Raw genomic sequence first — 47,626 nt, 5'->3', positions numbered from 1 at the left:
GCAGCGGGGTCGATAGCGAGAGGTCTAATCCATTCTGGGAAGGGCCCCCGTGGAATACGGCCCTCATTTATTTACCATAATTAGTCGGATGTAGGAGTCATTAGTAAATCGCAGCTCCATGATATTTTCCCCTGCCTGTGGGCCGTCCTTTGGGGGCGGACATAGAACTAGGCGACCCGGATGGTCGTCAATTCTGCGGATCTTACTGATGTGCCGCTTGTCGAATGCTAAGGCAACCACGTACGAGGAGCCTTGTTGCTTCCACAGCTCCACCTCGCCGGGGGCAATCACTGCATGGAGGGACTCACCGAAGAGCGAATTAATCTCGTCTGGCGTTTTCCCGTCAGCGTCAAATTCGGCGCTACTCGGCTGATTGTCACCTTTGCCGTAGATCAATCCCGCATCGAGCAGGCGAACGCTTATCACCGAGAGTATGGTGACCCTTTCTTGGCTGTGACTATTGTGGGCTAGGGTAACCTTGGCCCGCCTGCGTTCAGGAATCGCAACCTCACGAATATAACTAACAACCCCGACAGCAATTCGAGCCAATATCCAAAGAAGAAATGCGGCGCCGAATCCAGAGATGACGAGGATGTAGGAAGTAACTCCTGCAAGACCGAAGATCACATAGGCTAGTATCGCCCCAACGACGCCCACCCAGATCATCCCGGTACAATCCCTGCCGCTAGCGGAGCGCGGATAACTGCCCGCTGCCTGATTCTATGCACGCTTCCGTGTTCTCCCCTTTTCTCCGCGCTCATTTTTCCTCGACTAGCGGAATGACAGTGGCGGCGAATGCTTGGTCCGCTTCTGGTGGCGCCTGCGTCCACTGGTCGGTCACCTCCCATTCGCTTTTCGCCAGGGCCCGGGTCGCTGCTTCCGGGTCGAATGGCTCGTCGGGTCCGGTGTCGGTGCAGTAGCCCAGCGGGCCCCTGGTCCGGATCGTCGATAAACACGTGCCAGTCGGTGTCGTCCTCCGCCCGCACGGTCAACTCCTCAGCCATACCTGCATCTTCGCCCGCAGCCGTCGGCCCCACCGGCAGTTCGCCAGAACTCACCCACCCGGGGCAGGCGGCCGGCACGCCGAGCACGGCACGGCGCCGCGGCCCGGCGCACCGCCTCGGCCGCCGCGGCCCGGGTGGTGCCGGCCGGGGCGGCGCAGTCCCCGCGATGCACCACCAGGACGTCGTTGCCCTCGCCGCCGACGGTGGCTTCCTCGAGGAGCCACCGCGGGGTTCGGTCGGGTCGGTCGGTGGGCACCTCGCCGTAGTCCTGGCCTGCCAGGGGCGTGCAGACGTGGGCCGGGGCCCAGACCTCCACCGGTACCGGCTCGGCCAGCACACGGCCGTCTGACAGCCGCGCAGCGCCCCACAGCGGCACGGACACCAGATACCACCAGCCGCCGTCACCCGGGCCCGGCTCCAGCCGCCGGCGCCGCACCACCGCGTACAGCTCCTGCCCGTCCGGCAGCACCAGCTTCACCTGCGGCCCGTCAGCCGCGGGCAGTTGCTCACCGAGGATGTCGCCGCTCTCCACCAGGCCGACGCTACGCCCGCCCTCCGACGGGCCGGACCTGCCGCCCGCCCCACCCCGGCGTGACGCCGAACAACGGCCTCACAAAAGGGGTGTCGGCGTTTCCGCGGGCTGCTGGTCAAGGGGGTTCACCTGCGGTGACGGCCCGCTGTGGCCCGGCTCAGGGGGAAGGGGAGACGGAAGGGGAGAGGGTAGGGGAGACGGAAGGGCCGGCGTCTTGGACCCGAGGTGGTTGACCAGCCGCCCAGCCCTCCGAACCCGGCGCCCCATCCGGCGCCCCCCCACCCTGGCGCGACCCGACCACCACAGGCTCGCAAAGGGGTGTCAGGCTCCCGAAAACCCCACGGTCTAGCCGCTGACCTGCACAAACAGGGTGCCGTTCCCAGCGGTAGCCGGACGTGGTTTCGGACGTGGAACCGGACGTGGTTCTGGAAGGGCCGCGAAAGCTCGCCACCGGAGGCTTGACGCCCGCCCCACAAGAGCGGTTGACGTGCAGGTCAGAGGCCATAGCAGGCCCACACGCGGTCGGCGGCCCGGCCTGCACGCCGTCCCGGGCCGCCGGAGAACACGCAGATGGTTGACCAGCGTCACGTGAGCAGGTCCGCCTCGGAGGGCAGGTCGGCCAGCGGCGACGGCTGCCCCGGCGGGGTGGCACGGACGGCCTCCCAGTCGAGGCCCGCCTCGGCGAGCCACCCGGGCAGAACGGTCAGGTCGCCGGCGCGGTAGAGCGACACCCACGTGCGGAACCGGCCGCGGACCCTCTCGACGGGGCGCAGGAGACCGGTGCGGATCAGATGGTCGACGTCGACGGGCCGGATGCGGAGGTGGACGGCGGCCTGGTCGCGGGTGAGGAGCCGGCCGTCGCGCTCGGCCCGTTCCAACGCCGCCAGGTCCTCGAACTCGTCGACGGCGAGGCCGCAGTACAACGGCCGCCCCTTGTACTCACCGACAATCGGGAGGGCCTCGGCACGGCCGAGCTCTGAGACGGCATCCGAGCTGACAGGACGGCCGAGACGCTCCTGAAGGACCTCAGCCGAGCGGACCGCGCCGAGATCGGGCTGGTCACCCACCCGGGCGAGGATCTCCTCACGCCGCTGCCGCGCGGCCTCGAAAACGCCGGCGGACCACCGGCCGCCGGCCAGATCGGCCCCCGGGACCAGGCCCAGACGCAGCGCCCGGTCGAACTGGAACTGCTCGATCCCCAGCCGGTTCGGGAACTGGACCGGGCCATAGGTGAGTGCGCGGGTACTCATGGACATCCCCTTTCGTCGTGCTCGTGATGGACGCGGGCACCGCGGCGCCCCCGGGGCAAGCCGGGCGCCTCGCCGGGTATGCCCGCCGGGCCGCCCGGAACCGGAATGCGGCCAGGGCCAGGCCCGTCAGTACCGGTGCCCAGGCCGCGAACTCCTCCCCCCGGGCACCGTACCGACGCCATGCACGCCGGGAATGCCAACTCCCGTGACAGGTATGGCAATCAGCCGAAAACTGAGGGCGTGAACCAGCAGCCACGCGCCCCGGCACACAAACCGTGCCGGGGCACCAAGGGCGGTCAGATTTCGATGGCACGGCGCACCGCCGACGAAAACATCCACAGCCGCCTGATGAAGGGCGCCTCGGCCTCCGGCACGACGGATATGCCGGGGACCGAGGCGGTCTTGCCGATCAGGCCCGCGTTCGAGCGCTCCCGACCAGTGACCTAGCGGGTCTGGATCCACACCGCCAGCAGACCGACCACGGCCGTGCCAGCCGCGTAACTCGCACCCCGCAGGAACTCATGCGCCGCGACCTCGCGACGGCGTGCCACCCACCGCCCAGTCCGGCGCACCACACGTCCGCACCGCTCGCGCAGATCTAATCTGGGCCTACCATGCATTCCGTGTCCTCGTCCTCTCTGTTCTCCGATTGACGGGCACGACGAAGGGGAGCCCACGAACCCGAGTGGCCTAGGAACCGGGGTTTGTGCGGCTCCCTCCGTCGTGAAGAGAGTGTATGAGGGGCTGCCGCCAACCATCCGCGCCCGAACTCAGCCGCGCGGATCGGGATTTCCCAATTCTGCTCACCAGATCTCGCTACTTCTCACTTCATCCCAGCCCGTCCATAGCCCAGAACCCATCGGGCAGTGATGAGCACCACACCCCTCCAGTGACGTACGCGGCCCTGCCAACTCATCCGCAGCCATGAGGGCAGGCGATCCTCCGGTCGGCCCAGACCGCGAACAGCGAGGTACCCAGCAGGCCGCCACCTGCGCATTCCGCGCACGACAGACGCGAAGAGAACACCCTCGCGCCCCCTCGCCGAACTCACCGCCGAGGAGCATCCGCCTCACCGAGTTGAACTTCATTCGTGTTCTGGCGCCCGAAGTCGCGCACTTGCGCGATCTTAAGCAGGACAACTACCGCTTGGTGAACAGAAGCTCGCGCTTCACCGCAGCAGCGGTCAGGCTGCACTCCTCGGGCGTACCCGAGTCCGGGTACACACAGGAAGGGCCGATCTCGCCCGCCACCTGGGCGCTGTCGGGCCGCTGGGGCTACCCGTCTAACGGGCAGCCACGAAGGAAGCCTCCAGGGTGAGGCGAAAAGGCGACGGGGAACACCCCGGCCCCGGCGCGAGGCTTGCCGGGGCCGGGGTGCCGGTCGAGAGCCGGTCAGATGCCGAAGCCGATCGAGGCAACGTGGGAGTAGGCGTCGTAGTCGCTGCCGATGTCGGTGATGATCTCGTCCCAGGCGATGTCGAGCATCTCGCCGTCCTCGTCGATCCACGCCTGGATGATGTCGTCCCAGATCCGGTGACCGCGGACCGTCATTCGCCGCACGGGGATGTCCCGGACGCGCGTCGGGTTCTGCGCCTGGACCTGGGATTGGTCGACCGGGTGGATCTCGATCCGGGTCCCGCGTTCGGCGAGACGGCGTGCCCATTCGACGCCGAGGTTCCGGCGGCGCAGATCCCAATAGGCCGCGTCGATTTTCTGGAGGTTCGCGCGGCGCGGCTTCTGCTTTTTCTCCACCCACGCGTCGATGGTGCGCTGCCGGGCCGTAATCCCCGCACGGCGCATGGATTCCATTCCGGCCGGGGACCGGGTGAGGTATCGCAGGCGGGCGGCCAGGCCGCGTGCCGAGTCGACCGGGGACTTGATTCCGGTGACCTGGCGGTCCATCTCCCGTCCCAGCGCCACCCAGCCGGGCACGCCTCGGGCGCCGTAGAAGCCGAAGTTATTCCAGCGTCCGGCCATCAGTTACCGCTCCCGATCGTGTATTCGTTCTTGAGCTTCACCTCGGTGAGCTTCCGGCCCTCGGTGAACACCGCGCGCCAGTCGCCGCCGGTGACGTGGAGCTCGTCGGTGCCCATCATCCGCACCAGCGTCAGCCCGGCCTGGTGCGCCTTCCACGCCTTCAGCCACAGATTCGCGAACGCCTGGGAGCGGATGATGTGCATCCAGTCCGGCCGCCGCATCTCCCGGTTCGCCGACGACTCCCCGATCGTGGACACGAACTTGGAGTACATCGCCTTGACGTACTCAAGGGTGACGGTGTCGCCGCTCTCGATCGCGGCCTCGCGCGCTGCGGCCATCTCGCGGCGGAACCGCTCCAGCAGCGCCTCCGACGAACCGCTCGTCCAGGACTCGTGGATCACCGGCGGCGCGCACAGCCCCACCTTCGGGCCGGACAGCCGGATCAGCAGACGCAGCGTCGGGTCGGTGACCCACAACGGGCCCGGCTCCTCGCGGTTGCCGAGCGGGCTGGGCAGGTCCTCGTGGGCCCACTCCGGCGGCGTGATCAGATAGACCCCCGACCGCTTGCGGTCGTACTCGCCCGTGGCGCAGTGGCGCGGCGCGCCGATCGGCAGGTGGGTCTTCAGCGCCGAGAGGTAGGCGCCGTTGACATCCAGCGCGGTGACAGTGCGGGCCGGACCGGACTCGACGCGGCGGTTGCGCCACTTCGGGCGGCCCTCCCAGATGGCGTCGGCCCCGTCCCTCGACGGCTTCTTCAGCACCGGGACGTCATCGGTGTTGATGTAGTTCGTGAAGTCGTAAGTCGAGCCGACGCGGGTGGAGTTCAGCAGAGCCATGCCGTCCGGGACCGCCCGCCTGACCAGCACCGCGAGAGCCGCCTCGACGTCCCCGCCGTTGTCCTCCAAGGCCTTGGCCACGTTCCGCGCAATCAGGCCGCCGCTGTCCTCCCTCGGCCGCTCCGCACGCGCCGGCACCGGCACGGACGGCACGGAACGCGCGACCGGGACCGGGGCCGCGGCGGCGGACGACTCCTGGACACCGGCGTCCAGGAGCTCGGTAGGCGGGGTGCCCATCCCGGTCAGACACAGCCCGCCCATGTGCTGCGGCCGACCACCACCGCGATACGGAGTCGGCCGCCCGCACAGCACACACGGCTCCGCCGGGCCCGTCACCAACTCCCCGCGCTCCCGGTCCGGCTCCACCACCAGCGGCGGAACAGCGGTCGGCGGGGCAACCGGCGCGGCTGTGACCGGTCCAGACGGCCCGTCAGCGGCGCTGTGCGGGCCCGGGACGGGAACGCCGGGCCCGGGCGCCACCCGCGCGGCCTCGGACGCCTGTACGGGCCGCTCAGCGGCCGGGGCAGGCTGCTCCGGCGCCGGGGCCGGGTAGCGGACGGCCAGCCCCTCCAACAGACGCGCATACGCCGCACGCAGCGCCCCCTGCGGCTCCGACCGGCCCGACTCCCACCCGGCCACCGTGCCGGGAGTGACGCCCAGTGCGCCGGCGACCTCCGGACGGGACAGATGCGCGGCCTCGCGCAGACGCACCCGTTCGGCGGGCTCGGGCAGATCACGCGGCTGGGCCAGCAACGCGTCGACCGCGGCGAACAACTGCTCCTGGCCGTGCTCGGGCATCGATCGCTCTCCCGTTGCCTTGGTCATGACTTGCTCCCCCGCCGTGTCGCGGCGCCTGCCACCAGGCGCTCCGGGCGGTGCAGATGGGCACTGATCGCACACTGGCCACACAGCCCGTGGTCGGCGACTGCATCGATGGCTCGGCCGCATGGGGCACCGTCCCATCCCGGGCACGGGTCCGTCTCCGACTCGGTCAGGTGCGGCAGTTCCGTGGCCGGGGCCTGCGGCGGCGCTTCCGGCTCGACCACCGGCGGCACGCCCGTCAGGCCGAGGTCCTGCGGCGGGATAAACGGGCGCCAGCCTCCGGGCGGGCCGACCTTCGCCGCCGCCTTCAGACGCCCGGCGATGATCGCGCCCACGCTGGTGTGGATCTCCTTCGGCAGGGGCTGGCCGGTGACGATCTGCATGATCTGTGCCCGGGTCCATCCAGCGTCCCGCATCCCGGTGATGATCCGGCCCTGATCGACCAGCGTCTGGCCCCACACGGCGAACTCGGGGCGCTCCCGTCCGATGTCCAGCAGCAGCAGGACCCCGGACGTCTTCTCAATGTTGCCCGCGTCCGACGCCACTGGCGGCACGGCGTCAGGAGAAGCCGCCGCCCTGCTGGCCTGCTGCTCGTGGACCTCTTCGCCGACGACATCTTGCCGTCCGTCCGTCCGTCCGTCCGTGGGCTGAGGCGAGTGCTCGGACGGACGGATGGACGGGGGGGTGTTACCGGGGGGGTTATAGGGACGGTTTGGGGGACTGAGAGTCCCCCCCCCGGGGACTGAGAGTCCCCCCCCCGGGGACTGAGAGTCCCCCCCCCGGGGGACTGAGAGTCCCCCCCCCTCCGAATGGGCGACCGGGGACTGAGAGTCCCCCCTCTGCTCCTCCCGCCCCACCGGGAGCTCATGCTGAACAGGGCCGACCGGAGCCCGCTTCTTCCCCCGAGACCTGCCCTTGTCGCTGCGCTCGGTCCTCGGCGGAGCCGGCCTGAGCGGCGGCCGCGACTGTTCCGTCAGCGGCGGCAGGCCCCGCTGCTCCCGCTCGCTGTTGACCCGAGCCAGACGCTCCGGCCCGTACCAGGAGGCCGGGATCAGCAAGTCGTAGACCTTCGGCCGCACATGACGCGGGATGTACCGGGCGGCCTGCTGGTCGCCCAGAGCGATCACCCCGCGTTCCCTCAGGCTGGCCAGCTTCCGCTGCACGGTCTTCTTGTCGCACAACGCGACCCGGGCCATGGTCGTCTGCGACGGAAACGCCTCACAGCCGTCAGGACCGGCCCGGTCCCCCAGCGCCGCGAGAATCAGACGCTCCGTCGTGTCGGCCGCAGGCGAGTCATGCATCGCCCACAGCATCGCTTCGATACTCACCGGCCCACCCCCAGCTCCTGGAGGCGCGCGGCGCAGCGGCGGACGACGGGACGGGGCAGTCGGACAGGGCCGGGCCGGCCGGAACGGCGGGCACCGGCGCGGGTGCGCAGATTTTTCCCATTCACGCCCGGTCCATGGAGTACGGGGAGGGCGTTTGTGACAGGGGTCGGGCAAAAATCTTGATTCTGGTGGCTCACACCCGATAGAGGTGTCGGTTCTTCGATCCGTGTGACGGGGATCGAAGCCCGTGTTCGAGTCGGCTGGCGATGCAGCTGGACTGGCGGGCCCGCCGCGTTCGAGCGGCGGGGGTGGAGCGGGTGGTACACGTGGGTCCCCAGGGGTTGGGGAGCCGCGAAGCAGTGCGGCGACCAGCCGGAACGGGCCAGTATGAGCCGGTTGGCGGACCGAGAGCGTGCTATGCAGCACGGGGAGGGTCCCCTTATCCTGTTGTCCAGGTGACCGTCCCGCGTGGCGGTACGCCGGCAGTCACCGACTGCTTCACGACTCAGGTTGCTAGGCCAGTGAGTCGCAGAGATGGCCGTTCCTGTTGTGGCGACAGGGGCGGCCATCGGCCATTTCAGGGAGGCTTCGCGGTGGCGGGGGTCATGACGGGCTCCGTTCGTGGTCGGCGATCAGGCGGTCAGCGGAAGCCCGTGGGCCTGCCGCAGCTCCGCGACCCGTTCGGCTGGCAGCGCTGCCATCGTCTCGGTCGGCCCAGCGACCAGGCAGTCCACCGGGATGCCCCAGTGATCCGCCAGCCCACCGAGCTCCGCGAGAGTCCAGGGAGTGACGCCGCGCTGCCGCCGCCCGACCAGGGCAGTGCTCAGCCCGAGCACTTCACCAAGCCCGGTCAGCGTCTCGCCGGTCGCGTTCATAACCACCGCGACGCTGGCCCGCACCGTGGCCTCAACCCGGTGCCCCCGCACTCCCATGTGATCTCCGTGTGACAAGTGATGGCGATGTTGTTCCGCGACTATACGTGAAGTATAGGAGTTAGTCGATCTTCGACGCAGACAGCCGACGACCTCTCGGTAGAGTGCGACGCCGTGCCCCTCGCCCTCTTCGACCTGGACAACACCCTGGTCGACCGTCGGCGCGCCTTCCCGGCCGCCGTCGCCGACTTCTGCCGCACGCTCGGCTACGGTGCCGAGATCGAGGCATGGATGCACGCCGAACTCGCCGCCCGGGCCGCGCCCGATGACCTGGCCCGCATGCGCCGGACCTTCGACCTCAGCGAACCGGCCGCCAGCCTCTGGACCGCGTACGTCGATCGGATGGCGGCCGCCATCACCTGCCGTCCGGCCGTGCGCGAGGCCCTGGCCGGCCTGCGCGCCTCCGGCTGGACGCTCGGTGTCGTCACCAACGGGGCCAGCGACATCCAGCGCGCCAAGCTGCGCGCGGCCGGCCTCGCCGAGCTGGTCGACGGCGTCGCCGTCTCCGGCGACATCGACGCCCGCAAGCCCGACGCCAAGCTGTTCCGGCTGGCAGCCGACCGATGCCGTGCTGACCTGGTCGGGGCGACCATGACCGGCGACGACCCGATCGGGGACATCGGCGGCGGGCACGCCGCCGGCCTGCGCACCATCTGGCTGCGCGGCCGCCCCTGGCCCGCCGAGATCACGGCGCCGCACCACACCGTGGACGACGTCCTGGACGCCGTCGCTATCCTGCTCGACACCCGCCAGGAGTAGCCCCGTGGACCACCCGACCGTCGCCGTCCTGCACCCGGGCAGCATGGGCGCCGCCGTCGCCAGCTGCGCCGCGACGAACGCCGCGCACGTGTTGTGGTGCCCGGCCGGGCGCAGCCCAGCGACCGCCGCCCGCGCCCAGCTGCACGGCCTGGAGCCGGTCGCCGACCTCAAGCAGATGCTCGCCCGCGCCGACGTGCTGCTCAGCCTGTGCCCGCCCGTAGCCGCCGAGGACGTCGCCGGCGACATCGCCGAACTCCGCTTCACCGGCCTGTACGTGGAGGCCAACGCCATCGCCCCCGAGCGCGTGCAGCGGATCGCCGCACGGCTGCCGCGGGCCCGCGCGGTCGTCGACGCCGCCGTCGTCGGCTCGCCGCCGACCGGCGGGAAGGTAGCGACGCTGTACCTGTCCGGCCCGGCCAGCGCGGCCGACGAGATCGAGGAGCTCTTCGCTGGCACGGCGGTGCGCACCCGCGTGCTCGGCGCCGAGCTCGGGCAGGCGTCCGCACTCAAACTCGCGTACAGCACCTTCCAGAAGGTCAGTCGGCTGCTCGCCGCGCTGTCCCTCGGGGTGGCACGCGAGCACGACGTCGACCAGGAGCTGCTCGCCATCGCCTCGCGGCGCGCCGGCACGTACCTCGCCGAACCCGAGTACGTCGCCAAGACGGCGAGTAGGGCGTGGCGGTGGGGCCCGGAAATGGAGGAAGCAGCCGCCACGCTGGCCGCGGCCGGGCTGCCGGACGACGTGCTGCGCGCGGCCGCGCGGACGCTGGAGCGGTGGCACGACTGCAAGGACGACGGCGAGCTCACGCTCGACACCGCCCTTGACCGGCTCGCCCGCCCGTAGCTCACGTTCAAGCCGACGCCGCTCCCGCCCGCTCCTTGAGCAGCTGGTCGATACGCCGCGCCGCGTCGGCCGGCTCGGTGACGGTGGTCTCCACCCGCAGGTCCCACGCGAACGGATCGCGCTCCAGGTCCTGCTCGGTCGCGTCCCAAGCCGCCAGGCGAGCGTCCGTGTCGACGTCGCCCCGGGCGGTCGACCGGGCGGCAGTGACCTCCCTCGGGCACCACAGCAGAACGGACAGCCAGGCCGCCGGGTAGCCGGCCACCAGCGCGCGGACGCCCGCGACCTGCCCGAGGTGCACCACCGGCACCCCGGCCGCGCACGCCTCATCCAGGCCCGGCCGGTCGATCACGTACACCGCGTTGTACCGGCGGTTGGCGTAGATGACGTCGCCTGCGGCCTCCAGCGCCGCCAGCCGCTCCGCCGAGCTCATCCGGTACCCCGCTGTCCGACCGGGGCCGGCCTTCAGCCGCGCGAACGGCACGTAACTGCAACCGAGTTCACCGAGCGCGGCCGTGACGGTGTCCTTCCCCGCAGCCGGCGGCCCGTAGAGGACGACGCCCTGGCGCTCGATCATGCGGCCACCGCCCCGAGCGCGAGCCGGGCCTGGTCGGCCAACGAGATCGCCGCGCCCATCCGGTTGTCGACCACCAGGTGCGGCACCGCGGGCCGCAGCTCCGCGTCTACCGTCGCCAGGTACTCATCCCACCGCGCCAACTTCCACGCGTCGCGCGCCGCGCCCCGGTGGGAGATGTACTCGTGCATCGAGTCCGGGTCGCACTGCACCCAGATCGGCGCGACGTCGACGCCAGCGGCCGCGCACCGGTGGGTCAGCCGCTGCATCCAGCCCGCGTCGGAGAGTTCCGCGAGGAACGGCGCGGTCACCACCGTGCTGATCTGGCACGCGATGTTGGCGTGCACCGCCGCCATCAGGCTTGCGTACTCCACCGGCCGGACCTGCGTCCGGTACGTCTCGGTGTGCCGATCGTGTGCGTCCGACCCGAGCGCCTCCAGGAGCGCTTCCACCAGCGGCCGGGTGAGCGGGTCCTTGTCCAACAGCGGCCAGCCGGTCAGCTGCGTGAGGAACCTCGCGAACTCGGTCTTCCCGCTGCCCGCATAGCCGCCGACCAGGACTACGACGGGCCGGTGCGGATCGCCTCCGGTGTGCCTGCGCTTCCAGGCGTCCATCACCCGCTGCTGCATGCCCAGGTGGTCCACCTCATCGGTACCAGGCGCTATCCGCATCAGCGCCCGCTCCACCGCCAGGACGTGCTGACCGTTCCGCTGCTCCGGCAGTGGAGTCAGTATGAATTGCGATTCCTCACCCGGTAGAGGATTCCGAAATCCCAATTGGGGCTCAGTGGCCCGATAGAGCAGGCAGTAAGCGCGCCGATAATGCGGGCCGGGGAAAACTTCGCCCTGCTCATGCTGCCAAAGCGTCTGTGGATTCGCGGCGGGAATGCCCTTCAGCCGCGCCTGCTCGGCCACCGCCCGCAGTCGCTCCCCTGCTTCTTCCAGGGTCAGACCGTGCGCTTCCCGCTGCTCACGCAGCCGCTCCGGTCGCCATCCCGCCCTGTCCCTGCTCACCGTTGGGTCCTCCGTTGCCATGGCCGGGAGCTTAAGTCACTCCGCCCAAAACTCATGTGTACGTGGATGTTGAAAACGTGTGTATAGGGCCGTGCACGAGTCTCGACAAGCACTTGTGATTCTCCGTCAGGCTCTCAGCCGCTGTGATTACTCCCACAGGCGCTACCGGGGAGGTGATCGCGTTGGACTCAGGCATCGAACTCGTAGTCCAGGATGTAGGCGGCGCTGTCTGCGACCATCGCGTTGATTTCCACAGCCTTGCCGTCGGCGTCGAAAGCGGTGCGAACGATCCGAAGCACGGCTCGCTCCGGCGGCATCTTCAGCCGCTCGGCTTCTTCTTCGGTGGGCAGCTGGGCGCGGATGCTCTCGTTGAACCGAACCGGGGCGCGCCCGAGGTCGGCGAGGCGCGCATACACGCCCCCCGGGCCGGTGTCGGGAACGGCGATCGGCGTGCCATCGACCAGTCCGTTGTCGAACCAGCTCACGGCAAGGAGGACGGGCCGGCCGTCCAAGAGGTAGCGCCGCGATCGGGTGAGGGCCTCGCCCGGCTCGATCTCCAGCACCTCGGCGATGCGTGGCGGCGCGGTGGTCCGCTCGATGCGGAGCTGGTCGACGTCCAAGGCTCGGTTCTCGTCGGCCTCCCAGATGGACTTTCCGCTGCCCCACTGGTCGCGTGCGAGCCGAGTGATGCCCCGGCGGCGGATCGGGCGCCAGCTCTGGACGTAGAAGCCAGCGCCTCTTCGCGACTCGGCAATGCCCTGGCTGCGGAGCAGGTGCAGAGCTTGGCGCGCTGTCATCACGGCGACGTTGTAGCGCTCAGCCAGCACGTTCTCCCCAGGCAGTCGATCACCAGGGCCGTACTCCCCGCGGTCGATCGCAGCCTGCAAGTCCGCAGCGATACGCCGGTACTTGTGCCCTGCGGATCCCGTGTTGGGCGCCATGCCTCTCCTCTCCCGTACCTCGCTAGCGATCGTAGGGCTGTCGACGCCCTTGCCCCAGTCAGGGGCCTGCTCCGTTCGGGGAGAGGTTACATCGCTAGCGCACTATTGACTTCGCTAGCGCAGTCCCCTATACCTGAAGATACCTCGCTAGCGAGGTTCGCAGCTTCGGCTCTTACTCCGACGAAGGAGGGCGTCATGGACGGCACTACTCCGGCTCAGTTCCTCGCCGAACACGGCGACTTGGCTACTTGGACGGCCACGGACTTCGAGGTCTACGACCACCTGCTCACTGCCGCTCAGGCGGACCAGCTCGCCGAGGTGCTCGCCGAGCACTGCGTGGTCGACGGTCCGGCGCCGACGGTGGCCTGACCGGCTCGCCCCCAGCGCCACCAGGTCACCGCCTGGTGGCGCTGGAGGGGAGCCGGGCCTGGCAAGCCCGCCCCGTGGCCCCTCCGGTTCGAGGGGAAGTCGGGCCGCGACTGCGGCCGCGCAGAGCCCAACTCAACAGTGGACGAGGCCCTCGCGATTGGCCTCACTGGCGGGCCCCCAGGCATGGGCAGCCCACAACGCGCACCCCTCGGCGGGTCAGGGAGCGGCCAGGAACGCGTACTTCACGAATCACGGATGGAGGACAGACCAAGCCGCAGCCCTGCGCTGCCTGTCGCCACCGAAGCCGCTGCTCATCCGTAGTGCGGGCAGCGCGGTGGCGTGCAGGGGGCTTGCAGGACACCCCGGCCGGGCGACCGCCCGGTCATCGCTTGCGAGAGGAGATCGGTATGGACTGGCGCCACCAGGGCGTGTGCCGCGAGGAAGACCCCGAGCTGTTCTTCCCGATCGGCAACACCGGGCCCGCGCTGCTCCAGATCGAAGAGGCCAAGGCCGTGTGCCGGCGCTGCCCCGTCATGGAGCAGTGCTTGCAGTGGGCGATGGAGACCCGCCAGGAGCACGGTGTGTGGGGCGGGATGAGTGAGGACGAGCGGCGGGCCATGGCGCGGCGCGCGAAGCGCCGGGCGGCCGCCGACCGGGCCAAGACGGCCTGACCAGCCGGAAGAAGAAAAGCGGCAGGCCCAGGGATGCAGCCCCCGGGCCCGCCAAGGATCACGACGTCACATGGGAGATCAGCCGTGGACACCATCATCGCACCCCTGTGCCAGGCCGCAGTCACCAGCTTGACCCCCGAGCAGGAGGCGGAGCTCCGGCGGAAGGTCGCCGAGACCAACAAGCAGTCCCGCCAGAACGCGGAGATGCGCGGCGGCCGTTGACCGCCAGCTGGCATCGCCAGCACGACGCAACCCCTCGACGCTGCCCGGCCGGGCAGCGCCGCGCGGTCCCCTGGCCCACCGGGTCCGGGGACCGCCGGTTCTCCCGCCCTCCCCGGCCCAGCCGGGTGGGGCCGGAGAGCTGGCGCCGATCCGGCGCGGTTCTGACGATCAACCAAGGAGAGACGATGACCCACCCGTTGAGCGCTCCGGCCCCCGGTGGCGACGACGAGAACAGGAAGGGAGCGACCGGCAGCTCGGGCAGCAGTCGGGCGTTCGGCGACGGCGGCGCGTCCGGTCGGCCGTCCGGCACCGGCACGGACTACACCGGGAGCGGCGGGAAGACCGAGCTCGTCAGGCTCATCCGCCAGCTCGAATCGATCGAGATCCGCACCGACCGCGACCTCTACCGGTACGCCCGGCTGCTGCGGGCGATCGGCATGGAGCTGTCGCTGCGGGTCCAGATGGACGCCGACTGGATCGCCGCGCTGCTGTCTCAGTACAAGGGGCGCTGGTACACCTTCGGCGCCGAATCCCGGGTCCGGGCGCGCCTGGTGGCCGGCCATCTGAAGCAGGGCGCGCGGGCGGCGGAGGTCCTCGGCATGGCCGGGATCAAGACCTATGCGGCGTTTCAGAGGCATTTCGTGAAGCCGGAGATCGAGGCCCAGAAGAAGCAGAGGACGTCGAAGGACGGCGGCTTCACCATCACCGAGGCCGACGGCAACAAGAAGGGAGGACGGGCGGCATGATGGCCCGGAAGGAAGATACGTTCGGCGGCGGGCGGCGCGGTCCCTGGTGGGGGCCGCGCCGCGGCGGCGCGTTCGACAGCGAGGTCGGGACGGGCCGGAACTGGGGTCCGATCATCACCTACGGCGGGCCGTGGGCGCTGACGGTCGGCGGCTGGCCGGCGGTCGAGCTGACGCACCTGGCCGTCCAGAACAACCCCACCGCCATGAGCCTGACGGCCCTGGCGATGTCCGGTGCCGGATACGGGATCGCCGCGCTGCTGCGGCGCCTGGACATCCGCGCCAAGGCCGATAAGGACACCAGGATCGCGCACACGGTCAACTGCACCGCCTTGAGTGTGGGTGCGGTTGGCGGCACGGTCGTCGGCCTCGACTCCGCGCTGATGGCCGGGACCTGGTTCATCACCGGCTTCAGCCTCAGCATCGCCAACAACGTCTGGAGCAAGTTCGGCTCCAGCCGCAAGGCGAAGAGCGAGAAGACCAGCAAGTGGGCGCTGCTGGAGGAGAACCTGGGCCTGGCCAAGCACGAAGTCCAGAACGTGGAGACGAACGGCAAGGGCACCGTGTTCGCCGACATCGAGGCGACCGGCGGCGCCACCGCCGAGGACCTCGCGCGGAAGATCCCGGCGATGGCGGCGGCGCTGCACGTCGGGAAGGACCGGATCACCCACACCACCGACGAGGACGACGCCTCCAAGGTGAGGCTGCGGATCCAGTCCGGTGACTTCCTGAAGGCCGGCCGCTCCTGGCGCGGCCCGTCCGCGTTCGGCGCGTCCATCGCGGACACTCCGCTGCGCTACGGGTTCTACGAGGACGGCGAGGACGTGCTCATCAACATCGTCGGCCCGGCGATGCGGGAGCCCGGCCCGGTGCCCTCCATGAACGTCGAGCACTGCATCGCGATGGGCGTGAACGGCGCCGGCAAAACCTTCGGCGTCTCGGTGATCCTCGCCGACGCGATGACGCGCAGCGAAGTGTCCGTCGCGGTGATCGACTGCTCCAAGCCCGACCAGGACTACGGGCACATCCGGCACGGCGTGGACCTGTTCATCCGCAACCCCGGCGACGCCCGGCGCTTCTTCAAGAAGATGCCGGACGTCATCAAGGCCCGCACCGACGACCTCGCCCGCGGCGGCTACAAGAACTGGACGCCCGGCTGCGGCCTCAACTTCCTGATCGTCGTGGCCGAGGAGGCCGCCGACTACGCGGCCGACAGCAAGGGCTACCAGAAGATCCTGCGCACCGCGCGGTCCGCCGGGATCTGGATCATCACCAGCATCCAGCGGGCCACCCACAACAACATCGACACCGAGGCCCGCGCGAACTCCCCGGCCGGGCTGTGCTTCGGGCTGCGGGACGGCGCGGACGCCCAGTACTGCCTCCCCGACGAGGCGATCGACCAGGGCGCCTGGCCGCAGTGGGCCAACCGCAAGCCCGGCTACCACTACCTCGCCGGGCTGGGCGCCCCCGAGGACCGGTGGGCGGTCAAGGCCCGCACCGAACTCGGCGCCCCCGCCGAACTGGCGGCCGCGGTCAGCGCCGGCACCGCCGTCCGTACCCCGCTCGACACCGTGACCATCGGCGCGTTCGGCGAGCTGTGGAACAACCGCGAGGTGTTCGACACTCCGCTGCTGCCCGCCGAGGACGGACCGGACGGACAGCCGCCCCGGCCGGTCGCCCCGCCGCCGCCCCGCGCGGCGGCCGGCGGCTGGCCCGAGGAGGAGACCGACCACGACCTGGACGACGACGACGCCGCCCGCGAGGTCGAAGAGCTGGAGGAAGCGATGGCAACCGAAGTGGAGGAACTGGAGGACATGCTCCAGGACGTGCTCGACCAGGACCCCGAGCCCGGCGAGTACGAGGGGCTGACCCTGGACACCGCGATCCCGGACCCGGACGAGGAGGAAGCCCCGGTCCTGGACCTGGGCCACCCCACCCCGGAAGAGGACCGCCTGACCTCCGCGCAGGCCCGCGACGCGGTCCTCGCGCGGCTGGACGAGTGGATTCGCACCGGCAAGCAGGACTTCTACCCGCGCGAGCTGAACGACATCCTGCTGCGCGTCGACATCGGCGACTCCCGCCGCTGGTTCTACCGCCTCCGCGACAAGCTCATCGCCGACGGCTTTATCAGCGAGGACGAGGGTGACGACGGCTTCGGCCGGTACGACATCCTCCGCTCCCCCCTCGCCTGACAGGTACTCACAGTGACCGGAATCGGGGCGCACTGTGCGGTCCGCCCGCACAGTGCGCCCGGGGCCGGTCCCCCTAGAAGGAACCCTGTGCGCAGCCGCGCACAGCCCGATACACACCCATTTGTCCCACGCGCACAGTGCGCTCGCACACTCCACCGCACACCACACACCGTGACTGAAATCCCGGCTTGGAGGCCCCCATGACCGCCCCGCCCGACACCCGACACCGACCCGAACCGACCCCCGAAACCGCCCCGAAGAAGGCCCTGAGCGGGCCTGTCCCGGCCCTCGCCGCGCCGCCCCGGCAGACGTCCACACCGGCCACCGGCGGCTCGCAGAACGCCCCTCAGGAGCATGCCGGGAGTGTTCCCGTCCGCACACAGCTACGGCGTTGGGAGATCCTCCTGGTCGTCGTCGGCGCGCTGCTCGCCGCCGGCGTCTCCACCCTGGGCCTCATCAGCTCCTACCAGGCCCTCTACGACATGGCCAACACCCCCGCCGACCAGGGCGGATGGGGCTGGAAGTGGCCCTGGCTGCTGCCCATCGGCATCGACCTGTCGATCCTGGCGTTCGGCGTCGTCAACCTGCTGCTCGTCAGGTTCAAGCGCCCGCTGTGGTGGGTGCGTTGGGTGCCCCGGGCCGCAACCGGCGTGACGATCTACCTGAACTGGACCGCCGCCAGCTCGCTCCCGAGCCAGCTCGGGCATGCCGGTCTGGCTGCCCTCTGGGTGGTGTTCTCCGAGGTCGCGGCGCATCTGTACGCCGCGCACATCGACCCGGAAGGCACCAAGCAGGCCCGTGGCCGACGGGTCCCGACCTCCCGCTGGATCCTCAGCCCCTTCGCCACGGCCCGGATCGCCCGGCAGATGACCCTCTGGGAGCTGACCTACCCCGAGGCGCTGGAGCGCGACCAGGAACGCCGCGTCTACGTCGAGCGGATGCGGCAGATCCACGGCCGACGCTGGAAGCGCGAGGAGAAGCTCCGTCAGAAGCAACTCCCGCTGTTGCTCGCCCCCTACGGCCTCAGCGTCGAACAGGCCCTCGCCGTGCCGCTGGAGGAAGAGACCAAGGAGTTGCAGCGGCAGGCGGCCGCCGAGGCTCAGCGAGTCGAGGCCCAGGCTCAGCGGGACGCCGCCGAGGCTCAAGCGCGCGCCCGCAAGCTGGAGGCGCAGGCCGAGCTGGAGCGCCGCGAGCAGGAGCTGGCGGCCGCCCGGCAGTGCGCCGAAGCCGAGCGAAAGGCCGAGGCTCAGCGGCTCGCCGCCGAGGCTCAACGAGCCGAGATGGAGGCTCAGGCGGCCGCGCACCGGGCTCGACTGGAGCGCGAAGCCGAGGAGCGGCGCCTCACCGAGGAGGCCGAGGCCCGCGCGGCCGAGCTGGCCGAGCAGGCCGAGCGCCGCCGCGAGGAAGCCCGCCGCCAGCGGGAAAAGGACCAGCTCGCATGGGAGATGGAGCAGTCCCGGGCGCGCCGGGAGATGGAGGAGGAGGAGCGACTGCGGGAGGCTGAGGCCGCCCGCCGCGCCGTTGAGGAACAGCGGCAGGTCGAGCTGGAGGCGGCCCGGGCGGCGGCCGAGCGCGAGCGGATCGAGGCCGAGCGCGCCGCCGTCGAGCGGCGCCACCGCGAGGAGATCGCTGCTGCCGCTGAGGCCGAGCGGCGTGCCGCTGAGGAAAAGAAGGCTGCCGCTGAGGCTGGCCGCCGTGAGGCTGAGGAACAGCGCCTCGCCGCCGAGGAAGCCGCTCGGGCCGACGTCGAGCGCGCCGCCGCCGACCGGCGCCGCCGAGAGGAGGCCGCAGCCGCTGTCGCCGCCGAGGCCGAGGCCCAGCGCCGCCAGGCCGAGGAACGGGCCCGCGTCGCCGAACTGGAGCGCGCCGCGGTCGAAGCCGCCGCCATGGCGCGGCTGAGCCCGGCTGAGTTCCAGGCCCACCGCGTGGCCGCGATGATCGCCGCGCGCGGCGAGCACGCCGTGACGCTGGAGGTCATCAAGGAAGAGTTGGGCGTCTCCGAAGGCACCGCGGTCAACCGCCGCAAGCGCGCCATGGAACTCCTGGACGGCAACGGCAACGGCAGCAGGCTGCTGGCCCTGCCCGCTGGCGGGAGCGACACCGGCGAGACCGGAGCGGAGGCCGCTCGATGATCCGCTTTATTCCCGACGACGGGCCCACCGGCCCGATCCCCCTGCACCACACCGAAGAAGAGACGCTGGTGTGGGAGTTCACGACCCCGGGCGCTGGCGGGCTGCTCCTGGAGCTGCCCGCCGGTCCCGGCGACATCCCGGTCAGCCGCCGCGGCGACCTGACCAACTGAAAAGAGGACGTCGACCGTTCCACTGCGCCCCCGAGATGAATTCGGCACCTCGGGGGCGCGGTGAAGAGGCCGAAGCCTCCCGCCGATTCCATCACGTGGCACCGGCCCGGCAGTAGCCCGCCGCCCCGCGCACCCCCTCGAACACCCGCCCCCGAAGGGAACTTCACCATGCCCGAATACGACCCGCGCGACCTGGCCCCGACCCGCCCGTACTACCCCGAGCAGATGCCCACCCCGCCTGGCCCGCTCGCCCACCCACACTCACCGAGCCCGGCCTTCGAGGCCGCCTACCGGCAGCGCGTCGACGAGCTGCTCGCCGCCGAGCAGATGCTCCTCGCTCTCCGCGCCCGCCAGGCCGCCGCGCTGCACGCCCACCAGGGCATGGTCGTCCCCGGCGGCTACGGCCCCTACCCGCCCGCCCCCGCCACGGAGCCGGTGCCCGCCCGGGCGAGGGCGTTCGCCACCTACGCCCTGTCCGGCGGCGGCGCGGTCGCCCTGGGCGGGATCGGCCTGCGCGCCGCCCAGCCCGCCCTCGCCCAGGCCGCCGAACTCGCCACCGGGCTCGGCACGCTCGGCGTCCTCGGCGCAGGCGCCTGGCTGCTGCTGCGCGGCACCCGTACCGGCCGTACCGACCGAGACGGCGCCCGCACTGAGGTCCACCTCCACCGCGGCGCCCGCGTCAAGATCCGCAACCTCCACAACCACAACCGCTGACCGGTCCGCCTGTCTGGTCACCGCCCGCCCTGTACGGGCTACGGCGGGGGCCGGGCAGGCCGACCGGCCCGCACCACCACCACACCACCACCGAGGAGCTGAGTGAGCACCGACTCCACCCCGCCCGACAACACCACCCCCACCCCCACCGACACAGCCACCACGCCGCCCGCCTCCCGCATGCGGCGCTGGTGGGAACAGACCCTCGACTGGACCGGCGACCGCATCGAGGACGTCCTCGACGCCTACGCCGAGGGCTGGTCCGGCACGGCGACCTGGATCCGCGCCCTCGCCTACACCGCCGGCACCGCCGCAGGACTCGCCGCCCTCTGGGGCGTCTTCCGGTTCTTCGCGTGGGTCGCCGGATGGTCCATCCCCAACGCGCCCGATGTCCCGGACGTTCCCGACGTCCCGCGCGACACCGGCCTGGTCGCCACGATCACCCAGCCCGTCCACACCTACCTGGAGGCGCACACCATCGGCCTGCCCCTGGAGGCCGACACCGCCTACACCACCTGGTACCTCATCGGCGCCGGCGCCCTGCTGCTGGGCATGGCCACCGGCTCCGTCGGCGCGCGGCTGACCTGGACCGCCTGGGGCGCCGCCACCGTCGCCATGGTCTGGCAGGCCACGCCCGACCCCGGCCGCCCGGTCGCTGTCGGCCTGGCCGTCCTCGCCTGGACCGCCGCGTCTGTCCTCGCTCTCCAGGGCCTGAACCTGCGGCCTGTCACCCACCACCACACCCACATCACCACCCAGCCACGGATCGACATCCCGCAGCCGCGTGTCGAGCGCATCGACATCAACGGCCGCCAAATCCACCCCACCGACTGACCACGGTCTGGCGGTTGCCTGATCCACCCGCCCCGCCGCACCACGGCGGGGCGGGTGGTGACGGGGAGCCGGACAGCCCGTCCGCCCTCCAAAAACACGAAGGAGTAGTCATGGCGTTCTGGAACCGGAAGAGGACCTCAGAGCAGTCAGCCGCCACGGCGGACAACGCCATCAGCGGCGGCGAGATCGACACCTCCGTACAGGCCGGCCAGATCCACGGCGGCATCACCAGCACCGGCGACACCAGCACGGTCACGGTGACCGGCAACGGCACCATCATCGGCAACCAAATCCACGGCGGGATCAACCAGACGTTCAACTGACCCACCGCCCGCGCCCCGGCCCGCCAGCACTCGCTGGCGGGCCATCACCATCTGGACCAGGAGACAACCGACTGTGTGGACGACCCTGATAGCCGTGCTCGGCACCCTCGGCGGCGCCGTGACAACTGGCCTGGTGCAGCACCTCGCTGACCGCAGCCGCAAGCGCGAACACGCCCGTCGTGACCTCGCCGACGCCATCGAGGGCCTGCTCGCGGCGATCGTGACCCACCGCGAGCAGCGGTGGTTACGCGTCGCCGCCACCCGGGAGGCACGGCCCGACAGCCCGGAGGCCCGTGAACGCCGCTACGCCGCTCGCTCCCAGGTCACCCGAGCCCGGGATCGCCTGGCCATGACGACGAATGACGCCGAACTGCTCGCCGCCGCCCAAGCTGCTATCGACACCACGAACGCCCTCGGCGACATCGCCCTCGGCACCGTGGTCGATGGCCGTTTCGCGCCCGAGATCGAACAGGCGCTGCGGGACGCCCGCGACGTGTCCCGCCAGGCCCACACCGCGCTGCGCGAGCTGGGCGCCGCCCGCGTCCACGCCTGACCCGCTCCACCAACTCACGTGCCCGCCGCCGGGCGGGCCACATGCCAGAAACGAGGAGACCATGCCGAAGCAGCAGTACCGCGCTGTCCTGCACACGATCACGAAGTTCTCCGGCGGCGGCTACCCCGCCGGCGTCGCGTGCGGGAAGCGGTCGATCAGCATCCGCGACGCCCGAGCCGGTATCAACGCGGCCCGCAAATACAAGGCCGACGTCCAGGTCCACGAGACGACCGATCGAGACGGCACTCCCCTGCACGTCGCGTACGCCCACTACGGGCCCGGCACGTGGGACAACGCCGCCTTCTCCACCGAGATCTACGAGATCCCCACTGCGGCCCTCACCGACCTCTGACGGCTGCTCGCGCCGCCGGACCACGCTCCGGCGGCAAGAGGAGCCGGACAGCCCGGACTCCGACAACAGAAAGGGAAGCACCCGTGGCTCAGCCCCACATCTCCACCGCACCGGCCCGCACCATCGGCCGGGCGGTCACCGCGCGGCGCTGGATGGTCAGCGTCCTGCACATCCTCGCCGAGGCCACCGACAAGCTCACGGCTGCCGCGGCCGTCGGCGTCGCGGCCACGTCGATGTTCGAGTTCGGGCCGCAGTGGGCGCAGCTAACCAGCGCGTTCGACCTGACGCTTGCCGTGCTCGCCCTCTACGGCGCCGCGCAGCTCATCAGGCCGGGCCTCACCGGCCTGGCGACCTGGCTGGACCCCGACCTGCGTGACGGCCACGACCTGCGCGAGGCCGGCCGTCTTATCGCCCAGGTCCGGCAGGACCTGGAGGCCGGCGACGACTGCGACGACGTTCTGCGCGAGCTGTACGTCAGCGCCGTGGCCGAGCAACTCGCCTGGCTCCTGGAGGACTTGGCCAAGGAGAAGCCGGAGGAGATCACCACCCTGTTGTGGGTCACCTCCGACCACCTGCGCGACACCGCGCAGGCCCTCGCCCCCCGGCAGTGATGCCGCCCCGGGACGGCCGCCAGGTCGCCAAACTCGCCGGCCGTCCCGGGCCCACCACTTCCCATACGAGAAGGACGGACTGTCAATGTCCCACACCGTTCCCCGGCGGCGCCGACGTGCGGCCCGCCGTACCCGCCGCCGCGCCCTGATCCGTCGGGAGCTGATCTGCGTCCCGTGCGCGGTCGCCTGGCGCGGCAGCGAGGCCGACTGCTGGAACTGCGGCCAGCCCGCCACCAGCGCGCACCACCGCTCCGCGCTCCAGCAGCTGCTCGCCAGCGTCGGCAACGCCAGCACCGGCCCGGCCTGGAAGGCCACGCGGTGACGACCCCCGCCGAGAAGAAGAGGAAGCCCCCTGTGTCCGAACGCGCCACCCGCTTCGCCGTTTCCTACGCCTTGCTCCGCGCCGCCGCGGACGTCGCCGACCACTGGGTCCAGTCGGACTACTGCGCGCAGGTCAAGGGCGCCACCGACGACGCCACGGTCACCGTGGTCGACGAGGTCACCGACGCCAAGACCGTGCACGGCACCGCCGACGGAACGCGCGCGTGTGTCTGGCACTGCCTGACCTACACCGCCACCCAGGGCGTCGTCCTGGTGGCCGGCTCCCGCGCCGTCGGTGTCCGGCTGCGGCCCGGCGCCGTCGCCGCCGCGCTCGCCGTCAGCGGGATCACGCACTACATCGCCGACCGGCGCGTTCCCAACGGCGTTCTTCAGCGCCTGTCCACCCGGCTCGGGAAGGGTCGGTTCTACCGCCTGGCCGACCACGGAATGAACGGCGCCTACGCGCTCGACCAGGCCTGGCACCACGGCTGCGAGACCCTCGCCGCCGTCGTCGCCTCCGCGAAGTAGCCCACGCCCGAAGCCCCGCCCGGGGCAGCCCGGGCGGGCCGTCGCATCCAGGAGACGAATGTGACACCCGACTCCGTCCGGCCCGAGCCGGGCACCATCCTGACCCTCGAACAAGTTGAGCCCGAGGCCACGTACTACGGCGTGCGCGTGGCCGCGTGCGAGGACGGCGAGCCGCTGCTGGCCATCGGCACCCACGACCTGCGCCGTGTCATCGCCGCATGGTCCCGCTACCTGCGGGAGTTCTGCGGCGAGACGCTGCGGGACTACCTCAGCCTGTGCGTCCCCGACTGCACGGCCCCGTGGTGCAACCGGTACGACTGCCGGACCTTGCGCAGCACGATCGACCGCCCGGGCTGGCTGGTCTTCCGCGCCCCGGACCCGGCCAAGGACCAGGACCCCGAGTACGCCTGGTACTTCGAGGTAGCCGACGCCGACACCCTCGGCGCCATTCCGGTGGTGAGCGTATGACCCCGCAGTTCACCGGCGGCACCTTGGTGGTGCTGGTCGGCCCCAGCGCGGCCGGCAAGTCGACCTGGTGCGCGCAGTTCCCCAGCAGCTGGCGGGTGAACCTGGACACGTACCGGGAGATGGTGACCGACTCGGCGGCCAGCCAGAGCGGCGAGGCGGTCGTCGCGCAGATCCAGGACCTGGTCCTGGACGCGCGCCTGGCCCGCAACCTGACCACGCTCGTGGACAACACCTCCCTGTTGGTCCACGCCCGCGCTCGGCTGCTCGCCCAGGCCCGCTACTACCAGCGGCCCTGCGTGGCCGTCCTGTTCGACCACGTGGACCTGGCCGAGCGGGAGCGGCGGAATGCCGCCCGCGTCCGGCAGGTCCCGACGGACATCCTGCGGTGGCAGGACACCCTGATCCCCACCGCCGAGCAGCTGCGCAGCGAAGGGTTCATGGAGGTACTGCCCGCCCTGGAAGCGGTGGGCGCGGCCACCGGAGGGCGTGTTGGCTGACGGCTCCCTGCTCCCGACCTACGAGTGGGGGGAGGCGCCCGAAGGGCTGGTCACCCGCCGCCAGCTGCGGGAGATGGACCTGAGCCCGGGCGGGCACGGCCCGGTCGCACAACTCCGGTGCCTGGCGCTGCCTCTACTACCCGCTCCGCGACTGCACCCGGAAGGCGCTGCTGTTCCGCGTCGACCTGGCCCGGCCGAAACGGGTGCCAACCCTCGCGCAGGAGTGGGCGCTGGACCGGGCGATGGCCGCCCGGCAGACCTGCCCCCTCTGCCACGTGCGCTACCCCCACTGCCTGCCGCTCAAGACGCTCGGCAGCTGCTGGAACTGCTCCCCGCACGCCGCCGAGCTGGCGGCCGCGCACGCGGCCTGACCTCTCTGTCCCGTCAGGCAGGCCCGGCCGCCGGCCGGGCCGTACTCATTCCGGAAGAACCTCTTGATGACCCACCTCACCGCCCGCAGCGCGGCCGCCGCCGCGCTGCGGGGCACCGACCCGGTCCGCGGACTGACCACGCGCCAGCCCTGGACCAGCTCCATCGCGTACCTGGGCAAGCGCATCGAAAACCGCAGCAGGGTGACGACGTTCACCGGCTGGCTGATGGTGCACGCCGGCCTCCTGACGGACCGGGAGGCGATACGCGACGCCCCGCGCGACCTGACGCACCTCGAGGCGCGCGGCGCCGTCCTCGCGGTGGCCAGGCTCACCGGCTGCCACCGCTCGGTCGACTGCAACCAGGCGTGCAGCACGTGGGCACAGCCCGACCGCGTGCACTGGCAGTTGGCCGACGTCGTTGCCCTGAAGGAGCCGGTGCGGGCGACCGGCGCGCTCTACCTGTGGACCCCCACCGAGGAGCTGCGCCAGGCCGTCGCCGCCGAACTCACCCGCTGACCCACCACGCACAACAGCAAGGCCCCCACCAACCGGTGGGGGCCCGCGGGCGCCCCTCGCCTGGCAGCACCGGGCGCCCACCCTCCCCGCGAAGAGAAGGGACCGTCAGTATGCCCGCCGATGACTTCGACGGCATCACCGGCCTGGAACGGGAACTGATCCCGGTCCGACCGCCGGCGCCCGGGCGCTGCCCGCCCACGCCGATCACCCCCGAGCGCGCCGCGGTCAACCGCGCGGTGCTCGAAGCGGCGATCCGCCGCCCTACCGGACGGGAGGCAGCGGCATGACCACCCCGACCATCCCGGCCGACACGGCCGTCGCCGCGTCCCGCACCATCGCGCGCAACGCCCGCAGCAAGGAGGACCTGGAGCAGCTCCTGGAGGCCACCGGCCTCCCATCCGACCCCGACGCGGTCGTCGCGCTGCTGCCCCACCTCCCCGAGCCCCCTGCCGAACACCACGACGAAGACGACGACCAGGACCACGGCCAGGACGGAGACGAACCGATGACCGCCACACCGGAGCCCGCGGCCCCGCTCACCGACCAGCCCGTCCCCGCCGAACCGGTCGACGTCGCCGAGCAGGCCGACTCGCGCGCCAGCGACTCGGAGATCGAGGCGCTCCTGGTGTGGGGCGAGCAGCACGACACCAAGAGCATCGCTGCCCTTGCCACCCGCGTCCGCGCGGGCCTGGCCGAACTCGCCGACCGCCGCGACAGCGAGCGCCAGGTCGCCGATGCCGCGGCCGCCGTCGAGCGGCTGAAGACGGAGCTCGCCCGCGCCGAGGCCGCCCTGCGCGAGGCCCGCGCCGGCAAGCCCAGCAGCACGTCGGCCGCGCCGTCCGCGCCGTCCCGGCCCCGGGAGGAACTCGCCCGCATCCGCGCGTGGGCCCGCGCCAACGGCCACCAGGTCGCGGACCGCGGCATCATCCCCCGGGACATCTGCGAGGCGTACGACGCCGCCCATGCCGGAACCAACGGAGCGGACCGGTGAGCCGCCGCACGCTGGCCCGCTGGAGCCACAGCCTCCGCCGCGCCCTCGGTAGCCGGCCGCGCACCGCCCCGGCTGCCGTGCCGCAGTCCGCCAGCTCCTACGTGCCGCCGGCGGACCGCCCCGCCGAGTGGGCCGCGGACGCCGCCGGGCTGCACGCCGCCGGCCGTCCCCTGCCCGAGATCGCCGCCGCCCTGTGCGTGGACCAAGGCACCGCGGCCCGGCTCGTACGCTCCGGCCAGCTGGCGCTCGCCGACGAACGGCTCCAGGAACTCCTCGGCGACCGCGCCGCCGCGTGGCTCGACCACCAGGTGAGCCGCCGTGTCGACGCCGACCGGCTCGACCCGGACACCGCGCTGGCCGCCATCGCGCACGCCGTCCTGGCCGACGACGCCCTGGTCCTCGCCGCTCCCGGCCAGACCTGGACGCTGCGCCCGGACCGCGCCACGGCCAGCGGCCTACCGAAGTCGGTGACCATCACCGCCCGCAGCAGCGACCCGCCGCGCGTCAGCCTCCGGTACGACGACGGCCGCCAGGAGGACGACGTCGACCCCTCGCTGCTCACCCAGTACTACTGGCTCGCCGCCTGGGACCGCGAGGACCAGGAGGTGCCCTGACGTGCTGTACGTCGACCAGCTGGTCGACTACGGCGACATCGCCCGCCAGCGAGGACTGCGCCACAGCACGTGGTGCCACCTGCTGGCCGACACCGAGCCCGAGCTGCACGCCGCCGCGCGGCAGCTCGGGCTCCGCCGTTCCTGGTACCAGCGCAAGGGGCCGGACGACCCGGCCTGGCACTACGACATCACCCCCGCCAAGCGCCGCCAGGCCGTCGCGCAGCTCGGCGCCGCCGAACTGGACCGCGCCCGGCCTGGCCGCCCTCATCGCCCGCCGCCGCGCACAAGCCAGCCCGCCTGGGCAAGGCCTGCGGCTGCTGGTGTGGCGCGACGCGAGCCACTACGACCGCCGCGGGGAACGGCCGTGCGTGCTGTGCGGCCACCCCACCCCGCTGCGCTCCCACCGCCGGGAGCCCGCACACAAGACGTGCGCCGAGCAATGGCTGACCGATCACCCCGGCGACGACCGCTTCCTGTCCGACCCACCCGCCCGCCGCAGCGCGGACGACCACGCCTGACGAAGGAGACACCCACCGATGGCACGACTGAAGCTCACCATCACCCCCGTCCACGCCGACGGCACCGCCTGCACGCACAAGATGCGCCCGAGCGGAAAGCCGGCCGACCCGACATCCGGGTGCACCGGCCGGGCCCGCTACCGCGTCACCTGCTCCGGTTGCACTTGGACCGAGGAGCCCGGACTCCGCGTGCTCGCCGAGGACGCCCGCGACTCCCACCGCCGCCTGCACATGCTCGGGCGGCCGACACCGCTCGGTCACGGTCGCTGACGAAGTCGCGCATCCTCGCTGGCGAGGGCCACGCGGTCGCCGGCGACCATCGCCACATCAACCGCCCGGTTCTCCCCGTCCGCATCTGACCCGACACACCGGGCCCCTCCCCACGCTTCGTGCGTTGGGGAGGGGCCCTTTCGTGTTGAGACCGTGCGTACGGGCCTGTGTACGGGGTTGGCCACGCAGATGTGATTCCTCGGCGCCCCTCCGACCGGTGTGATTGCCCAGAACGAGAAGGGCTGGAGGCGTGATGGACGACTTCTTCGCGAGAGTCACCGGGCGGGCGTGGCCGTGGCCGGCCGGCCGGGAGGACTACCACTGGCACATCCTGCCGCCCGACTCCGGGCTGGTCCGGGACAAGCTGATGGGCCCCTACCGGGAGGTCACCCACCACCCCGGGCTGGAGCCGGTTGCCCCGGAGTGGGCCCACATCACCGTGCTGCACTCCGGCCCGGTGGGTGAGGTCACCGGGCCGGAGATCACCGCGATCACCAGCCGGGTCCGTGCCGCCTGCGCGACCGTCGCCCCGTTCACCCTGACCGTGGACCGGCCCGCAGTCGGCACCGTCGCGGTCGAACTCCCGGCCCGGCCCGGCGCGCCAGCTCGCCGCCTGTGGGAGCTGACCACCGAAGCGACACGTGAGGTGATCGGCGGCCGCTATCCGGTGCTGCCCGCCGTCTACTACCCCCACCTCACGATTGCCTACGCCGACCATCGGGAGTTGCATCAGACGGGCGCGAACGCCCTGGTCGCCAGGTCGTGGGACAGCGGCTTCGGACTGCGAGGAGCCTACACTCTGGCCGCCTGACCTGCCACTCTTGAGGCCTATTCCCATCTGATGCAAGATATGCCCGTCAGAGGGGAAGGAGTCTTCGTGGTGAAGCGGACCGTGGACCTGGCCGGCGCAGCCCACTTGGAGCTGATCTCCGGAGTCGTACATCTGCGGCCCGAGGACGCCATGGTCGACGCCATGCTGCGCGGCTGGCGGAACCAGCAACTCGCCCGCAATCTGAAGGCGAGGACCATCGAGGGCCGAGAGCAACGCGTCCGCCGGTTCCTGACGTTCACCAACGAGTACCCGTGGGGGTGGACGTCGGCACACATGGACGAGTGGTCGGCAACGCTGACCGGCGAAGACCACCTCGCCCCGTCCACCGTGCGCAATTACCAGGGCACGTTGCGGCTGTTCACCGAGTTCCTCATCGATCATCGCTACGGCTGGACGACGGCGTGTGAGGAGTCGTTCGGCACGTATCCGGTGGCGATTGCCCACGAGTGGAACACTCTGCCGCACCTCCAGGACTACGAGGGCGATCCGGAGGCCCGCCCGTTCACGCGCGAGGAGTTGCAGCTCTTCTTCGATTACGCCGACGAGCAGGTCGTACGCGCGATTCGGACGGGTCGCAAGGGAGCGCTGGCGGCGTACCGGGACGCCACGCTGTTCAAGGTGATCTACGGCTGGGGGCTGCGGCGGACGGAGAGTTCGCGGCTGGACCTGGTGGATTTCGGGCGCAATCCCAGGGCGCCGCAGTTCGGCCGGTACGGCACGTTGAACGTGCGCTACGGCAAGGCGAAGAAGGGCCAGCCGCCGCGTCGGCGGAACGTGCTGACGGTCATGGACTGGGCGGTGGAGGCGGTCGAGGACTATGCCGAGAACGTCCGGCCGCGTTTCGGGTTCCCCGACCACCCGGCGCTGTGGGTCACCGAACGCGGTGGGCGGCTCCAGCCCAGTTCGATCAACGACCGGTTCGGGACCTACCGAGACGCCCTGGGGCTCCACAAGGAGTTGGTCGTCCATTCGCTGCGCCACTCGTACGTCACGCATCTGACCGAGGACGGGGTGGACCGGATGTTCATCCAGCAGCAGGTCGGCCACGAAAATAGCAGCTCGATGGCCATCTACACCCACGTCAGCGACGACTTCATGAACTCGGCCCTGCAGCGGGCCCTGGCACCGGCCTTCGCCTAAAGACCGCTGCTTGAGGAAGGACACCTCGGATGCCCGCAGCGAAGCTCGACTATCGGTGGCACCTGCGCAAGGTCATGGCCGAGCGCGGCATGTTCAACACCAGCGACCTGATCCCGCTGCTCGCCGAGCGCGGCATCACGCTGTCCTCCAGCCAGGTCTACCGGCTGGTGACCGAGCGGCCGGAGCGTCTGAGCATGAAGGTCTTCATGGCGCTGCTCGACATCTTGGACTGCCGGATGGAGGAACTGATCGAGCCGGTCGCCGCAGCCGGAACGGCAAGCCGGCCGAAGAGGAAGGCAGCCGCCGCGGGTGGGGAAGCGCCGGAGCCGGGGCTCGGCGGCCTTCGCCCGAAGCGGGCCCGTGTCACGGGAGGTGATCAATGAGTGGAGGCTCCCCCGCCGGCCCGTCACGCGAGGAGACGGTCGACCACGAGCCGCTGGAGGTCCTGGTGGACCTGCTCTGCGAGGTCGAGACGTCCCTGAGCCGCGAGAAGGTGCGCGAGGTCACCGCCCAGGTGGTGCACGGTCGCGCCCGGCAGCGCCGTATCGCCCTGGAACTCATGGCCAGCCCCCAGGTGTTGCGGACCGGGCTGTCGCCGTGCGCGATCCGGGTCGGCACCTTGTTGATGATGCTGAAGCGGGCCGGGGCTGAGCAACTGGCGCACCCGAAGTGCCGGGTGTGCGGGAGCGAGCTGGTGACGTATCTGCACAGGCGCGCCCGGGACTGGGGCTGCGGGCCGTGCCTGAAGAAACCCGAGACGTGCGCCTCGTGCGGTGACGTCCGCGCCGTACGGACCCGCGACCGCCATGGACGGCCGCATTGTGAGCGATGCCAGTCCCGGGACAGCGACCCCACCGAGGCCCTCGTGGCGGTGCTGGCCGGACTGGAGCCCGCCCTCAACCGGGCCCAAGTCCTGGCAGCTCTTGAGCAGACCGCGCGCTCGTATGCCCGTCGCCGCCAGGTCGCGTGGGCCGTCGTGGACCGTCCTGACCTTCTGACCGGCCAGGGTGCCTCCGCGCCTGTCCCGGGAGTCCTGCGCTTCATCGACGCACTCGCTCTAGCTGGCGCCCGCGCCGTGATAATGCCTCCGTGCCCCAGATGCGGCAATCAGTGCCCGCTGAAGGAGCCGGTGGACGGGCAGCGGCTATGCGCCTCTTGCGTGCAAATGTCACGCGCCGTGCCGTGCGATCGGTGCGGGAAGACCAAGCCCAAGAACCACCGCGATGAGTGCCTGTTTCTAATCTCAGCCCAGTGGCACGACGTGTGCCGGGCCGCCCACTGGTAGTCGTCGGTGGCTGCCCAGCGTCGGGGCTCTCTACCGGTCGAACGCCCCAGGTAACTACGCATCCACCGGTTCGGCCCCAGAGCACCTGAGCTCGGTGAAGGCTGGGAACATGAGGAGAGTGAACCGAATCAAGATGCACGCCGACGAAGTTGAGACGAGCACCGGACTCGTGCGTGGTTTGCTGAGTCAGCAGTTCCCTCAATGGGCCGACCTGCCGATCAAGCTGGTTCCCTCCTACGGCACGGATCATGACATCTACAGGCTGGGCGAACGGCTCTGCATCCGGATGCCACGGATCGGGTGGGCGTCCGGGCAAGCCGAGCGTGAGGTGACCTGGCTGCCCCGGTTGGCGCCGCACCTTCCGCTGCTCCTCCCCGTGCACGTGACGATGGGGCAGCCAGCCGGGGCATACCCCTTCACATGGTCCATCTGGGAGTGGCTGCCCGGCGACAACGCCAACGGCACCATCAGTGACCTGGAGCAAGCCGTCGTCGACCTTGTCGGCTTCATCACCGCGATGCGGCGCATCGACACGACCGACGCGCCGCCGCGAGCCCGGGGCGCGCGGGGCGGGAAGTTGACAGAGAACGATGAACAGGTCCGGCGCGCGGTTGCGGAACTCGGTGATCGGGTGGATGGTGCCGCCGTCATCCGCGCCTGGGAAGAGTCACTTACAGCACCCCCATGGGACCGGGACGTGTGGGTGCACGGAGACCTTCTCCCGGGTAATCTGCTGGTCGATCGGGGCCGCCTGTCTGCGGTCATCGACTGGGGCGGGCTGAACGTTGGTGACCCTGCATGTGACTTGCAGCCAGCATGGAACATCTTCGCCGGCCGGAGCCGCGAAGCGTTCCTGTCCGAACTCGGAGTGGACACAGGCGCTTATCTGCGCGGCCGGGGCTGGACCCTTTACCAAGCGATCACCGGTCTTAACTATTACTGGGATACCAATCCAGGGATGGTTCGGCAGGTCTCCCATGCACTCTCGCAGGTTCTGGCCGAGGCCTGATGCTTTCGGGCACATCGCCCAACTGTCACTTGTTCAAGTAGAGCGCTCGGTGTCGTCAGGCTGAGGTCTGCCCGGGCGTCGGCTGCGAGTGCTGGCCGCGGCGGGTGAGCCGCCTGGTCATCAGCGTGATCGCGGCCCAGGTGATGAGCGATTCAGCGTGCTGGGGGAGGCGTTCGTAGTCGCGTGCGTGGCGGCGGGCGTGCATGATCCAGGCCAAGCTGCGTTCGACGACCCAGCGGCGGGGCAGGACGACGAAGCCGGTTGCGTCTTTGGGGCGGGAGACGGTCTTGATGGTCAGGTCGAGGAAGGTCTTGGCCCAGGTGACGAGGGTGCCGGCGTAGGCGGAGTCGGCCCAGACGATGGTGATCTCGGGGTGCATCAGCCGCAGCCGGAAGAGGACTTCCTTGGCCGCGTCGCGGTCGGTCATGTCGGCCGGGGTGACCATGACCAGCAGCGGCAGGCCCTTGGTGTCCACGACCAGGTGTCTCTTCCTCCCGTTCACCTTCTTCGCGGGGTCGTAGCCGCGGGTGGCCCGGCTGACGGTCTCGGCGGCCCGGACGCTCTGGGAGTCGATGACGGTGGCCACCGCCTGCGGGGCCCTGCCCATGCCGAGGCGGATGCGGCGGCGGAGCTGGTCGCGTATCTGCCCGACCACTCCCGCGGCGGCCCACCTCGCCATGAATCCGTAAACGGTCCGCCATGGTGGGAAGTCTCGTGGCAAAGCACGCCACTTGCAGCCTGAGTCGACCACGTAGCGGATGGCGTCGACGATCTCGCGCCGTGGGTGCTTCTCCGGCCGGCCGCCGGTCGGGCTCTCGCAGGCCGGTGGTGGGAGGAGGGGTTCGATCAGGGCCCACTCGGTGTTGGTGGTGTCCGAGGGGTAGCGGCGGCGGCGCATCGTAGGTGCCTTCCGGCAAGCGGTGCCGCCCCGAGGGCCCGCCCCAGGTCGGGGCCCCGGGTGGCGGTCAGGAGGTGGTGATGAGGTCGAGGGTGGATTCGATGGAGTTGAGTTGGGCGACGATGTGTTTGATCCACTTGTCGCCGGGGTGTGCGGCGGCGTGCGGGGCGATGGTGCCGGTGATGAACCGGCGGAACGCGGTGAGTTTCTCGGTCAGCACGGCCCGTTCGTATGCCTCCAGCGCCGCCCGGTCGGCGCCGAGCTGATAGCCGTCCGCTCTGGTCCAGATCAGCGGCGGCCAGCCGTTCTCGGCGATGACGTCGCGCAAGGCGGCAAGGCCTGCCCGCACCTGGCTGGGCGACAGCTCGCTGGCCCGGACCAGCTGAGGGAACAACAGCCCCGCCGGGCGGGCCTCGAACAGCACGAACCGCAGGGTGTCGGCGTGCCGCAGGGCGGCTTCGCCCCGGCGCCGTGAGGCGCGGGGCATGGCTATTCGCCTCGCAGCATGCGGGCCAGCTCGTCGTCCATGTCGACCCGGCCGGTGTCGACCGCCTGCTCGATCCAGTCGAGTGTGGCCTTCACCCGCGCCACGTTCTCGTGCACGATGGTGCGCTCGTCCTCGCCGAGCTGCCGGTCACGCAGACCGGGGACGACCCTGCCGGCGGCGGCGACGAAGGCGTGGCAGGCAGTGACCAGGTCCAGGAACTCCACCGACCGGTCGATCCGACGCACGGCCGGGGCGACAGGGCTGGAGTCCTCGAAGTCCTCGCGGGCCTGCCGGTGACGCTCGGCCTGGGCATGGTTGACCTGGAAACGGGCGGTGTCGTCACTCATGACCTTGAACGCGACGTCCGGACGCCGCAGCAGGCCCCTGGCCGCGGTCGCCGCGACGGACTCGTCCCGGGTGAACTCCTCCACGGCCCGGACCTTCTCCTCCGCCGTGACTTTGGCCGCCACCTGGGGACGTCGCAGCAGATCCGTGGTGACCTGCGCGGCGACCTCCTCGTCCCGCGCAAGCGCGTGGATCGCGGTGATCTTCTCCTCGGGGGAGACCGGGTTGTCGACCTGCTGGCCGACGCGCCGGCTGGCATCGTCCGCCGTCCACCGGGCCTTGCCCTCGGGCGGCTGCTTGATCGCGGCGAACCGCTCCTCCTCGTCCTCGATGCTGGCCAGGATGCGGTGGACCGTGTGGGAAACGCCGGCCTGTCGGTGCTCCTTCGGCCAGCGCGAGGACACCCAACGGGCACTGTGGACCGTGCTGAACGACAGCCCGATGTCCTCGGCCAGGCGCAACAGCGTCAGTCGCACCGTCCACTCCGCGTTCACCGCGACCACACCGCCGCGTGACCGCATCGGCTGGATCTCCAGGGCACGGTCCCCGATCGTGAACTGCCCCCGTGACTGCTGTTCGACCACATCCCGCAGCTCGGCCACGATCTGCTCATAGCGGGACTGGCTGACGTTTCCGACCTTCTCGATGTCCTCCGGCATGGTGTCTCACCATCCAAGTACGGGCCAGGGCACGGCACTTCAGTCCGCAACAGAGCAGGGCCCGCCGTTACTTCGAGAGTCAGACCGACAATCGGAAGATCGCAACGAAAGCCCGCAACTGAACGAAACTGGGCAAAAGCTGAGCGGAGAGGCGTTCGCGATGCGGTTACCGTGACCGTTCGCCGAACGATTCGTTCCGCCGCCTCCAGGCCCTCACCTTGCACCGCGGCGAGCAGTACAAGGCATCCGAGCGGCGGTCGACGCCGGCCAGCCACCGAGCCCCACACTCCGGACACTCAGCCTCGCCGACGCCCTCCCGGACGGCCGCCAGACGCTTCCGCAACCGCTGTTCCACCCGCCACTGCCTGGCACGACACGCCGACGAGCAGAACACCGCACCCAACCGGGCATCCGGCCTCAGCCGTTCGCCACAGCCCCGACAGTCCCTCTCTCCAGCCCGCCCGGCGACCTCGGACACCAAGCCAGCGTAGAACCCAAGGCTACTCAGAACCGGGGTTCAGACACAGGCACTGAGCACGGGATGGTCCTGTGCCAGTCCTGCTGGGTCAGCGACCCACGGAACCGGGAGGTCTGCTCCCGGTGCGGGAACCGCCGCCGGGTGGCCGGTCGCACCGAGGGAGGGCCAGTGTGCCAGACCTGCCGGGCACGCCCCGAGCGCACCTGCGCCATCTGCGGCCGGAAGGGCCGGGGCAACCTCTCCCGCGCGATCAACAAGCATGTGTGCGACCGGTGCAAAGGCCACTGGGTCGTCTGCTCCGGCTGCGGCACCGGAGCCGTGGTCAGGGGAGGGACGCCGGACAAGCCGTTGTGCGCGCGGTGCGTCAACCCCGACCCGACGTTCTGGAAACGCTGCCGGATCTGCGAGATCACCTGGCAACTGACGACCGCACCGTGTACTCGCTGCTGTCTCGACCGCAGGCTGCGAGAGGTCTTCACCGCCGCCGACGGCACCACCGCGCCGGAGCTCGACCGGCTGCGCGAGAAGCTGATCCGCGTCGACCACCCCAACTACGCGATCACCTGGCTGCGCAAGGCGAATGTGCAGGAGACGATCCGGGCCGTCGTCCGCGAACATCCCGTGATCACCCACAACGCCCTGGACGCGATGCCGCGCTCCAAGACGCTCGACCACTTCCGCTCCATGCTCGTGCACGCCGGCGCCCTGGAGCCCCGCGACGAACGGCTCGTCCGCCTCGAACAGCGCGTGCACGGGATCATCGATCAGTATGACAAGGGCGACCACCGGCAGGCTCTCCACGGCTACGCTGTGTGGCATCTCCTGCGGCGTCTCCGGACGCGGTTGAAGGGCACGTTCGTCACCGATCAGCAGGCGATCAACCTGCGCCTGCACGTCACGGCCGCGGATGCGTTCCTGCGCTGGCTGGAAGCCCGAGGCCAGACCCTGGCCACCTGCACACAGCCACAGGTCGAGGCGTGGGCGGCGACCAAGCCGAGTTACGTGGAGGAAGCCTCGGGCTTCATCCGCTGGGCCGTCGCCCACCGCTACGCTCACGGGCTGAGCGCCCCGGCCCTCCGCTGGACGGGCCCTGCCGGGCCGCACGACCAGGACCGGCGATGGGCCGACGCGCGTCGGCTCCTGCACGACGACACTCTGGCGATCGCCGACCGGGTCGCCGGCCTGCTGATCCTGCTGTACGCCCAGAAGGTCAGCTCCATCTGCCAGCTCACCACCGACCACGTCAGCCGGGACGACGGCCCCATCCGGCTCCACCTCGGCAGCCGACCGATCACCCTGCCCGAGCCGGTGGACGCCCTGGTGGAGGAACTGGTGGCCACCCGCCGGGCCGACACGCTGCTGTCCTCACACAGCACGTGGCTGTTCCCGGGGCGGCAGGCCGGACAGCCCCTCCACGAGAGCCAGATGATCCGGCGCCTGCGCGCTGTCGGCGTCAAGCCCCGCCAGAGCCGGAACACCGCCCTGTTCACCCTGGCCTCGCAGATCCCGGCCGCGATCCTGGCCAAGGTCCTGGGGCTCCACCGCTCGGTGGCCGTTCAGTGGCAGCAGGCCAGCGGCGGCGACTGGATGGCGTACGCCGCCGATGTCGCCACGCGGAACTCTCGCACGGTGGGTGACGCTCAGGAGGCGTCGGTGGAGGAGACCCCCTCGACCACCTCCCAGGTGTAGATGCCCCTGCCCCGGGGCATGCGCTGGACCGCGAGAGGGACACGATGATCGCGAGATCGACCCGTTCGGGGCGAGTTCGCCGAATCTCGCGATTCGGCAGCCGGCGCTCGGTGCCGCAGGTCGGGCCCTAGCTGCGTGGGGCTGGCTGGGAGGTGGGAGAGGAGTTCGCCGCGGGCTGGGACGCGTTCGTGGGGTTCAGGAAGGCGACGGCGGCGGTGGCGGCGAGGGTGATGGTGCCGGCGATGAGGACGGCCAGGCGTAGTCCGTCGGTGAAGGCGTGGGCGAACAGGTCGTGGGCAGTGCCCGGTTCGAGGGGAAGTCCGTCCCAGGGTCGGCCCTGGCTGTCGATCAGGGCCCTGGCGGTCTGGTGTTCTGCGTGTGCCGTGACGGAGCCGGTGGGCAGGTCGTGTGCGAGAGCGGTGGTGGCGCGGGTGGTGAGGAGGGAGCCGAGCAGGGCGATGCCGAGGGCGGTGCCGGTCTGGCGGGTGGCGTTGACGGTCGCGGCGGCGGCGCCGGAGCGCTGTCGGGGCACGGCCGCCAGGGCAGCGGCGTTGGTGGGGGTGATGGCCAGGCCCATGCCGGTGCCCAGGATTGTGAAGACGATGGCGATCCAGGCGTATGGGGTACCTGGGGTGAGGGTGAGCAGGGCCAGGAGACCGAGGGTAATGAGGCCGTATCCGGCGAGCATGGAGCGGCGAGGGCCGAACGTTGCGGTCAGGCGCCCTGCCTGGGTGGAGGCCAGGGCGATGGCGATGGAGTAGGGGAGGAATTTCACGCCCGTCATGACCGCGGAGGTGTCCTGGACCTGCTGGAGGTAGAGGGACAGCAGGTAGAAGGTGCCGTAGGCGCCGAAGCCGAGGATGAGCGAGGCGGTGTTGACGAGCGCGAAGCTCCGGTCCCGGAAGAGGGTGAGCGGGAGGAGGGCGCGGTCGGAGCGGCGTTCCGCGAGAAGAAAGAGGAGGAAGGCCACGGCGGCGATGCCGAAGAAGGTGAGTACGCGGGGCTGGGTCCAGCCATGGTGGCCGGCGTCGATCACGGCGTAGGTCAGCGCCGCCAGCCACAGGACGGCGAGGAGCTGGCCGAGGGGGTCGGTCGCGGCGTGGTCGGGGTCGGCGGACTCCTCGATGCCGCGCAGGCCGACGATCAGGGCGAGTGCGCCCAGGGGCAGGTTGATCAGGAAGATGGCGGGCCAGCCGAACGTGTCGGTCAGGGCGCCGCCGAGGAGCGGGCCGAGGACGACGGCCAGCGCGGTGACCGCGCCCCACAGGCCGATGATCCGGGCGCGCCGGGCGGGGTCGGGGAAGCCCTGGGCGAGCAGGGACAGCGCGCCGGGCGTGATGGCCGAGGCGCCGATGCCCTGGGCGAGGCGGGCGGCGATCAGCGCGCCGGGGGTGGGTGCCAGGGCGCAGGCGAGGGAGGCGAGAGTGAAGATCGTCAGGCCGGTGAGGAACGTCTTCTTGCGGCCGAATCGGTCGCCGAGGGCGCCGCCGGTGAGCATGAACGCGGACAGGCCGAGCGCGTAGCCGTCGACGATCCACTGGACGTCGGCGAGGCGGGCGTCCAGGTCGCTTTGCACGGCGGGGAGGGCGACGTTGACCACGCTGAGGTCCAGCAGGGCCATGAACGTGCCGAGGAAGACGGCCGTGACCAGGCCGACGGGGGTGGAACGGGAGGCGGGCACAGATGCTCCTTGGGGTCATCCGTTGGGCGGACATCGGGCCGGCCGCGGCTTGTTCTTCACCGTGCCACCTCAACCCGGGTTGAGGTCAAAACCGGTGGTTTCCGCCGCTGGGGCGCTGTCCCCTCGCGTGCGGGCCGCCCGGGACCTGGTCGAATGAAGGCCATGGACTCGCGGTTGCTGCCCATCGGATCGGTCGCCCGCCACTTCGGCCTGCCGGTCTCCACGCTCCATTACTGGGAACGGGTCGGTCTGCTCCGGCCGGCCCGCCGGGTGGCGGGACGTCGCTTCTACGGGCCGGAGGAGATGCGCCGTATCGCGCTGGTGACGCTGTGGCAACGGACGGGGATGATGAGCCTGGAGGAGATCGGAGCCGTCCTTGAGGGGCGGCGCGGCCGGGCCGGCTGGCAGGAGACGGTCGGGACGCGGATTGAGGAGATCGACGCCCAGCTGAGGCGCCTCACCGCCGCGCGCGCCTACCTCAGCCACATGCTGGAGTGCCCCCGCGACAACCCCGCCCGGGACTGCCCGAAGCTTCACGCCGAGATCGACGAGCATCTCCCTCGGACGGCGCCTGCGGTGCCTGAGGAGGACTGAGCCGCCGACGGCGGTGCGCGCGCTGCCGGCAGGCGTTGGAGCAGTAGGTCCGGGGCCGTCCGGTGGCGGAGCGGGGGACGGGGTGGCCGCAGGCAGGGCAGACTCCTTGAGCGGTTTCGTTACGCGGCCGGCCGGGTGGCGGGCTTTCGTCTCGTCCGGTGCGCCAGGGGGTGTGGCGGTGGATCTCCCGGTCCAGGTGGGGGCAGCGGGTCGGGTCCTGGTGGGTGCAGCGGAGCATGTGGGTCAGGTAGCCGCGGGCGGCGGTGATCCGCTCGATCTGCTGGTCGAGGGCGCTGACGCGGGCGCGTACGGTGTCCTGCCAGTGGCCGCTCGCCGCGCCGTCGGCAAGGACATCCGCGATGGCATCGAGCGGCATCATCGCCATGGTCCGGCATATGTAGACGAACGCGATCCTGCGCAGTTCGTCCCGCCCGTACACCCGGCGTGATCCCTCCGTTCGGCGCGGGCTGATCAGGCCCTGCCGCTCCCACCACCGCAGGGTGGAGGGCGCCAGTCCGAACAGCGCGGACACCTCGCCGATCGTCATCTCGTGGATCTCGGCCGGTCTCTTCATGTCCTCATTTGACATGAAGTCGACTTCAACCGACAGGCTTCTTGGAGATCGTTTTCAACTAGCTGATCGGGTCATGCCTATCGGTGACCGGAAGGGCCTGTTTCATGCGGGGTGCACAGACCGGTGAGCAAGCCGGGTGGGGTCATGTGGTCGTCCTTGGTTGCCTCTACCTGGTGCAGGACGTCGGCTACGCCTTCTTCTTCGTCACCTACGTGACCATCCTGCGGTCGGAGGGCGTCGCGCTGGACACCCTGGCGGTGACCAACGCGGTCGGCGTGGTGTGGGCGCTGAAGTTCCTGTGGGCGCCGGTGGTGGACCGGTATGGCTGGCGTCGCCTGGGGCATTACCGCGGGTGGCTGCTGGGCACGCAAGTGGCCTCATTGCTGGTGCTCGCGTCGGTGGCGGTGCTGGACCCGGTGGGGCAGCTGCCGCTGGTGGTGGGACTGATGGCCGTGCTGCTGCTGGTGTCGGGCACGCAGGAGACGGCGATCAACGGCCTGGCGGTGACTCTGCTGTCGGCTGGGCAACGGCCGGTGGCGGGCGGGGTGCAGCTGGCGTCGGCGTCGGCGAGCGCGGTGATCGGCTCGGGCGGGGCGCTGTTCGTCTACTCCCACCTGGGCTGGACGGAGGCGGTGGCCGTGGTCGGTGCCGTCTTCCTGCTGCCGCTGGGCGTGCTGGTCCGGCTGCGCGAACCGGCCCGGGCTGCGGTGCCGACGGCGGAACGGCCCGGGCGGCGGACGCTGCTGGGGTTCCTGCGGGGCGGCGGGCGCCTGTGGTGGGTGGTGCTGGTGACGCCCGCGTACGTCAGCGGCGGATACATGGTGCAGGCCCTGGTGACGCCGATGCTGCTGCGGGACGGGTGGTCGCTGGAGCGCATCGCCTTCGTGCAGAACACCCTCGCGGCGCTGGTGTCGGTGGCGGCGGGCGTGGCGGGCGGGATATGGGCCCGGCGCGCTGGCCGCGCCCGGGCGCTTCTGGTCTTCGGGACGGCGAAGGCCGTCGCCGTCGCCGCTCTGCTGCCGCTGGCCGCGGGCGGCGGTCACGACCTGCTGGTCGCTTTCTCCGCGGTCGCGGTGTCGGCGGCCACGGCATGCGCGATGGCCGCCCTGGTCACGGTGGTGATGGATCTGGCTCGGCCCGAGGCCGCCGCCACCGACGTCACGTTGCAGCTGGCGAGCACGTCCCTGGTGAGGCTGGCGGCCAACTCCGGTGGACTGGCGCTGGCGGCCCGCGCCGGCTACGTGCCGCTGGTGCTGGGCGGAGCCCTGGCCACGCTCGCTGGGACGGTCGCCTGCCACGCCTGGATGCGCCTGCGCTACCCGTCCGCCGTGGCCGCCGCCGGCGGCGACGCACGTGCCGCAGCCCCGCCCGGCCCGCATCCTTCCGCACCCATCCCCGCCCCTTGACCCGCTCAGCCTTCCCGACACGCCGACCTGGAGGTTCCACCGTGTCCACCGCGACCGCTTCCCCACCGAGTGTGGCGGTGCTGCTGCGCCCGGCCCGCACGGCCCTGGTCTGCTCGGCCGTCGCCTCGGCGCTGGCCGCCGCGGTGGGGCTGCTGCCCTACGTCGCCGTCACCGAGCTGGCCCGGCTCGGCCTGGCAGGCCGCATCGGCACCGGCAGCACCTGGTTCTGGGTCGCCACCGGCGTCGCGGGTGGCATGGCGCGCCTGGTGCTCACCGGTGCCGCGTCCCACCTGGGCCACTACGCCGACGCGATCGTCCAGCGGCACATCCGCCGCCGGCTGATCGACCACATCGGGTCGCTCCCGCTCGGCTGGCTGGCGGTACACGGCTCGGCCCGGCTGAAGAAAACCCTGCACGACGACGTCGAGGAGGTGCACCAGCTGGTCGCGCACGCCCTCGGCGACATCGCGGGCGGCGTCGCCGTGACCGTCACCGGCTTCTGCTACCTGCTGACGGTCGACTGGCGCATGGCGCTGATATGCGTCGCGACCATCCCCCTGTTCCTGTTCACCTTCCGCCGCTCCATGCGCACCTCCGCCACCCGGCTCGCCCAAGTCGCCGCCGCCGTACGGCGGATCAACGCAGCCGCCATCGAACACGTCGACGGCATCCAGGTCCTGAAGATCTTCGGCACGAACAACGCCGCAGGGCGCCGCTTCGAAGACGCCGTCGACGCGCACGAGACCGCGCTGCGCCAGTGGGCCGCAGAGGCCGCCCGCAGCTCCGCCGCCACCCGGGTGCTCATGGCCGGCCCCACCGTGCTCCTGCTGTGCCTGGCCGTCGGCGCGCCGCTGACCACCGCCGGCCATCTTGCGCCCGCCGACCTGCTGCCCTTCCTGCTGGTCGGGATCGCCCTGCCCAAACCGTTCATCCCCATCGTCCAGGGCGGTCAGCAGCTGCGCCGGGCCGGCACCGCCGCCCGGCACATCGAGGAGGTCCTGCGCACCCCGCCACTGCCCGAGCCCGCCCCGGGGCAGGCTGCCACGCCGGCCGGCGGCGGTCTGGAGTTCGATCACGTCACGTTCTCGTACGACGGCACCACCAACGCCGTCGCGGACGTCAGCCTCACCTGCCCGCCCGGCACGGTCACCGCCCTGGTCGGGCCCTCTGGCTCGGGCAAGTCCACCCTCGCCCGCCTGGTGCCCCGGTTCTTCGACGTCACCTCCGGGGCCGTGCGCGTCGGCGGCGCCGACGTTCGCGACCTACCGACCGCCGTCCTGCTGCGCCAGGTCGCCCTCGTCCTCCAGGACGTGGTGCTCCTGCGCGACACCGTCACCGACAACATCCGTATCGCCCGCCCCGACGCCACCGACGCCGAAGTTCGCGCCGCCGCTCGGGCCGCCCGCATCCACGACGTCATCGAACGACTGCCACACGGCTACGACACCGTCCTCGACGGGCCCGGGCTGGCCGGCCTGTCCGGCGGCGAGCGGCAACGCCTCACCATCGCCCGCGCTCTGCTGCAGGACGCGCCCGTCGTCATCCTCGACGAGGCCACCTCCGCACTGGACCCCGAGAACGAGGCGGCCGTTCAGCACGCCCTGGCCACCCTGACCGAGGGGCGCACCGTGCTGGTCATCGCCCACCGCCTCCACACGATCACCGGCGCCGACCGCATCGCCGTCCTCGACCACGGGCGGATCACCGAAGCCGGCACCCACCACGAACTCCTGCGCGCCCAAGGCGGCTACGCCCGCATGTGGGCCGCCCGCACCCGGCCAGCCTCCCCACTCCGGCCCGGCCAGCCCGACCACGCCGCTCCGCCCACCGCGCCTGCCGACCGGGAGGTCTGACGCATGATTCGCCACCTGCTCGCCCTGTGGCCCGACCGGGCAGCGCTCTACCGCGTCCTGGCGCTGTTCGCCGCTCTCGGCCTCACCGAGGGCCTGCTCTTCGCCCTCCTCGTGCCCGTCCTTCATGAACTCCTCGCCCCGGAACCGCGCCTGGCTGACCTCACCCCCTGGGCACTGGGCGGAGTAGTGCTGATCGCCGCCCACTGGACGCTGACCGTGCTGGCCACGCCGGTGTCGTTCGCCGCGTCCTTCTCCCTCACCCGCGCCCTCCAGCTCCGCATCGGCCACCACCTGACCACGCTGCCCCTGGGCTGGTTCACCCCTGACCACAAGGCCCGCGTCGCCCGCGAGATCAGCCACTCGGCAGCCAAGGCCGGCGGCTTCGTCGGCCAACTCGCCCCCCGCATCGTCACCGCCCTCACCACCCCCCTGACCCTGCTGGTCACCACCCTGATCCTGGACTGGCGCATCGGCGTCCTGCTGCTCGCCGTGGCGCCGCTCGCCTGGGGCGTCATGCGCTGGTACGGCCGCGTCGCCCGCCGCACCGACCACGTCCTCGACACCACCGAAGCGGAACTGACCGGTCGCACCATCGAACTCGCCCAAGCCCAGCCGGTGCTCCGCGCCGCCGGGCACGCCCGCGACGGCGGTGTCCGCATGCGCCAGGCCCTCGACCAGCAGCACCACGCCTACCATGCCGCGCTGCGCGCCTCCATCGCCCCCCGCCTGGCCTACGTCGCGGTACTCCTCGCGCCCCTGGCCGCCGCCACCGCCACCGCCACCTGGCTCATGCGTCACGGCGAGATCACCATCGCCGAAGGCACCACTCTGCTGCTGTTGGTGGTGCTGTTCATCGAACCCCTCAGCGTCCTTAACGACGCCTACGGCGGCGTCCAGTCCACCCGGATCGCCCTGACCCGCGTCACCGACATCCTCACCGCCCCACCCCTGCCCGCCCCCCGGCGCCCCGGCGTCCACCCGGCCGGGCACGACATCCACCTCGACAACGTCACCTTCGCGTACCACGACGGCGCGCCGCCCGCGCTGCGCGACGTCTCGTTCCACTGCCCGGCCGGCACCACCGCCGCCCTCCTCGGCCCCTCCGGCTCCGGCAAGACGACCGTCACCCGCCTGATCGCCCGTTTCCACGACGTGACCACGGGAGCCATCCGCATCGGCGGCGCCGACATCCGCAACCTCCCCACCGACGAACTGACGGACCACCTGGCCATCGTGTTCCAGGACGTCTACCTCCTGGACGACACGATCGAGAACAACGTCCGCCTCGCCCGTCCCGACGCCACCCCCGATGAGGTGCACGCAGCCGCGGCTGCGGCCCGCCTCGACGAAGTCATCTACCGCCTCCCCGACGGCTGGCATACCCAGGTCGGCGAGGGCGGTGCCCGCTTGTCCGGCGGCGAACGCCAGCGCGTCTCCCTGGCCCGCGCCCTGCTGAAGAACGCCCCGATCGTCCTCCTCGACGAGGCCGCCGCCTCCCTTGACCCGGAGAACGAACGCCTTGTCACCCACGCCCTGCACGCCTTGGCCGCCGACCGCTCCAGCACCATCGTCGTCATCGCCCACCGGATAGAAACCCTCGCCAAGGCCGACCACTTCGTCGTCCTCGACCACGGCCGCGTCGCCGAGTCCGGCACGCTTCCCGAACTCCTGGCCGCCGACGGACGGCTCGCTGCCCTGTGGACGCGGCACGCGGAAGCCACGGAAGGAGCTGACGGTTAAGGGCGTCGGAGGCCCACTGCGCCAGCGGTCCGGAGACCAGCCCTGGTGGTGACCAGCAAGCCGTAGGTCTCCGGACCGAGGAGGTCCTGGCGAAATGCCGGCGGAGGCCGCGTCGTGGCGGCTGCGCAGCCCGCCGTCGGCCTTCCGGATTAGGGCTTGGCGAGGCGTAGCTGGGCGGTATGCCGCTGCAGCTGGTTGATCCGCCACAGCTCGGCCGAATCCCAGCCCGACTCGTCCGCGGGGCCTTGGGTGAGAACTCGGAGAGTTCCAATATCCGACGCTACCGTCAGGCCCTGACGCCGCGCTCGCCGACCGCACCGATCTCAAGGCCCGGCTGTCCGACGTCCCAGACCACGGGCAGGTAGCGATACCGGTTGACCGCATCTCCCTGGTTGCCCAGAGCCACGACGGGCGACAGCAGATCACCTGGCGGCACATCCTGACCATCCCCCTCACCGGCAGGGCCAGCACCCGGCCGGAGACCGCGTAGGCCCCGCATGCGCGACATCTTCTTCGCCACCGTCGGCACGACCATTGGCATCGCCATCCAGTGGGTCCTCTGGCACCGCCCCCGAACCGCTGACCGCCCCGGCACCCGTAAGGAAACCCATCCGTGACCGAACACAACGACACCGCCCACAGCGCCACCACTGCCCGAGAACACGGCGAGACGCCGCCGGCCGCCAGCCAGAGCGACCGGCCATCCATCGTCAGCAACACGATCAGCCCGACCGCCACGATCACCGGCACGGTCATCCAGGCAGGAAACATCTACGCCCCTGGCGGCCTTCGCCTCTGAGACCCGAGCCACCGGCCTCCGTGCCGGCGGAGCGGTCCCGGGGCCGGAGCGCAATCGCTACCTCTGGCCATCGCCACCCGGTAGACCGAGTTCACCGCCGGCACTTCCCCGCCCCTCTACGGCGCGTTGTAGCGCCGTAGAGGGGCTTTTCTGCGTTGCAGGCCCCTGGCAGCCAGCCGAGCACTACCGTGGCCGCACAACCCCCACCAAGGAGGCGCTGATGAGCGAGACCAGAACTACGATGACCGCCTACGTGAACGGCGAGCGGACAGCGCAAGCGCTACGACGACGGCATCGCAGCCCTCGCCCGCGACCCCTACGGCCTCGGCTCCACACCCTCCGACCCACGCGGCAGCCGCGACCGCCGCCAGGTCCCCCTCGCCGACACCCTCACCGTCTACTGGGTGTCAGCCGGCGTGCTGACAATTAGCGTCGTCCAGATCGTCCACTGAGAACGGCCCGCACCCCGCTGACCACCGCAATCGCCGACCTCCCAAATTTGGGAGGTCCCAATTCCCGACCTCCGGATAGGTAGTGTCCTAGCCATGCTGATCGCCAACATCGCCCCGAGGTCCATGGGCAAGACCACCGACACAGGGTGGACGCTCCACGCCCTCTACGAAGCCGAAGCACCCGACGGGACCAAGAAGTACAAGCCCCGCGGCTACGACTCCGACCACTCCCGCCAGCTCCACACCTGGGCAACCGGCCCCGGCGAGTTCCCCATGCCAGTCGAACTCGCCGCCAGCGCCCGGTTTCACCGCGAAGTCCACCCACCCGAAGGCTGGATCAGCGTGGTCGACTGTGGCCACACCGAGAACCACCCCGACATCACCGACAGCGTGCTGCGCGTCGCCGATCTGGTGATCCTCCATCTCACGCCAAGCACCGCCGACATCCAGCGCGTTGTTGACCCGCCTGTTGGCGTACCGATCGCCGACATGGTCGCCCGCTCCGCAGCCCTTCGCCCCGACGGGACTGCGCCGCCGGCCTGGGCTCTGCTCAACCGCGTGGTGCCGCCTCGCATGGAGGCCGGGGTGAAGCGCGAGGCCAAGTCCACCGTGGACGCCCGCGACTGGCTGGAGTCGGAGGGCTGGAAGGTACTCGACACGACCATCCGGACCGTGGAGGACTTCAAGCAGAGCATTGGCCAGCCCATCACCGACGCCAGCTCCACCGAGTTCGGCGACCTCATCCGCGAGCTGGAGAACAGGGGACTGCTGAAGTGACACCGCCACGCCGACGCGGAGGCATGGCAGCCGCCCGGGAACGCATGCAGGGGAGCAGCACCGCCACCACGACCGCCGAGGAGCCGGCCCCGGTCCCTGCTCAGGCGCCAGCTCCTGCCGTCGACCCGTTCGCTCCGCCCACCGAGACCGGCCGTCCGCAGCCCCTCACCCCGGACGTCATTCCGGACCCGCCGGCCACGCCGCGCGCGGAGACGGACAACAGCGCGCTCAGCCCTGAGGAGCGCGCGGATTACGCCGCATGCGAGCGGGCACTGGACCATTACTCACAAGCGACCTGGATGTACGGGAAAGCACTCCAGGCAATCCGTGACTCGCGCTATTACCGCGAGGAATTTGGCACATGGGTCGAATTCCTCGAAGTACGCCGAGGCATCAGCGAATCCCACGCTCACCGCTTCATCGAAGAATGGCCACTGGCACAGGCGCTCTCCCAAACGCTGGGCAAGCCCGCCGTGCAAAACCACGTCACACACCTGCTACCTGCGGCCAAGGCGTACGGAATCAACGTGGCGCTGGACTACTACCAGCTCATGCAGAGCCGCGCCGAGAGTCAGGGCGTCCGGCTGGTGGGCAAGCACGTCCACGCACTTGTAAGGCTGCTCATCGCGCAGGCGGGCCGTAAGGCCGAGCCTGACCAGCTCCAGGAGACCGCGCAGGCTATCGTCCAGGCCGCCGAGGAGCTCGCCCCGGCGCCTATCACCGCCCCTGCGGACTCGGCGTCACCGAAGGAGCTGGAGGCAGCCCCGGCGGCGCGTCCAGCACGTACCGCCCTTCATGACCTGGAAGCCGCGCTGGACGACATGCGGCGCGTGATGCGGGCACTGCGTCCCTCAGCTGTCCAACAGGCCCGAGAGGAAGACCAGGAGCGGACGGAAAGGATCTGGGAGGACCTGAAAGCCGAGATCAGGAGCGCAGATCAGCGAATCCGCCGCCAGGAAAAGAAATTGAGCCAGAAGAAACAGAATCCTGCGTCAACTCCGGATTCATCGGCGAGAATTCCGGATGCAGAATCCAGCGAAGATGGCGCCGCATCAAATGGGAATTGAGGCAAGGGGCGACAGAAGCCCCCTGCCTCGCGTCTTGGTGGTGTAGACCTGTTGGCCGGGTGGGTTTGGGTGG

Annotated in this window: 56 protein-coding genes and 2 pseudogenes; 41 read left to right on the top strand and 17 right to left on the bottom strand. The window is 70.9% G+C overall.

All coding sequences use genetic code 11. The features are described from left to right. Positions 1-63: 63 nt before the first annotated feature. The 3 genes from RM590_RS34120 to RM590_RS34110 all read right to left on the bottom strand — a co-directional run bounded on the left by RM590_RS34120 (position 64) and on the right by RM590_RS34110 (position 2,786). Positions 64-666, bottom strand: coding sequence for a hypothetical protein (locus RM590_RS34120; RefSeq protein ID WP_311708692.1), 603 nt, complete (start codon positions 664-666; stop codon positions 64-66). A gap of 330 nt (positions 667-996) precedes the next feature. Then, positions 997-1,536 (bottom strand): hypothetical protein, encoded by a 540-nt coding sequence (locus RM590_RS34115; protein WP_311708691.1) that lies wholly within the window; start codon positions 1,534-1,536, stop codon positions 997-999. A gap of 584 nt (positions 1,537-2,120) precedes the next feature. Then, positions 2,121-2,786 (bottom strand): hypothetical protein, encoded by a 666-nt coding sequence (locus tag RM590_RS34110; RefSeq protein ID WP_311708690.1) that lies wholly within the window; start codon positions 2,784-2,786, stop codon positions 2,121-2,123. Between the two features lie 240 nt (positions 2,787-3,026). Here RM590_RS34110 and RM590_RS34105 point away from each other — a divergent pair, with 240 nt between their 5' ends. Next, positions 3,027-3,233: a hypothetical protein gene (locus tag RM590_RS34105; RefSeq protein WP_311708689.1), complete on the top strand. Its 207-nt coding sequence runs from the start codon at positions 3,027-3,029 to the stop codon at positions 3,231-3,233. A gap of 944 nt (positions 3,234-4,177) precedes the next feature. Here RM590_RS34105 and RM590_RS34100 read toward each other — a convergent pair. The 5 genes and pseudogenes from RM590_RS34100 to RM590_RS34085 form a co-directional block, all read right to left on the bottom strand. Next, complete coding sequence (locus RM590_RS34100) at positions 4,178-4,762, bottom strand: transcriptional regulator (RefSeq protein ID WP_311708688.1); 585 nt, start codon at positions 4,760-4,762, stop codon at positions 4,178-4,180. Then, the gene (locus RM590_RS34095) at positions 4,762-6,423 is read right to left on the bottom strand and encodes a helix-turn-helix domain-containing protein (RefSeq protein WP_311708687.1); all 1,662 of its coding nucleotides are present in this window, start codon (positions 6,421-6,423) and stop codon (positions 4,762-4,764) included. The genes RM590_RS34100 and RM590_RS34095 overlap by 1 nt, the downstream gene beginning before the upstream one ends. Further along, complete coding sequence (locus tag RM590_RS34090) at positions 6,420-6,965, bottom strand: hypothetical protein (RefSeq protein WP_311708686.1); 546 nt, start codon at positions 6,963-6,965, stop codon at positions 6,420-6,422. Before RM590_RS34090 ends, RM590_RS34095 begins: the two co-directional genes overlap by 4 nt. A 594-nt stretch (positions 6,966-7,559) precedes the next feature. Further along, positions 7,560-7,721, bottom strand: a pseudogene (locus RM590_RS36140) (helix-turn-helix domain-containing protein); the annotation flags it as partial. 659 nt (positions 7,722-8,380) lie between these two features. After that, positions 8,381-8,680, bottom strand: a complete 300-nt coding sequence (locus RM590_RS34085; protein ID WP_311708685.1) for a helix-turn-helix domain-containing protein — start codon at positions 8,678-8,680, stop codon at positions 8,381-8,383. 114 nt (positions 8,681-8,794) lie between these two features. Between RM590_RS34085 and RM590_RS34080 the strand changes: the two genes are divergently transcribed. Together RM590_RS34080 and RM590_RS34075 are read left to right on the top strand one after the other, a co-directional pair. Further along, positions 8,795-9,439 (top strand): HAD family hydrolase, encoded by a 645-nt coding sequence (locus RM590_RS34080; protein WP_311708684.1) that lies wholly within the window; start codon positions 8,795-8,797, stop codon positions 9,437-9,439. 4 nt (positions 9,440-9,443) lie between these two features. Next, positions 9,444-10,283 (top strand): NAD(P)-dependent oxidoreductase, encoded by an 840-nt coding sequence (locus tag RM590_RS34075; RefSeq protein ID WP_311708683.1) that lies wholly within the window; start codon positions 9,444-9,446, stop codon positions 10,281-10,283. A 7-nt stretch (positions 10,284-10,290) separates the two neighbouring features. Here the strand turns inward: RM590_RS34075 and RM590_RS34070 are convergent, their stop codons facing one another. The 3 genes from RM590_RS34070 to RM590_RS34060 form a co-directional block, all read right to left on the bottom strand. Then, complete coding sequence (locus RM590_RS34070; RefSeq protein ID WP_311708682.1) at positions 10,291-10,857, bottom strand: phosphotransferase-like protein; 567 nt, start codon at positions 10,855-10,857, stop codon at positions 10,291-10,293. Continuing rightward, positions 10,854-11,888, bottom strand: coding sequence for an AAA family ATPase (locus RM590_RS34065; RefSeq protein ID WP_311708681.1), 1,035 nt, complete (start codon positions 11,886-11,888; stop codon positions 10,854-10,856). Before RM590_RS34065 ends, RM590_RS34070 begins: the two co-directional genes overlap by 4 nt. Before the next feature lie 167 nt (positions 11,889-12,055). Then, positions 12,056-12,808 (bottom strand): GntR family transcriptional regulator, encoded by a 753-nt coding sequence (locus RM590_RS34060; RefSeq protein ID WP_311708680.1) that lies wholly within the window; start codon positions 12,806-12,808, stop codon positions 12,056-12,058. 195 nt (positions 12,809-13,003) lie between these two features. On the opposite strand from RM590_RS34060, the gene RM590_RS34055 reads away from it, so the two are divergent. The 30 genes and pseudogenes from RM590_RS34055 (at position 13,004) to RM590_RS33915 (ending at position 32,054) form a co-directional block, all read left to right on the top strand. After that, positions 13,004-13,177: a hypothetical protein gene (locus RM590_RS34055; protein ID WP_311708679.1), complete on the top strand. Its 174-nt coding sequence runs from the start codon at positions 13,004-13,006 to the stop codon at positions 13,175-13,177. A gap of 407 nt (positions 13,178-13,584) precedes the next feature. Next, positions 13,585-13,848, top strand: a complete 264-nt coding sequence (locus tag RM590_RS34050) for a WhiB family transcriptional regulator (RefSeq protein ID WP_311708678.1) — start codon at positions 13,585-13,587, stop codon at positions 13,846-13,848. Positions 13,849-13,932: 84 nt separating this feature from the next. Next, positions 13,933-14,070: a hypothetical protein gene (locus RM590_RS34045; RefSeq protein WP_311708677.1), complete on the top strand. Its 138-nt coding sequence runs from the start codon at positions 13,933-13,935 to the stop codon at positions 14,068-14,070. 185 nt (positions 14,071-14,255) lie between these two features. After that, positions 14,256-14,816, top strand: a complete 561-nt coding sequence (locus RM590_RS34040) for a hypothetical protein (RefSeq protein ID WP_311708676.1) — start codon at positions 14,256-14,258, stop codon at positions 14,814-14,816. After that, positions 14,813-17,005 carry a hypothetical protein gene (locus RM590_RS34035; RefSeq protein WP_311708675.1) on the top strand — a complete coding sequence of 731 codons (2,193 nt, stop codon included), beginning with the start codon at positions 14,813-14,815 and terminating at the stop codon, positions 17,003-17,005. Before RM590_RS34040 ends, RM590_RS34035 begins: the two co-directional genes overlap by 4 nt. Before the next feature lie 200 nt (positions 17,006-17,205). Then, positions 17,206-19,137, top strand: a complete 1,932-nt coding sequence (locus RM590_RS34030) for a DUF2637 domain-containing protein (protein WP_311708674.1) — start codon at positions 17,206-17,208, stop codon at positions 19,135-19,137. After that, a complete protein-coding gene (locus RM590_RS34025) occupies positions 19,134-19,307 on the top strand; it encodes a hypothetical protein (RefSeq protein ID WP_311708673.1) in 174 nt (57 codons plus the stop codon). Before RM590_RS34030 ends, RM590_RS34025 begins: the two co-directional genes overlap by 4 nt. A 168-nt stretch (positions 19,308-19,475) precedes the next feature. Then, positions 19,476-20,021, top strand: a complete 546-nt coding sequence (locus RM590_RS34020; protein WP_311708672.1) for a hypothetical protein — start codon at positions 19,476-19,478, stop codon at positions 20,019-20,021. Between the two features lie 102 nt (positions 20,022-20,123). Beyond that, positions 20,124-20,855: a hypothetical protein gene (locus tag RM590_RS34015; protein WP_311708671.1), complete on the top strand. Its 732-nt coding sequence runs from the start codon at positions 20,124-20,126 to the stop codon at positions 20,853-20,855. 110 nt (positions 20,856-20,965) lie between these two features. Continuing rightward, positions 20,966-21,178, top strand: a complete 213-nt coding sequence (locus tag RM590_RS34010) for a hypothetical protein (RefSeq protein ID WP_311708670.1) — start codon at positions 20,966-20,968, stop codon at positions 21,176-21,178. Positions 21,179-21,251: 73 nt separating this feature from the next. Continuing rightward, positions 21,252-21,731, top strand: a complete 480-nt coding sequence (locus RM590_RS34005) for a hypothetical protein (protein WP_311708669.1) — start codon at positions 21,252-21,254, stop codon at positions 21,729-21,731. A gap of 61 nt (positions 21,732-21,792) precedes the next feature. Beyond that, the gene (locus tag RM590_RS34000; RefSeq protein ID WP_311708668.1) at positions 21,793-22,083 is read left to right on the top strand and encodes a hypothetical protein; all 291 of its coding nucleotides are present in this window, start codon (positions 21,793-21,795) and stop codon (positions 22,081-22,083) included. Positions 22,084-22,166: 83 nt separating this feature from the next. Beyond that, complete coding sequence (locus RM590_RS33995; protein WP_311708667.1) at positions 22,167-22,694, top strand: hypothetical protein; 528 nt, start codon at positions 22,167-22,169, stop codon at positions 22,692-22,694. Between the two features lie 85 nt (positions 22,695-22,779). Next, entirely contained in the window at positions 22,780-23,016 is a 237-nt protein-coding gene (locus tag RM590_RS33990; RefSeq protein ID WP_311708666.1) for a hypothetical protein, read from the top strand. 32 nt (positions 23,017-23,048) lie between these two features. Continuing rightward, positions 23,049-23,543: a hypothetical protein gene (locus RM590_RS33985; RefSeq protein ID WP_311708665.1), complete on the top strand. Its 495-nt coding sequence runs from the start codon at positions 23,049-23,051 to the stop codon at positions 23,541-23,543. Between the two features lie 60 nt (positions 23,544-23,603). Continuing rightward, positions 23,604-24,011: a hypothetical protein gene (locus tag RM590_RS33980; protein ID WP_311708664.1), complete on the top strand. Its 408-nt coding sequence runs from the start codon at positions 23,604-23,606 to the stop codon at positions 24,009-24,011. Further along, the gene (locus RM590_RS33975; RefSeq protein WP_311708663.1) at positions 24,008-24,508 is read left to right on the top strand and encodes an ATP-binding protein; all 501 of its coding nucleotides are present in this window, start codon (positions 24,008-24,010) and stop codon (positions 24,506-24,508) included. Before RM590_RS33980 ends, RM590_RS33975 begins: the two co-directional genes overlap by 4 nt. Positions 24,509-24,711: 203 nt before the next feature. Next, the gene (locus RM590_RS33970) at positions 24,712-24,879 is read left to right on the top strand and encodes a hypothetical protein (RefSeq protein ID WP_311708662.1); all 168 of its coding nucleotides are present in this window, start codon (positions 24,712-24,714) and stop codon (positions 24,877-24,879) included. Between the two features lie 66 nt (positions 24,880-24,945). Then, positions 24,946-25,395, top strand: a complete 450-nt coding sequence (locus RM590_RS33965; RefSeq protein ID WP_311708661.1) for an ASCH domain-containing protein — start codon at positions 24,946-24,948, stop codon at positions 25,393-25,395. A gap of 110 nt (positions 25,396-25,505) precedes the next feature. Continuing rightward, positions 25,506-25,682 (top strand): hypothetical protein, encoded by a 177-nt coding sequence (locus tag RM590_RS33960; RefSeq protein ID WP_311708660.1) that lies wholly within the window; start codon positions 25,506-25,508, stop codon positions 25,680-25,682. After that, complete coding sequence (locus tag RM590_RS33955; protein WP_311708659.1) at positions 25,679-26,386, top strand: Lsr2 family DNA-binding protein; 708 nt, start codon at positions 25,679-25,681, stop codon at positions 26,384-26,386. Before RM590_RS33960 ends, RM590_RS33955 begins: the two co-directional genes overlap by 4 nt. Then, positions 26,383-27,000: a hypothetical protein gene (locus RM590_RS33950; protein WP_311708658.1), complete on the top strand. Its 618-nt coding sequence runs from the start codon at positions 26,383-26,385 to the stop codon at positions 26,998-27,000. The genes RM590_RS33955 and RM590_RS33950 overlap by 4 nt, the downstream gene beginning before the upstream one ends. 1 nt (position 27,001) lies before the next feature. Next, positions 27,002-27,187 (top strand): annotated as a pseudogene (locus RM590_RS36135) (DUF4031 domain-containing protein); the annotation flags it as partial. A 133-nt stretch (positions 27,188-27,320) separates the two neighbouring features. Continuing rightward, positions 27,321-27,518: a hypothetical protein gene (locus tag RM590_RS33945; protein WP_311708657.1), complete on the top strand. Its 198-nt coding sequence runs from the start codon at positions 27,321-27,323 to the stop codon at positions 27,516-27,518. Positions 27,519-27,536: 18 nt separating this feature from the next. After that, a complete protein-coding gene (locus tag RM590_RS33940; RefSeq protein ID WP_311708656.1) occupies positions 27,537-27,788 on the top strand; it encodes a hypothetical protein in 252 nt (83 codons plus the stop codon). Between the two features lie 253 nt (positions 27,789-28,041). Next, positions 28,042-28,599 (top strand): 2'-5' RNA ligase family protein, encoded by a 558-nt coding sequence (locus tag RM590_RS33935; RefSeq protein ID WP_311708655.1) that lies wholly within the window; start codon positions 28,042-28,044, stop codon positions 28,597-28,599. A gap of 66 nt (positions 28,600-28,665) precedes the next feature. Further along, entirely contained in the window at positions 28,666-29,760 is a 1,095-nt protein-coding gene (locus tag RM590_RS33930) for a tyrosine-type recombinase/integrase (RefSeq protein ID WP_394814031.1), read from the top strand. Positions 29,761-29,789: 29 nt separating this feature from the next. Beyond that, positions 29,790-30,143 carry a helix-turn-helix domain-containing protein gene (locus tag RM590_RS33925; RefSeq protein WP_311708653.1) on the top strand — a complete coding sequence of 118 codons (354 nt, stop codon included), beginning with the start codon at positions 29,790-29,792 and terminating at the stop codon, positions 30,141-30,143. Then, on the top strand, positions 30,140-31,045 hold the full coding sequence (locus RM590_RS33920; RefSeq protein ID WP_311708652.1) for a hypothetical protein: 906 nt from the start codon (positions 30,140-30,142) through the stop codon (positions 31,043-31,045). The genes RM590_RS33925 and RM590_RS33920 overlap by 4 nt, the downstream gene beginning before the upstream one ends. A gap of 118 nt (positions 31,046-31,163) precedes the next feature. Next, positions 31,164-32,054, top strand: a complete 891-nt coding sequence (locus RM590_RS33915) for an aminoglycoside phosphotransferase family protein (protein ID WP_311708651.1) — start codon at positions 31,164-31,166, stop codon at positions 32,052-32,054. Between the two features lie 55 nt (positions 32,055-32,109). On the opposite strand, the gene RM590_RS33910 is transcribed toward RM590_RS33915, so the two are convergent. The 3 genes from RM590_RS33910 to RM590_RS33900 all read right to left on the bottom strand — a co-directional run bounded on the left by RM590_RS33910 (position 32,110) and on the right by RM590_RS33900 (position 34,443). Further along, positions 32,110-32,952, bottom strand: a complete 843-nt coding sequence (locus RM590_RS33910; RefSeq protein ID WP_311708650.1) for an IS5 family transposase — start codon at positions 32,950-32,952, stop codon at positions 32,110-32,112. A gap of 67 nt (positions 32,953-33,019) precedes the next feature. Further along, complete coding sequence (locus tag RM590_RS33905; RefSeq protein ID WP_311708649.1) at positions 33,020-33,439, bottom strand: RacP protein; 420 nt, start codon at positions 33,437-33,439, stop codon at positions 33,020-33,022. A gap of 2 nt (positions 33,440-33,441) precedes the next feature. Further along, entirely contained in the window at positions 33,442-34,443 is a 1,002-nt protein-coding gene (locus tag RM590_RS33900) for a DUF6192 family protein (protein WP_311708648.1), read from the bottom strand. Between the two features lie 646 nt (positions 34,444-35,089). Between RM590_RS33900 and RM590_RS33895 the strand changes: the two genes are divergently transcribed. Further along, positions 35,090-36,610 (top strand): hypothetical protein, encoded by a 1,521-nt coding sequence (locus RM590_RS33895; protein WP_311708647.1) that lies wholly within the window; start codon positions 35,090-35,092, stop codon positions 36,608-36,610. Positions 36,611-36,737: 127 nt separating this feature from the next. On the opposite strand, the gene RM590_RS33890 is transcribed toward RM590_RS33895, so the two are convergent. Continuing rightward, entirely contained in the window at positions 36,738-38,291 is a 1,554-nt protein-coding gene (locus tag RM590_RS33890) for an MFS transporter (protein ID WP_311708646.1), read from the bottom strand. A gap of 162 nt (positions 38,292-38,453) precedes the next feature. Between RM590_RS33890 and RM590_RS33885 the strand changes: the two genes are divergently transcribed. Next, positions 38,454-38,885, top strand: coding sequence for a MerR family transcriptional regulator (locus tag RM590_RS33885; protein ID WP_311708645.1), 432 nt, complete (start codon positions 38,454-38,456; stop codon positions 38,883-38,885). Here the strand turns inward: RM590_RS33885 and RM590_RS36130 are convergent. Then, positions 38,770-39,432 (bottom strand): MerR family transcriptional regulator, encoded by a 663-nt coding sequence (locus tag RM590_RS36130; RefSeq protein ID WP_394814032.1) that lies wholly within the window; start codon positions 39,430-39,432, stop codon positions 38,770-38,772. The genes RM590_RS33885 and RM590_RS36130 overlap by 116 nt on opposite strands. A gap of 131 nt (positions 39,433-39,563) precedes the next feature. Here RM590_RS36130 and RM590_RS33875 point away from each other — a divergent pair, with 131 nt between their 5' ends. Genes RM590_RS33875 through RM590_RS33865 form a run of 3 tightly spaced genes read left to right on the top strand, consistent with a single transcriptional unit; the run spans position 39,564 to position 44,458 of the window. Beyond that, on the top strand, positions 39,564-40,865 hold the full coding sequence (locus tag RM590_RS33875) for an MFS transporter (RefSeq protein WP_311708643.1): 1,302 nt from the start codon (positions 39,564-39,566) through the stop codon (positions 40,863-40,865). Positions 40,866-40,906: 41 nt separating this feature from the next. After that, entirely contained in the window at positions 40,907-42,718 is a 1,812-nt protein-coding gene (locus RM590_RS33870; RefSeq protein ID WP_311708642.1) for an ABC transporter ATP-binding protein, read from the top strand. A 3-nt stretch (positions 42,719-42,721) separates the two neighbouring features. After that, entirely contained in the window at positions 42,722-44,458 is a 1,737-nt protein-coding gene (locus RM590_RS33865) for an ABC transporter ATP-binding protein (RefSeq protein ID WP_311708641.1), read from the top strand. Between the two features lie 286 nt (positions 44,459-44,744). Here RM590_RS33865 and RM590_RS33860 read toward each other — a convergent pair whose 3' ends face one another. Next, complete coding sequence (locus RM590_RS33860) at positions 44,745-45,005, bottom strand: hypothetical protein (RefSeq protein WP_311708640.1); 261 nt, start codon at positions 45,003-45,005, stop codon at positions 44,745-44,747. Positions 45,006-45,071: 66 nt separating this feature from the next. Here RM590_RS33860 and RM590_RS33855 point away from each other — a divergent pair, with 66 nt between their 5' ends. The 3 genes from RM590_RS33855 (at position 45,072) to RM590_RS33845 (ending at position 47,553) form a co-directional block, all read left to right on the top strand. Further along, on the top strand, positions 45,072-45,257 hold the full coding sequence (locus tag RM590_RS33855; protein WP_311708638.1) for a hypothetical protein: 186 nt from the start codon (positions 45,072-45,074) through the stop codon (positions 45,255-45,257). 575 nt (positions 45,258-45,832) lie between these two features. Continuing rightward, complete coding sequence (locus RM590_RS33850) at positions 45,833-46,486, top strand: plasmid partition protein (RefSeq protein WP_311708637.1); 654 nt, start codon at positions 45,833-45,835, stop codon at positions 46,484-46,486. A 23-nt stretch (positions 46,487-46,509) separates the two neighbouring features. Beyond that, positions 46,510-47,553 (top strand): hypothetical protein, encoded by a 1,044-nt coding sequence (locus tag RM590_RS33845; RefSeq protein WP_311708636.1) that lies wholly within the window; start codon positions 46,510-46,512, stop codon positions 47,551-47,553. The last annotated feature ends 73 nt before the right edge of the window (positions 47,554-47,626 follow it).

It is taken from the genome of Streptomyces litchfieldiae (genome assembly GCF_031845365.1).
In the GTDB taxonomy this organism is placed as follows: domain Bacteria; phylum Actinomycetota; class Actinomycetes; order Streptomycetales; family Streptomycetaceae; genus Streptomyces; species Streptomyces litchfieldiae.
The sequence above is the reverse complement of the archived record's forward strand: the minus strand, read 5'-3'. Positions and strand labels throughout refer to the sequence as shown.

Coding starts and splice junctions, on each gene's coding strand:
- RM590_RS33920 (WP_311708652.1), top strand. CDS start 30,140: ATGAGTGGAGGCTCCCCCGCCGGCCCGTCACGCGAGGAGACGGTCGAC.
- RM590_RS34065 (WP_311708681.1), bottom strand. CDS start 11,888: ATGGCAACGGAGGACCCAACGGTGAGCAGGGACAGGGCGGGATGGCGA.
- RM590_RS33905 (WP_311708649.1), bottom strand. CDS start 33,439: ATGCCCCGCGCCTCACGGCGCCGGGGCGAAGCCGCCCTGCGGCACGCC.
- RM590_RS33925 (WP_311708653.1), top strand. CDS start 29,790: ATGCCCGCAGCGAAGCTCGACTATCGGTGGCACCTGCGCAAGGTCATG.
- RM590_RS34100 (WP_311708688.1), bottom strand. CDS start 4,762: ATGGCCGGACGCTGGAATAACTTCGGCTTCTACGGCGCCCGAGGCGTG.
- RM590_RS34025 (WP_311708673.1), top strand. CDS start 19,134: ATGATCCGCTTTATTCCCGACGACGGGCCCACCGGCCCGATCCCCCTG.
- RM590_RS33850 (WP_311708637.1), top strand. CDS start 45,833: ATGGGCAAGACCACCGACACAGGGTGGACGCTCCACGCCCTCTACGAA.
- RM590_RS34040 (WP_311708676.1), top strand. CDS start 14,256: ATGACCCACCCGTTGAGCGCTCCGGCCCCCGGTGGCGACGACGAGAAC.
- RM590_RS34095 (WP_311708687.1), bottom strand. CDS start 6,423: ATGACCAAGGCAACGGGAGAGCGATCGATGCCCGAGCACGGCCAGGAG.
- RM590_RS33955 (WP_311708659.1), top strand. CDS start 25,679: ATGACCACCCCGACCATCCCGGCCGACACGGCCGTCGCCGCGTCCCGC.
- RM590_RS34020 (WP_311708672.1), top strand. CDS start 19,476: ATGCCCGAATACGACCCGCGCGACCTGGCCCCGACCCGCCCGTACTAC.
- RM590_RS34120 (WP_311708692.1), bottom strand. CDS start 666: ATGATCTGGGTGGGCGTCGTTGGGGCGATACTAGCCTATGTGATCTTC.
- RM590_RS34055 (WP_311708679.1), top strand. CDS start 13,004: ATGGACGGCACTACTCCGGCTCAGTTCCTCGCCGAACACGGCGACTTG.
- RM590_RS33885 (WP_311708645.1), top strand. CDS start 38,454: ATGGACTCGCGGTTGCTGCCCATCGGATCGGTCGCCCGCCACTTCGGC.
- RM590_RS33860 (WP_311708640.1), bottom strand. CDS start 45,005: ATGGCGATGCCAATGGTCGTGCCGACGGTGGCGAAGAAGATGTCGCGC.
- RM590_RS33935 (WP_311708655.1), top strand. CDS start 28,042: ATGGACGACTTCTTCGCGAGAGTCACCGGGCGGGCGTGGCCGTGGCCG.
- RM590_RS33865 (WP_311708641.1), top strand. CDS start 42,722: ATGATTCGCCACCTGCTCGCCCTGTGGCCCGACCGGGCAGCGCTCTAC.
- RM590_RS33910 (WP_311708650.1), bottom strand. CDS start 32,952: ATGCGCCGCCGCCGCTACCCCTCGGACACCACCAACACCGAGTGGGCC.
- RM590_RS33845 (WP_311708636.1), top strand. CDS start 46,510: ATGGCAGCCGCCCGGGAACGCATGCAGGGGAGCAGCACCGCCACCACG.
- RM590_RS34030 (WP_311708674.1), top strand. CDS start 17,206: ATGACCGCCCCGCCCGACACCCGACACCGACCCGAACCGACCCCCGAA.
- RM590_RS34000 (WP_311708668.1), top strand. CDS start 21,793: ATGCCGAAGCAGCAGTACCGCGCTGTCCTGCACACGATCACGAAGTTC.
- RM590_RS34110 (WP_311708690.1), bottom strand. CDS start 2,786: ATGAGTACCCGCGCACTCACCTATGGCCCGGTCCAGTTCCCGAACCGG.
- RM590_RS34010 (WP_311708670.1), top strand. CDS start 20,966: ATGGCGTTCTGGAACCGGAAGAGGACCTCAGAGCAGTCAGCCGCCACG.
- RM590_RS33940 (WP_311708656.1), top strand. CDS start 27,537: ATGGCACGACTGAAGCTCACCATCACCCCCGTCCACGCCGACGGCACC.
- RM590_RS33990 (WP_311708666.1), top strand. CDS start 22,780: ATGTCCCACACCGTTCCCCGGCGGCGCCGACGTGCGGCCCGCCGTACC.
- RM590_RS33875 (WP_311708643.1), top strand. CDS start 39,564: ATGCGGGGTGCACAGACCGGTGAGCAAGCCGGGTGGGGTCATGTGGTC.
- RM590_RS36130 (WP_394814032.1), bottom strand. CDS start 39,432: ATGACGATCGGCGAGGTGTCCGCGCTGTTCGGACTGGCGCCCTCCACC.
- RM590_RS34060 (WP_311708680.1), bottom strand. CDS start 12,808: ATGGCGCCCAACACGGGATCCGCAGGGCACAAGTACCGGCGTATCGCT.
- RM590_RS33975 (WP_311708663.1), top strand. CDS start 24,008: ATGACCCCGCAGTTCACCGGCGGCACCTTGGTGGTGCTGGTCGGCCCC.
- RM590_RS34050 (WP_311708678.1), top strand. CDS start 13,585: ATGGACTGGCGCCACCAGGGCGTGTGCCGCGAGGAAGACCCCGAGCTG.
- RM590_RS34070 (WP_311708682.1), bottom strand. CDS start 10,857: ATGATCGAGCGCCAGGGCGTCGTCCTCTACGGGCCGCCGGCTGCGGGG.
- RM590_RS33900 (WP_311708648.1), bottom strand. CDS start 34,443: ATGCCGGAGGACATCGAGAAGGTCGGAAACGTCAGCCAGTCCCGCTAT.
- RM590_RS33965 (WP_311708661.1), top strand. CDS start 24,946: ATGACCCACCTCACCGCCCGCAGCGCGGCCGCCGCCGCGCTGCGGGGC.
- RM590_RS34085 (WP_311708685.1), bottom strand. CDS start 8,680: ATGGGAGTGCGGGGGCACCGGGTTGAGGCCACGGTGCGGGCCAGCGTC.
- RM590_RS34035 (WP_311708675.1), top strand. CDS start 14,813: ATGATGGCCCGGAAGGAAGATACGTTCGGCGGCGGGCGGCGCGGTCCC.
- RM590_RS33960 (WP_311708660.1), top strand. CDS start 25,506: ATGCCCGCCGATGACTTCGACGGCATCACCGGCCTGGAACGGGAACTG.